The sequence below is a fragment of the Streptomyces kurssanovii genome (genome assembly GCF_040677245.1).
GTDB lineage: Bacteria > Actinomycetota > Actinomycetes > Streptomycetales > Streptomycetaceae > Streptomyces > Streptomyces kurssanovii.
In genome coordinates, this window is sequence record NZ_JBFAQK010000066.1 from 1 (window position 1) to 42,628 (window position 42,628).

Annotated in this window: 39 protein-coding genes; 29 read left to right on the forward strand and 10 right to left on the reverse strand. The window is 72.8% G+C overall.

Annotated features, from left to right (window positions below; genetic code table 11):
* Positions 1–430: 430 nt before the first annotated feature.
* Positions 431–778, reverse strand: coding sequence for an SCP2 sterol-binding domain-containing protein (locus AB0K36_RS30040; protein WP_364600312.1), 348 nt, complete (start codon positions 776–778; stop codon positions 431–433).
* A 42-nt stretch (positions 779–820) separates the two neighbouring features.
* Here AB0K36_RS30040 and AB0K36_RS30045 point away from each other — a divergent pair, with 42 nt between their 5' ends.
* The 5 genes from AB0K36_RS30045 (at position 821) to AB0K36_RS30065 (ending at position 6,174) form a co-directional block, all read left to right on the forward strand.
* Complete coding sequence (locus tag AB0K36_RS30045; RefSeq protein WP_364600314.1) at positions 821–1,105, forward strand: hypothetical protein; 285 nt, start codon at positions 821–823, stop codon at positions 1,103–1,105.
* A 7-nt stretch (positions 1,106–1,112) separates the two neighbouring features.
* Entirely contained in the window at positions 1,113–1,928 is an 816-nt protein-coding gene (locus tag AB0K36_RS30050; protein WP_005319200.1) for a TlyA family RNA methyltransferase, read from the forward strand.
* The gene (locus AB0K36_RS30055; protein ID WP_189473554.1) at positions 1,925–2,866 is read left to right on the forward strand and encodes an NAD kinase; all 942 of its coding nucleotides are present in this window, start codon (positions 1,925–1,927) and stop codon (positions 2,864–2,866) included. The genes AB0K36_RS30050 and AB0K36_RS30055 overlap by 4 nt, the downstream gene beginning before the upstream one ends.
* A gap of 214 nt (positions 2,867–3,080) precedes the next feature.
* On the forward strand, positions 3,081–4,826 hold the full coding sequence (gene recN, locus AB0K36_RS30060) for a DNA repair protein RecN (RefSeq protein WP_364600316.1): 1,746 nt from the start codon (positions 3,081–3,083) through the stop codon (positions 4,824–4,826).
* 262 nt (positions 4,827–5,088) lie between these two features.
* Positions 5,089–6,174: a glycosyltransferase family 4 protein gene (locus AB0K36_RS30065; RefSeq protein WP_364600318.1), complete on the forward strand. Its 1,086-nt coding sequence runs from the start codon at positions 5,089–5,091 to the stop codon at positions 6,172–6,174.
* An 18-nt stretch (positions 6,175–6,192) separates the two neighbouring features.
* Here the strand turns inward: AB0K36_RS30065 and AB0K36_RS30070 are convergent, their stop codons facing one another.
* Both AB0K36_RS30070 and AB0K36_RS30075 read right to left on the reverse strand, forming a co-directional pair.
* Positions 6,193–7,815 (reverse strand): PucR family transcriptional regulator, encoded by a 1,623-nt coding sequence (locus AB0K36_RS30070; protein WP_364600320.1) that lies wholly within the window; start codon positions 7,813–7,815, stop codon positions 6,193–6,195.
* A gap of 48 nt (positions 7,816–7,863) precedes the next feature.
* On the reverse strand, positions 7,864–9,690 hold the full coding sequence (locus AB0K36_RS30075) for a glycoside hydrolase family 15 protein (protein WP_364600322.1): 1,827 nt from the start codon (positions 9,688–9,690) through the stop codon (positions 7,864–7,866).
* Between the two features lie 469 nt (positions 9,691–10,159).
* Between AB0K36_RS30075 and pyrG the strand changes: the two genes are divergently transcribed.
* The 13 genes from pyrG to AB0K36_RS30140 all read left to right on the forward strand — a co-directional run bounded on the left by pyrG (position 10,160) and on the right by AB0K36_RS30140 (position 25,564).
* Entirely contained in the window at positions 10,160–11,809 is a 1,650-nt protein-coding gene (gene pyrG, locus AB0K36_RS30080) for a CTP synthase (RefSeq protein WP_159693338.1), read from the forward strand.
* A gap of 88 nt (positions 11,810–11,897) precedes the next feature.
* The gene (locus AB0K36_RS30085) at positions 11,898–12,524 is read left to right on the forward strand and encodes an NUDIX domain-containing protein (protein ID WP_364600324.1); all 627 of its coding nucleotides are present in this window, start codon (positions 11,898–11,900) and stop codon (positions 12,522–12,524) included.
* 1,026 nt (positions 12,525–13,550) lie between these two features.
* The gene (locus AB0K36_RS30090; RefSeq protein WP_364600326.1) at positions 13,551–15,521 is read left to right on the forward strand and encodes a tetratricopeptide repeat protein; all 1,971 of its coding nucleotides are present in this window, start codon (positions 13,551–13,553) and stop codon (positions 15,519–15,521) included.
* Between the two features lie 144 nt (positions 15,522–15,665).
* On the forward strand, positions 15,666–16,778 hold the full coding sequence (gene ald / locus AB0K36_RS30095) for an alanine dehydrogenase (RefSeq protein ID WP_364600359.1): 1,113 nt from the start codon (positions 15,666–15,668) through the stop codon (positions 16,776–16,778).
* Between the two features lie 340 nt (positions 16,779–17,118).
* Positions 17,119–18,297, forward strand: a complete 1,179-nt coding sequence (locus AB0K36_RS30100; RefSeq protein ID WP_159693344.1) for a ParA family protein — start codon at positions 17,119–17,121, stop codon at positions 18,295–18,297.
* Positions 18,282–18,899 (forward strand): hypothetical protein, encoded by a 618-nt coding sequence (locus tag AB0K36_RS30105; RefSeq protein WP_364600328.1) that lies wholly within the window; start codon positions 18,282–18,284, stop codon positions 18,897–18,899. Before AB0K36_RS30100 ends, AB0K36_RS30105 begins: the two co-directional genes overlap by 16 nt.
* Positions 18,900–18,946: 47 nt before the next feature.
* Positions 18,947–20,260 carry a segregation/condensation protein A gene (locus AB0K36_RS30110; RefSeq protein WP_364600330.1) on the forward strand — a complete coding sequence of 438 codons (1,314 nt, stop codon included), beginning with the start codon at positions 18,947–18,949 and terminating at the stop codon, positions 20,258–20,260.
* On the forward strand, positions 20,257–20,862 hold the full coding sequence (scpB, locus tag AB0K36_RS30115; RefSeq protein ID WP_037775071.1) for an SMC-Scp complex subunit ScpB: 606 nt from the start codon (positions 20,257–20,259) through the stop codon (positions 20,860–20,862). Before AB0K36_RS30110 ends, scpB begins: the two co-directional genes overlap by 4 nt.
* On the forward strand, positions 20,862–21,968 hold the full coding sequence (locus AB0K36_RS30120; RefSeq protein WP_364600332.1) for a pseudouridine synthase: 1,107 nt from the start codon (positions 20,862–20,864) through the stop codon (positions 21,966–21,968). Before scpB ends, AB0K36_RS30120 begins: the two co-directional genes overlap by 1 nt.
* Before the next feature lie 122 nt (positions 21,969–22,090).
* Positions 22,091–22,735 (forward strand): nicotinamide riboside transporter PnuC, encoded by a 645-nt coding sequence (pnuC, locus tag AB0K36_RS30125; RefSeq protein ID WP_364600333.1) that lies wholly within the window; start codon positions 22,091–22,093, stop codon positions 22,733–22,735.
* The gene (locus AB0K36_RS30130) at positions 22,732–23,802 is read left to right on the forward strand and encodes an AAA family ATPase (protein WP_364600335.1); all 1,071 of its coding nucleotides are present in this window, start codon (positions 22,732–22,734) and stop codon (positions 23,800–23,802) included. The genes pnuC and AB0K36_RS30130 overlap by 4 nt, the downstream gene beginning before the upstream one ends.
* Positions 23,799–24,536: an NUDIX hydrolase gene (locus AB0K36_RS30135; RefSeq protein ID WP_189473541.1), complete on the forward strand. Its 738-nt coding sequence runs from the start codon at positions 23,799–23,801 to the stop codon at positions 24,534–24,536. The genes AB0K36_RS30130 and AB0K36_RS30135 overlap by 4 nt, the downstream gene beginning before the upstream one ends.
* Positions 24,533–25,564 (forward strand): ADP-ribosylglycohydrolase family protein, encoded by a 1,032-nt coding sequence (locus AB0K36_RS30140; RefSeq protein WP_364600337.1) that lies wholly within the window; start codon positions 24,533–24,535, stop codon positions 25,562–25,564. Before AB0K36_RS30135 ends, AB0K36_RS30140 begins: the two co-directional genes overlap by 4 nt.
* A 46-nt stretch (positions 25,565–25,610) precedes the next feature.
* On the opposite strand, the gene AB0K36_RS30145 is transcribed toward AB0K36_RS30140, so the two are convergent.
* Entirely contained in the window at positions 25,611–26,291 is a 681-nt protein-coding gene (locus AB0K36_RS30145; protein ID WP_364600339.1) for a nucleotidyltransferase domain-containing protein, read from the reverse strand.
* Positions 26,292–26,313: 22 nt separating this feature from the next.
* Entirely contained in the window at positions 26,314–26,757 is a 444-nt protein-coding gene (locus AB0K36_RS30150; protein ID WP_364600341.1) for a Rieske (2Fe-2S) protein, read from the reverse strand.
* A 283-nt stretch (positions 26,758–27,040) separates the two neighbouring features.
* Between AB0K36_RS30150 and aroH the strand changes: the two genes are divergently transcribed.
* The 5 genes from aroH to der all read left to right on the forward strand — a co-directional run bounded on the left by aroH (position 27,041) and on the right by der (position 31,565).
* Entirely contained in the window at positions 27,041–27,403 is a 363-nt protein-coding gene (gene aroH, locus AB0K36_RS30155) for a chorismate mutase (RefSeq protein ID WP_005319263.1), read from the forward strand.
* The gene (locus AB0K36_RS30160; protein ID WP_364600342.1) at positions 27,400–28,485 is read left to right on the forward strand and encodes a prephenate dehydrogenase; all 1,086 of its coding nucleotides are present in this window, start codon (positions 27,400–27,402) and stop codon (positions 28,483–28,485) included. Before aroH ends, AB0K36_RS30160 begins: the two co-directional genes overlap by 4 nt.
* A gap of 216 nt (positions 28,486–28,701) precedes the next feature.
* Positions 28,702–29,412 (forward strand): (d)CMP kinase, encoded by a 711-nt coding sequence (gene cmk / locus AB0K36_RS30165; protein ID WP_189473536.1) that lies wholly within the window; start codon positions 28,702–28,704, stop codon positions 29,410–29,412.
* On the forward strand, positions 29,343–30,053 hold the full coding sequence (locus tag AB0K36_RS30170) for a lysophospholipid acyltransferase family protein (protein ID WP_435877962.1): 711 nt from the start codon (positions 29,343–29,345) through the stop codon (positions 30,051–30,053). The genes cmk and AB0K36_RS30170 overlap by 70 nt, the downstream gene beginning before the upstream one ends.
* Positions 30,054–30,116: 63 nt before the next feature.
* The gene (der, locus tag AB0K36_RS30175; protein WP_037775082.1) at positions 30,117–31,565 is read left to right on the forward strand and encodes a ribosome biogenesis GTPase Der; all 1,449 of its coding nucleotides are present in this window, start codon (positions 30,117–30,119) and stop codon (positions 31,563–31,565) included.
* Positions 31,566–31,638: 73 nt separating this feature from the next.
* Here der and AB0K36_RS30180 read toward each other — a convergent pair whose 3' ends face one another.
* The 5 genes from AB0K36_RS30180 to AB0K36_RS30200 all read right to left on the reverse strand — a co-directional run bounded on the left by AB0K36_RS30180 (position 31,639) and on the right by AB0K36_RS30200 (position 36,929).
* Positions 31,639–31,983, reverse strand: a complete 345-nt coding sequence (locus AB0K36_RS30180) for a hypothetical protein (protein ID WP_364600345.1) — start codon at positions 31,981–31,983, stop codon at positions 31,639–31,641.
* A 287-nt stretch (positions 31,984–32,270) separates the two neighbouring features.
* On the reverse strand, positions 32,271–33,050 hold the full coding sequence (locus AB0K36_RS30185) for a DUF8842 C-terminal domain-containing protein (RefSeq protein ID WP_159693370.1): 780 nt from the start codon (positions 33,048–33,050) through the stop codon (positions 32,271–32,273).
* A 140-nt stretch (positions 33,051–33,190) separates the two neighbouring features.
* Positions 33,191–33,886, reverse strand: coding sequence for an ATP-binding cassette domain-containing protein (locus AB0K36_RS30190; RefSeq protein WP_364600347.1), 696 nt, complete (start codon positions 33,884–33,886; stop codon positions 33,191–33,193).
* Complete coding sequence (locus tag AB0K36_RS30195) at positions 33,883–36,474, reverse strand: ABC transporter permease subunit (protein WP_364600361.1); 2,592 nt, start codon at positions 36,472–36,474, stop codon at positions 33,883–33,885. Before AB0K36_RS30195 ends, AB0K36_RS30190 begins: the two co-directional genes overlap by 4 nt.
* Positions 36,462–36,929, reverse strand: coding sequence for a hypothetical protein (locus AB0K36_RS30200; protein ID WP_364600348.1), 468 nt, complete (start codon positions 36,927–36,929; stop codon positions 36,462–36,464). Before AB0K36_RS30200 ends, AB0K36_RS30195 begins: the two co-directional genes overlap by 13 nt.
* A gap of 73 nt (positions 36,930–37,002) precedes the next feature.
* On the opposite strand from AB0K36_RS30200, the gene AB0K36_RS30205 reads away from it, so the two are divergent.
* The 6 genes from AB0K36_RS30205 (at position 37,003) to AB0K36_RS30230 (ending at position 42,518) form a co-directional block, all read left to right on the forward strand.
* Positions 37,003–37,533: an MTB12 C-terminal domain-containing protein gene (locus tag AB0K36_RS30205; protein ID WP_364600350.1), complete on the forward strand. Its 531-nt coding sequence runs from the start codon at positions 37,003–37,005 to the stop codon at positions 37,531–37,533.
* A complete protein-coding gene (locus tag AB0K36_RS30210; protein ID WP_364600351.1) occupies positions 37,508–38,794 on the forward strand; it encodes an ABC transporter substrate-binding protein in 1,287 nt (428 codons plus the stop codon). The genes AB0K36_RS30205 and AB0K36_RS30210 overlap by 26 nt, the downstream gene beginning before the upstream one ends.
* 73 nt (positions 38,795–38,867) lie before the next feature.
* On the forward strand, positions 38,868–40,154 hold the full coding sequence (locus AB0K36_RS30215) for a glycosyltransferase family 4 protein (RefSeq protein WP_364600352.1): 1,287 nt from the start codon (positions 38,868–38,870) through the stop codon (positions 40,152–40,154).
* A complete protein-coding gene (locus AB0K36_RS30220; RefSeq protein ID WP_364600354.1) occupies positions 40,151–40,957 on the forward strand; it encodes a hypothetical protein in 807 nt (268 codons plus the stop codon). Before AB0K36_RS30215 ends, AB0K36_RS30220 begins: the two co-directional genes overlap by 4 nt.
* Before the next feature lie 72 nt (positions 40,958–41,029).
* The gene (locus AB0K36_RS30225; protein WP_364600356.1) at positions 41,030–42,040 is read left to right on the forward strand and encodes a helix-turn-helix transcriptional regulator; all 1,011 of its coding nucleotides are present in this window, start codon (positions 41,030–41,032) and stop codon (positions 42,038–42,040) included.
* 262 nt (positions 42,041–42,302) lie between these two features.
* Positions 42,303–42,518 carry an I78 family peptidase inhibitor gene (locus tag AB0K36_RS30230; protein WP_364600358.1) on the forward strand — a complete coding sequence of 72 codons (216 nt, stop codon included), beginning with the start codon at positions 42,303–42,305 and terminating at the stop codon, positions 42,516–42,518.
* The last annotated feature ends 110 nt before the right edge of the window (positions 42,519–42,628 follow it).

Sequence of the window (42,628 nt, forward strand, 5' to 3'; positions counted from 1 at the left end):
GGTTCTTCGTCCCTGTCCCCACGGGCGGGAGAGGCCGTCCACAAGAGAGAGTGGGGGGACCCCCACCGGACCCCCGCGCCTCAATCTCCCCCTACGGCCTGGCGGCCGTGGGTGGTGCCCCCAGCGGGGCTGGAGTTGCCCGACAACGCCGGAGCCGCCGGCAGGGCGTGAGTTGCCGGCGTGGCTGATGTCGCGGAGCGAAAGCTTCCGCCGCCAGGGCACGGGTGGAGTGTCGCGCAGCGGTATGTCCAGCCCGCCTGAGGGCACCTCCCACGGCCGCCAGGCCGTAGGGGGGAGTTCGAGGGCACCGCGCGGCAGAGCCCGGTACGCCGCCCGCAGGGCGGTACGGGGTCCGAAGGCATGCCCGCCACGCGGCGGAGCCGCACATCGGTAGAGCGGGGAAAGGGCGGGGTGGGGAAACGCGCCGCGGCTAGAGCAGCGTCCGCAAGCGCAGCAGGTCGCGGAAGCCCGCCTCCAGGCGGACCCGCCCCGACGCCCACGCCTTCGCGAAGTTCAGCGAGCCGTCCACCATCGACACCAGGTCGTCGCCCGTCATCGCGAGGCGGATCTGCGCCTTCTCCCGTGGCGGTCCCGGTGCGGTGTCCGTCACCGTGATCCGGCCGTTCGCCAGCCGGCCGGTGAACGTGACGTCCAGGTCCGTGATGTGGCAGCTGAGGGAACGGTCGAGGGCGGCGGCGGTCCGTACGTCGCCGTTCGCCGTCGCCAGGTTGTCGGAGAGTCTGTCGAGCGCGCCGCGGCACTCCTGCGTGGTGGCCATCGGCGGCGACGTTACCGCAGGGCTTCGCGGTAGCGTCTGGGCATGAGTGACTCGATGCCCGCCCCCGGTCCGCAGGAGCCCGACGGCGGCGTGCCGGTGGCGGAGGCGTACGACCCGGCGGCCCCCACGCCGCTGGGTGTGCAGCGGGTGCCCACCGGCGACGCCGGTGTCGACGCGCTGCTGGAGCGGCTGGGCGATGTCGACCACCTCGCTGCGGACGGCCACCTCGAGGTGTACGAGGATGTACACCGGGGGCTCAGGGACGCGCTGACCGCGCTCGACACCCGCCCGGGACCCCAGCCGGAACCGCACAACCACAGGAGCTGAACCGTACGTGGCAGGAGTGGCCCGCCGCCGTCTCGACGCAGAGCTGGTACGCCGGAAACTCGCGCGGTCGCGCGAGCACGCGAGCCAGCTGATCGCCGCGGGGCGGGTGACCGTCGGCCGGAACACGGCCACCAAGCCCGCCACCCAGGTGGAGACGAGTGCGGCCATCGTCGTCGCCGCCGACGACAGCGACCCCGACTACGTGTCGCGCGGCGGACACAAGCTCGCGGGCGCGCTCGCCGCCTTCGTGCCCCTCGGTCTGGAGGTCGAGGGACGCAGGGCCCTGGACGCCGGGGCGTCGACCGGCGGCTTCACCGATGTGCTGCTGCGCTCGGGCGCCCGGCACGTCGTCGCCGTCGACGTCGGCTACGGGCAGCTCGCCTGGTCCCTGCAGAGCGATGAACGCGTCACCGTCAAGGACCGTACCAACGTGCGAGAAATGACGTTGGAGACGATCGACGGAGAGCCGGTGGACCTTGTGGTGGGCGATCTGTCCTTCATTCCGCTCGGGCTCGTGCTGCCCGCTCTCGTGCGTTGCAGCGCGCCAGACGCGGATCTCGTGCTCATGGTCAAGCCGCAGTTCGAGGTCGGCAAGGAGCGCCTCGGCAGCGGGGGAGTGGTGCGCAGCCCCGAACTGCGGGCCGACGCCGTACGGGCCGTCGCGCGCCGGGCGGCGGAGCTCGGACTCGGTGTGCGGGGCGTCACCGCCAGCCCTCTACCGGGACCCTCGGGCAACGTCGAATACTTTCTGTGGCTCAGGGCCGGGGCGCCCGAGCTCGATCCGGCGGACGTCGACCGCGCAGTGGCGGAGGGACCTCGTTGACCACGACATCAGGAACGACACCGGGCACCAGCGGCAACACTTCGAGACGTACTGTTTTTCTGCTCGCTCACACGGGACGGCCCGCGGCGATCCGCAGTGCCGAGCTCGTCGTACAGGGACTGCTGCGCTGCGGCATCGGCGTACGCGTACTGGCGGCGGAGGCGGTCGACCTGCCGCTGCCCGCCTCTGTCGAGACCGTCGTCGACGCGACGCCGGAGGTCCTCGACGGCTGCGAGCTGCTGATCGTCCTCGGCGGCGACGGGACGCTGCTGCGGGGCGCCGAGTTCGCCCGGGCCTCGGGGGTGCCGATGCTCGGCGTCAACCTGGGGCGGGTCGGCTTCCTCGCGGAGGCGGAGCGCGACGACCTCGACAAGGTCGTCGACCGGGTCGTGACCCGCGCCTACGAGGTCGAGGAGCGGATGACCATCGATGTGATCGTGCGCTCCAACGGCGACGTGGTGCACCGCGACTGGGCGCTGAACGAGGCGGCCGTGCAGAAGGTGTCGCCCGAGCGGATGCTCGAGGTCGTCCTGGAGATCGACGGCCGGCCGGCCACCGGGTTCGGCTGCGACGGCATCGTGTGCGCGACGCCGACCGGTTCGACGGCGTACGCCTTCTCCGCCGGCGGGCCGGTGGTCTGGCCCGAGGTGGAAGCGCTGCTGATGGTGCCGATCAGCGCGCACGCGCTGTTCGCCAAGCCGTTGGTGACGTCGCCGACGTCGGTGCTGGCGGTCGAGGTCCAGCCGCACACCCCGCACGGTGTGCTGTGGTGCGACGGGCGCCGGACCGTCGAACTGCCGCACGCGGCGCGGGTGGAGGTCCGGCGGGGCGCCGTGCCCGTGCGCCTCGCCAGGCTGCATCACGCGTCGTTCACGGACCGGCTGGTGGCGAAGTTCGCCCTGCCGGTCTCCGGCTGGCGTGGGGCGCCGCCCGAGTAGGGCGCGTCACAGGACGGGGTTCCGCGGGCGGGACGGACCGGGCCGGAAGAGTGATCGTCACGGGTACGCCCCGGTCCGGTCCTGCCCGTCCCGGCACGGACGGTGACGGGCCGCGGCGGTCGCCCGCGCGCGTTCCCGGGGCTCCGGTATTGCCCGGGAGAGTGAATCGGACGCCGGGGCCCGTCGCACACCGGGGGCCGGACCTCGTATGGTCGTGTCCGTGTTGGAGGAGATGCGGATACGGTCACTCGGGGTCATCGACGACGCTGTTGTCGAGCTGTCGCCCGGATTCACAGCGGTGACCGGCGAGACGGGCGCCGGCAAGACCATGGTCGTCACCAGCCTGGGGCTGCTGCTCGGCGGGCGGGCCGATCCGGCTCTGGTGCGGATCGGCGCGAAGTCGGCCGTCGTGGAGGGGCGGATCAGGGTGTCCGCCGACGCCCCGGCCGCGCTGCGCGCGGAGGAGGCCGGCGCCGAGCTCGACGACGGCACGCTGCTGGTCAGCCGGACCGTTTCTGCCGAGGGGCGCTCGCGGGCGCATCTCGGCGGGCGTTCCGTGCCGGTGGGCATGCTGGCCGAGCTCGCCGACGAGCTCGTGGCCGTGCACGGCCAGACCGACCAGCAGGGCCTGCTGCGGCCCGCCAGGCAGCGCGAGGCGCTGGACAGGTACGCGGGCGACGCCGTCGCCGTCCCGCACGCCAAGTACGCGGCCGCCTACCGGCGGCTGCGCGCCGTCAGCACGGAGCTCGAGGAGCTGACCACGCGGGCACGCGAGCGGGCCCAGGAGGCGGACCTGCTGCGCTTCGGCCTGAACGAGATCGCCGCCGTGGAACCTCGCGCCGGCGAGGACGTCGAACTCGCGGCGGAGGCGGAGCGGCTCGGCCACGCGGAAGCCCTCGCGTCCGCCGCCTCGCTCGCCCACGCGGGCCTCGCGGGCAACCCGGAGGACCCGGAGGTCGTCGACGCCACGACCCTGGTCGCGGGCGCGGGACGGGCGCTGGAGGCCGTACGGTCCCACGATCCGGCGCTGGCGGCCCTGGCCGACCGGATCGGCGAGATCTCCATCCTTCTCGGTGACGTGGCCGGAGAGCTCGCCGGATACGCCGACAACCTGGACGCCGATCCGCTGCGGCTGGCCGCGGTGGAGGAGCGCCGGGCGGCACTGACGCAGCTGACCCGTAAGTACGGCGAGGACATCGCAGGCGTGCTCGCCTGGGCGGAGGAGGGCGCTGTCCGGCTCACCGAGCTGGACAGCGACGACGACCGCATCGGCGAGCTGACGGCCGAACGGGACGCGCTGCGCGCCGAGCTGTCCGGTCTCGCCCAGGCGCTGACCGACGCCCGCACGGAGGCCGCCGCGCGTTTCGCCGAGGCCGTCACGGAGGAACTCGCCTCCCTCGCGATGCCGCACGCGCGGGTGTCGTTCGCCGTCCGGCAGACGGAGTCCGCCGACGAGGCCTCGGGCGTCGAGGTCGGCGGCCGCTGTGTGGTGTACGGGCCCTCCGGCGTCGACGAGGTCGAGCTGCTCCTGGCCCCGCACCCCGGCGCCCCGCCGCGTCCCATCGCCAAGGGCGCTTCGGGCGGTGAGCTGTCCCGGGTGATGCTCGCCGTCGAGGTCGTCTTCGCCGGGACCGATCCCGTGCCGACGTACCTCTTCGACGAGGTGGACGCGGGGGTCGGCGGCAAGGCGGCGGTCGAGATCGGCCGCCGGCTCGCCAAGCTGGCGAAGTCGGCGCAGGTGGTGGTCGTGACGCACCTGCCGCAGGTGGCGGCGTTCGCGGACCGCCAACTGCTGGTCGAGAAGACCAACGACGGCACGGTCACGCGAAGCGGTGTCACGGTCCTCGAGGGCGAGGACCGGGTACGGGAGCTGTCGCGGATGCTGGCGGGCCAGGAGGACTCGGAGACCGCCCGCGCCCACGCGGAGGAGCTGCTGGCCACCGCACGCGCCGACGGTTAGAGCCCCCGCCGCCGAGCTCCTTCCGACGCTCCCGCCCCGGCGGGGGCGTTCGCCGGGGGCGGGCGCGCCGGGTCCGTGCATCAAGTCGGTCTCGTGGGCGCCGCCCAGGATCACCGGCGGCGCCCGCCGGTGACCCGGTCGAGGTCAGCCGCCTCGCCGGATCACCCATGTGAGTGATCCCGGTCCACCGGAGCCGCGTACGTACACGGGCACGACACCCGGACGGTGCCGGAACGTCCGTACGGACTGGCATCCTTGGCGGGTGACACAGCTGCGTACGGTCCAAGTACTGGGCGGCGGCAGTGCGGGCAGCAGCGCGCACGTCAGGTCGCTGGCCGCGGGGCTGGTGGCACGGGGCGTGCGGGTGACGGTGTGCGCACCCGCCCGCATCGACGACATCTACGACTTCCGGGGCGCCGGCGCGCACTTCGCGCCGGTCCCGCGCCGGAGCGACCCGCAAGCCATCGGCGCACTGCGCGCGGCGTGCGCCGGCGCGGACGTGGTGCATGCGCACGGGCTCCACGCCGCCGTGCGCGCCTCGCTCGCCCTCGGCGCACAGCGTTCGAGGATCCCGCTCGTCGTCACCTGGCACACGACGACCCAGGGAGAGGGCGCGAGGGCAGCGGTTCTGCGGCTGCTCGAACGAAGGGCCGTGCGCGCGTCTTCGGTCGTCCTCGGTACCTGCTCGGAACTGGTCGACCGGGCGCGTGCCTGCGGCGCCCGCGATGCCAGGCTCGCCCCGGTGGCGACGCCCGCCCCGCAGGCCCCGCCCGTTCCGGACGCGAAGCTGCGTGCCGAACTGGGCGTCGTCGGGCGTCCGTTACTCCTCGCCGTCGGCAGCCTCGAACGGCACCGCGGCTACGGGACGCTGCTCGACGCCGCCGGATCCTGGAGCGGCCTGGACCCCGCGCCGCTGCTGCTGATCGCGGGGGAGGGACCGGAGCGGGCGGCGCTCCAGCGCCGGATCACGGCCGAGGAGCTGCAGGTCCGGCTGCTGGGCCGGCACGACGACGTTCCCGCGCTGCTGGCCGTGGCGGACGTGGCGGTACTGCCCTCGCGCTGGGAGGCCCGTTCCGTGCTCGCGCAGGAGGCGCTGAGGCTGGGCGTGCCGCTGGTCGCCACGGCGGTCGGCGGGGTGCCGGAACTGGTCGGGGAAGCCGCCGAGTTGGTCCCTTACGGCGATCCCGTCGCCCTGTCGGCCGCCGTGACCCGGCTGCTGTCGGACCCGGCGCACCGGGCGTGGCTCTCACAGGCGGGACGGACACAGGCGGGGACGTGGCCGACGGAGGACGAGACGGTCGCGCAAGTCCTCAGCGTCTACGACGAGTTGGCGCTCACCGGCGCCTAGCCGCCCCGCCCGTCCCGGTCAGCGGGTGTGACGGCGGGCCCGCAGCGCCAGGCTGAGGGCCAGGACCGTCTCCGGGTCCTCCAGGTCGGTGCCCAGCAGTTCCCCGATCCGGGCCAGCCGGTTGTAGAGGGTCTGCCGGTTCAGATGCAGCTCCCGCGCCGTCTCCGCCTTGCGGCCCGCATGGGCCAGATACGTTTCCAGGGTGGGGAGCAGCGGAGGACGTGACGTGGTGTCATGGGCCCGCAGGGGCCCGATCGCACGGTCGACGAACGCCGCCAGGTCCGGATGCTCGCGCAGCCGCCACAGCAGCAGGTCGATGTCGAGGCGGCGGGCGTCGTACCAGGGACGGTCGTCCAGTCCCTGCGCCGCGGCGGCCGTTTCCGCCGCGTGGCGCAGCGCGGCGCCGGCCGCGGCCCAGCCGCCCGCGGCGGCGACCACGACGACCGGCGGATGCGCGCCGGCCCTCTCGAGCCCGGCGCGGGCCACCCCCGCGCGCAGCGCCTCGGCCACCCGGTCCGCGACGGCGGTCCGGTCGCCCTCCGCGCGCAGTCCGACGAGGAGCGGCACCCGGCCCTCCACCGGCCGTACGCCGAGCAGCACCGGCACCCCGAGCGACGACAGTTCCTCGGAGACCGCCCGTGCCAGCACCGACCAGTTGCCGCTGGGCGTCAGTTCGGCCGCGATCCGCATCACCACCGGCAGCAGCGGCCCCGCGCCCGCTTTGAAGCCGAGGACCCTGGCCTGCGCGGGCGCGTCCTCCGGCGTGATGCGGCCCTCCGCCAGGTCGGTCAGGAAGTCCCCCCGGCCGCGCGCCGCGAGCTCCTCCTCCTGGCGCGCCTGCATCAGCACCACGGCGAGGATGCCCGCCGCCCGCTCGGCGGCCATCCGGTGCACCGGCAGCACCGGGGAGGACACGGCCAGCAGCACCAGGCGGGCACGGACCGCGCCGGCCCCTCGTCCGCCGCCGGGCACGTCGACGAGGACCGCGTTCGCCGGGGGGCCGTCCTGCCGGCCGCCCCGCAGCCCTTGCCACACCTGAAGGGGGTCGGCGGCGCCCGGCTCGCCGCCGGGGGTGTCCGCCGCGTACAGCAGCTGCCCGTCGGGGGTCTCGAGGAACACCGGATCGCCGGTGAAGGACGCGAGGATCGCCAGCACCTGGGGTACCCCGCCGCCGCCGAGCAGCGCCTCGGTGCAGCGGCGGTGCACTTCCTCCGCCTGCTGGAGCAGCGCGTAGTGGCCGTTGACGATCTCGGTGTGGATCTCCTCGGTGACCGTGACGAACGGCACCTCGCGGTGCAGCTGCACCAGCGGGAGGCCGGCCGCCCGCGCCGCCTCCACGATCGAGGCCGGCAGCCGGGAGAAACGGGGGCCCAGCTCGACCACCAGCGCGGCGATGCCGCGCTCCGCGAGCCGGTGGACGAACGCCCGCTGCTCCACCGGACGGGTCCCGAGGCCGAGACCCGTCGTCAGAAGCAGCTCACCGCCCTTCAGCAGGGAGGCGATGTTGGGCACCTCACCGGCGTGGACCCAGCGCACGGTGCGCTCCAGCCGGTCGGCGCCGGCCAGCACCTCCGGGAGTCCACTGCGGAGGCCGGGGAGTTCCAGTGCCCGCCGCACGGTGATGCCGCCCTGCGTTTCCATGGCCGAGGACGCTACCGGGGCGACAGTTCCAAGGACAACAGCGGACTCCTAGCCACCGTAGGCCCCGGACGCGGTCAGCCGCAGCGCCGTGTCGATCAAGGGGACATGGCTGAAGGCCTGCGGGAAGTTGCCCACCTGCCGCTGCAGCCTCGGATCCCACTCCTCCGCGAGCAGTCCGAGGTCGTTGCGGAGCGACAGCAGTCTCTCGAACAGCCGCCGCGCCTCGTCCACCCGCCCGATCATCGCCAGGTCGTCCGCCATCCAGAACGAGCAGGCCAGGAAGGCGCCTTCGTCGCCGGGCAGCCCGTCGACGCCTTCGTGCGCGCCCTCGGTCGGGTAGCGCAGGATGAAGCCGTCCTCGGTGGACAGCTCACGCTGGATCGCTTCGATCGTGCCGATGACCCGCTTGTCGTCGGGCGGCAGGAAGCCCATCTGCGGGATCAGCAGCAGGGAGGCGTCCAGTTCCTTGGAGCCGTAGGACTGGGTGAAGGTGTTGCGCTCGGGGTCGTAGCCCTTCTCGCAGACGTCGCGGTGGATCTCGTCACGCAGGTCGCGCCAGCGTTCCAGCGGCCCGTCCGCGTCACCGGACTCGATCAGCTTGATCGTCCGGTCGACCGCCACCCACGCCATCACCTTGGAGTGCACGAAGTGCCTGCGCGGTCCGCGGACCTCCCAGATGCCTTCGTCCGGCTGGTCCCAGTGCTTCTCCAGGTAGCGGATCAGCTTCAGCTGGAGCAGCGAGGCGTAGTCGTTGCGTGCGAGGCCGGTCATGTGCGCGAGGTGCAGGGCCTCCGTGACCTCGCCGTACACGTCGAGCTGGAGCTGGTGCGCGGCGCCGTTGCCGACGCGCACGGGACCCGAGTTCTCGTAGCCGGGCAGCCAGTCGAGCTCCGCCTCCCCGAGCTCGCGTTCGCCCGCGATGCCGTACATGATCTGCAGGTTCTCCGGGTCGCCGGCGACGGCCCGCAGCAGCCACTCGCGCCAGGCGCGGGCCTCTTCGCGGTAGCCGGTGCGCAGCAGCGAGGAGAGGGTGATCGCCGCGTCACGCAGCCAGGTGTAGCGGTAGTCCCAGTTGCGGACGCCGCCGATCTCCTCGGGCAGCGACGTGGTGGGCGCGGCGACGATCCCGCCGGTCGGCGCGTACGTGAGGGCCTTCAGCGTGATCAGCGAGCGGACCACGGCCTCGCGGTACGGGCCGTGGTACGTGCAGTGGTCCACCCACTCGCGCCAGAAGTCGGCGGTGGCCTCCAGCGAGCCCTGCGGGTCGGGGAGGGCCGGCTGCTCCTTGTGCGACGGCTGCCAGCTGAGCGTGAAGGTGACCCGGTCACCGGGGGCGACGGTGAAGTCCGAGTACGTCGTGAGGTCCTTGCCGTACGTGTCGGTGTCCGAGTCCAGCCACACCGAGTCGGGGCCGGCGACGCCGACCGTGCGGTTGTCGACCTTGTGGACCCACGGAACGATCCGTCCGTAGCTGAAACGCATCCGCAGGGCGGAGCGCATCCGCACCCGGCCCGAGACACCTTCCACGATCCGGATCAGCTGCGGCGCGCCGTCACGCGGCGGCATGAAATCGGTCACTCGGACCGTGCCCCGAGGGGTGTCCCACTCCGATTCGAGGATCAGCGAGTCGCCACGGTACGTGCGGCGGGTCGCGTCCGGCGCCTCGCCGTGCGGCTCGAACGCGGGCCCGAGCCGCCAGAAACCGTGTTCCTCCGTGCCGAGCAGCCCGGCGAAAATGGCCTGCGAGTCGAAGCGCGGCAGGCACAGCCAGTCCACTGTGCCGTCCCGGCAGACCAGTGCCGCGGTCTGCATGTCTCCGATGAGTGCGTAATCCTCGATGCGCCCGGCCACGTGCATCTCCAGTCGAACGGCCATGTCCGCCCCGCGGGGCGCTTACTGCGGTCAAGGGTCGTTGACAAGCCGCGGCGACCCCAAAAACACCACGCGGGAGGTGTTGCCACGTGCCTGGTGGGGGGCGCCGTGTTCCGGGTGACGGTCTGGGGATGGTGTCCGTTCACAGGTCCGGCTCGGCAGCGAGTTTCCGAGCAGGATACGACGCACGTCGGCGATCTGTGTCGGGTCCCCGCAACACAGGTGCGGCGAACGGGTGAGCGGCACGTGGGCCGCGGTGAGCGGTTCCCGCGCGTTGTGGTCACGGTACCTCCGGCGCCGCCGGGACGCTTGCACGGGCGTGGCCGGGCGGCGGCCCACCCCCGTCGCTGATACCCTGGTACCCCGTGGACCGGTGGCCGGAAGGCCCCGAAACCGCAGCGACGGCGCCCCCGATCCGGGTCGGCGGCCGGCACGCACCTCACTTCGCGACCACGGGAGCCCCCTCTTGGCGATGCCGCCCAAATCCATGACGACCAAGCACATCTTCGTCACCGGGGGTGTCGCCTCCTCCCTCGGCAAGGGCCTCACGGCCTCCAGCCTGGGTGCGCTGCTCAAGGCACGGGGCCTTCGGGTCACCATGCAGAAGCTCGACCCGTACCTGAACGTCGACCCGGGCACGATGAACCCGTTCCAGCACGGTGAGGTGTTCGTCACCAACGACGGCGCCGAGACCGACCTGGACATCGGCCACTACGAGCGCTTCCTCGACGTCGACCTCGACGGCTCCGCCAACGTCACCACCGGCCAGGTCTACTCGCAGGTCATCGCCAAGGAGCGGCGCGGCGAGTACCTGGGCGACACCGTGCAGGTCATCCCGCACATCACCAACGAGATCAAGTCCCGTATCCGCCGGATGGCGACCGACGACGTCGACGTCGTCATCACCGAGGTCGGCGGCACGGTCGGCGACATCGAGTCCCTTCCGTTCCTGGAGACGGTCCGCCAGGTCCGCCACGAGGTCGGCCGCGACAACGTCTTCGTCGTGCACATCTCGCTGCTGCCCTACATCGGTCCTTCCGGCGAGCTGAAGACCAAGCCGACCCAGCACTCGGTCGCGGCGCTGCGCAACATCGGTATCCAGCCGGACGCGATCGTGCTGCGCGCCGACCGTGACGTGCCGACCGCGATCAAGCGCAAGATCTCGCTGATGTGCGACGTCGACGAGGCCGCGGTCGTCGCCGCCATCGACGCCAAGTCGATCTACGACATCCCGAAGGTCCTGCACACCGAGGGCCTGGACGCCTATGTCGTGCGCAAGCTCGACCTGCCGTTCCGCGACGTCGACTGGACGGTCTGGGAGGACCTGCTCGACCGGGTCCACAACCCCGACCACGAGGTCACCGTCGCGCTCGTCGGCAAGTACATCGACCTGCCCGACGCGTACCTGTCGGTGACCGAGGCCATGCGCGCCGGCGGCTTCGCCAACAAGGCCCGTGTCCAGGTCAAGTGGGTCACCTCCGACGACTGCAAGACCCCGGCGGGCGCCGCGAAGCAGCTCGGCGACGTCGACGCGATCGTCATCCCCGGCGGCTTCGGCGAGCGCGGTGTCAACGGCAAGGTCGGCGCCATCCAGTACGCCCGCGAGAACAAGATCCCGCTGCTCGGCCTCTGCCTCGGCCTGCAGTGCATCGTGATCGAGGCCGCGCGCAATCTGGCGGAGATCCCCGACGCCAACTCCACCGAGTTCGACGCGGCCACCGCGCACCCGGTGATCTCCACCATGGAGGAGCAGCTGGCGTACGTCGAGGGCGCCGGCGACCTCGGCGGCACCATGCGTCTCGGCCTGTACCCGGCGAAGCTCGCGGACGGCTCCATCGTGCGCGAGGTCTACGGCGACGAGCCTTACGTGGAGGAGCGCCACCGCCACCGCTACGAGGTCAACAACGCCTACCGCGCGGAGCTCGAGAAGAAGGCGGGCATCCTCTTCTCCGGCACGTCCCCCGACAACCGGCTCGTCGAGTACGTCGAGTACCCGCGCGAGGTGCACCCGTATCTCGTCGCCACCCAGGCCCACCCGGAGCTGCGGTCCCGCCCGACGCGTCCGCACCCTCTCTTCGCCGGTCTGGTGAAGGCGGCCGTGGAGCGCAAGTCCGGTCAGTGACACGCCAGACGATACGGTTGACCGGGGTACGGACCTGAGAAGGATCCGTACCCCGGTTTCCGTATGTGTGGGTGGAAGGACGCTTTCGATGGCCATCAAGGACACGCCCGAGCACTGGCAGGTCACCGCGACCACGACGCCGTTCCAGGGCAACAAGACCAGCGTCCGTACCGACGACGTCGTCATGCCCGACGGCACGGTCGTCAAGCGCGACTACCAGGTGCACCCGGGGTCGGTCGCCGTACTCGCCCTCGACGGCGAGGGCCGGGTCATCGTGCTCCGCCAGTACCGGCACCCCGTGCGGCACAAGCTGTGGGAGATCCCGGCCGGGCTGCTCGACGTGCCGGGGGAGAACCCGCTGCACGCGGCGCAGCGCGAGCTGTACGAGGAGGCGCACGTCAAGGCCGAGGACTGGCGGGTGCTCGCCGACGTCTACACGACGCCCGGCGGCTGCGACGAGGCAGTACGGATCTTCCTCGCGCGGGAGCTGTCCGAGGCGGAAGGCGACCGGTTCGAGGTCTCCGAGGAGGAGGCCGACATGGAGCTGGCCCGGGTGCCGCTCGACGAACTGGTCCAGGGTGTGCTCGCCGGGGATCTCCACAACACGTGCCTGGTGGTCGGCGTGCTGTCCGCGGTGGCGGCCCGCGGGGGCGAGGGCTTCGACGCGCTGCGCCCCGCGGAGGCGCCGTGGCCGGCGCGGCCCTTCGAGGCGTGACCACCCCCTTTGGCCGTATGTGATGTGACGATCCGCTGATCCGATCGGGCGACGACTGCGCCGTGCTCCGCACGGATCGTCGCAGAGCGTGAACTACGCTCGAATCGCCCGCGCGGAGCCCCGCCGGGCTCGGCTCGTGCACGGCGGACTGGAGCGTGGCCCGTGACGGATCAGGCGCTGGACTTGGACGGCCCCGACCGGTCGGTCCCTCCTGAGCCGGCCCACCGCCCCAAGGGTCCCGACGACCGCTCGGAGACCTCGGCGGGAGCTGGCCCCCGCGTCGTTTCCCTGACCCGCGCCCCAGCCACACCCGGCGCGGACGCCGCGCCCGTCGCCCCCGTCCCGGAAGAGGCGGACGCTCCGCCCGAGGCGGACGACCCTGCGGAGCCCGACCGGGCGCCGGTCGCCGAGGCGGTCGGGGCCGGTCCGGGGGTCGGTGGGCTCCGGGAGGGCGGCCCGGCCGGGGTCGCCGTAGGCCCGGAGGCCGGTGGGCCGCGCGACGTCGATGCCTCGACCCCAGGGGACGAACCTGCGGAGCCCGGTCCGGAAGCCGGTGGGTTCTCGGTGGCCGGAGGGCCGCACGATGCCGACGCTGTCACGCCGGCGGACGAGACGGCCGAGGCAGCCGCCTGGCCCGCGACCGGCCCGGCCGGGCTCGCCGTAACCCCGGAGGCCGAAGGGCCGCATGACGCCGATGCCTCTTCGCAGGCGGACGAGACGGCCGGGACCGGTGCGACCGGTCCGGGAGCCGGTGGGCTCCCGGAGGGCGGCCCGGTCGGGGGCGGCGTACCTCCGGAGCGCGGAGGACCGAACGGCAGCGATACCGCCCCGCAAACGGACGGGACGGCCGAGGCGGCCGGTTGGCCCGACGTGGCCGGTCCGGCGGCCGGTCGGCTTCGGGAGGCCGAGGGGCCGGGGGCGGGCGGTCCGGATCGGGCCGGTCGGAGGAGCGCCCCTGAGGGCGGGGCCGTCGGCGGGTCGAAGCAGTCCGGAGCAGCCCGGCCGGACAGCGCGCACACCGGCGGGGTGTTCTTCGGGCGGCAGCGGGAGCTCAAGGCGCTCGTCGCCGACATCGAGCGCGCCGGTCTCGACACGCTCGCCGGACGTAAGGCGCCCCGCGCACGGGTGCTCCTGATCGCCGGGCGTCCCGGCTCCGGGCGCTCCGCGCTCGCGCGACAGCTCGCCCTCAGGCTGGGCGACCGGTACCCCGACGGGATCCTCTATGTCCGGCTCACCGAGCCGGACGGCAGGCCGGTCCCCATGGAGGAGGCGGCACGCGGGCTGCTCGACCGGCTCCGGATCGCCTCGCCGCCCGGCGCGGGCGACGACGAACTGACCGAGATCGTGCGTGAGGCCCTCGCCGTACGCAGGATGCTGCTGCTCGTCGACGACGTCACGGACGCCGAGCAGGTCGACCTGCTGCTGCCGCAGAACCCGGACTGCCTGGTGGTCGCCGTGTCCCAGGGCCCGCTCACCGGCATCCCCGACGTGAGGCCCTGCACGCTCGGCGGCATGGACGCCAAGTCCGCGATCGAGCTGCTCGCCACCTTCACCGGGTCCGTGCGGATCACGGTGGACCCGCAGGCGGCCGAGGCGATCGCCGAGGAGTGCGGCGGTCAGCCCGCCGCTCTGGTGCTGGTGGGCGGCTGGCTCGCCGCCCGCCCCAATGCCTCGGTCGCCGATGCCGCCAAGCGGCTGCGCACCCTCCCCGACGACCCGGGCCGACCGACCGGGGCCAGGCCCCTGACGAGGGCCTTCCGGCTGGTGTACGAATCACTGCCGCAGTCGGCCGCGCGGACGCTGCGGCTGCTTGCCCTCGCGCCCGCCGGCCGCGCGGACGCGCACACCGCGTCCGCGCTGGCCGGATGCTCCGTCTCCGCCGCCCAGGAGACCCTCGACCGCTTCGCGGGACTCGGACTGCTGCGCCGTGCCGGGGCGTCGTTCGAGGTGCCGGGCGCGCTGGCGCCGCTGCTGCGCACGCTGATGGACAGCACCGACCGGCCCGCCGAGGTGCAGCTGGCGCGGGCCAGGATGCTCGAACGGACCGTACGGCGGCTCCAGGCCTGCCGGGCGATCACCGAGCCCGAAGGGTCCCCGGCCCGCAAGAAGCTTGCCGCCCTGCCCCGCGCCCTGCGCTTCACCTCGGCGTGGGCCGCCGGTGAGTGGCTGCGCACCAGCCGGCCGGAGCTGCTGGCCGCGGCCCGGCTCGTCGTCGACGACGGAGAGCTGGACACCCTGGCGCGCAGGCTCGTCGCCGCCCTGGTCAGGGCACTGGCGGCGCACTGGGGCACCGAGGCGGCCGCCCCCGAGCTGTACGGGCTGCACCAGCTGGTCCTCGACGTCGCCGAACGGCGCGGGCTGCATCGTGAGCAGGCCGCCGCGCTGCTCAACCTCGCCGACCTGGACGCGCAGACCGGACGCACCGCCGACGCGCTGGCCCGCTACCGGGCCGCGCTCGACGCGGGTCGCGCCGCGAACGATCCGTACGCGACGGGCCGCGCGATGGAATCCGTAGGCGGCGCGTACCAGGAACTGGGCGACTGGCAGCGGGCGGCCGACTGGTACGGCCGGGCTCTCGCGCAGCGCCAGGCACGCGGTGAGCGCGCCGACGAGGCGCGGCTGTACGGACGGCTCGGCACCGCGCACACCTACGCGGGACGGTACGGGGAGGCGCTGCGCAGCTGGCGGGCGGCGGTCGCCGGCTATCGCAAGGTCGGTGATCTGCCGTCCCAGGCGCGGGCGTTGAGCGAGGCGGCCCGCGTCCAGGAGTACGCGGGCCGGCCGGAGGACTGCCTGCGCACCTGCCAGGACGCGGTGGACCTGGCCCGCCGGGCCGGGGACACACGGCTCCAGGCGGCGCTGCAGCTCAGGCTTGCCGACACCCTCGACAGACTCGGCGACCCGGCGGCGGCCAGGCTGCACCGCACTGCCGCGGAAAGAATGCTTGGAACAGAGGATTCAGCCTACGAAATCCGTGGCAGTTCGCGCGAAGGTTAATGCTTTGCAAGGCTAGACAGCGGGAAATCCTTCATTAGACTGGCAACGCCACAGCTTCTCGTGGTGTGTCCCGGTATGCCTGCGTGCATCTGGGTACGCGCGTCATCGACCGATAAATCCCCTGAGCCAAGGACCGTGATCGACGTGAAGGTCGGCATCCCCCGCGAGGTCAAGAACAACGAGTTCCGGGTGGCCATCACCCCCGCCGGCGTGCACGAGCTCGTGCGCAACGGGCACCAGGTCTTCGTCGAGCAGAACGCCGGTGTCGGCTCCTCGATCACGGACGACGAGTACGTCGCGGCCGGAGCCCGGATCCTGCCCACCGCCGACGAGGTCTGGGCCACCGCCGACCTGCTGCTGAAGGTCAAGGAGCCCATCGCGGAGGAGTACCACCGTCTCCGCAAGGACCAGACCCTCTTCACCTACCTGCACCTTGCCGCCTCCCGCGAGTGCACCGACGCCCTGCTGGAGTCCGGCACCACGGCGATCGCCTACGAGACGGTCGAGGTGAACCGCGCCCTGCCGCTGCTCGCCCCGATGTCCGAGGTCGCGGGCCGCCTGGCCCCCCAGGTCGGCGCGTACCACCTGATGCGTTCGGCCGGCGGCCGTGGCGTGCTCCCCGGCGGCGTCCCCGGCACCCAGGCCGGCAAGGCCGTCGTCATCGGTGGCGGCGTCTCCGGCTGGAACGCCACGCAGATCGCGGTCGGCATGGGCTTCCACGTGACCCTGCTCGACCGGGACATCAACAAGCTGCGCGAGGCGGACAAGATCTTCGGCACCAAGGTGCAGACGATCGTCTCCAACGCCTTCGAGCTGGAGAAGGCGGTCGTCGAGGCCGACCTCGTCATCGGTGCCGTGCTGATCCCCGGAGCCAAGGCGCCGAAGCTGGTCACCAACGAGCTCGTCGCCAAGATGAAGCCCGGAAGTGTACTTGTCGACATTGCAATCGATCAGGGTGGCTGCTTCGAGGACTCGCGTCCGACCACCCACGCCGAGCCGACGTTCAACGTCCACGACTCGGTCTTCTACTGCGTCGCCAACATGCCGGGCGCGGTGCCGAACACCTCCACCTACGCGCTGACCAACGCCACGCTGCCCTACATCGTGTCGCTGGCGAACAACGGCTGGGTCGAGGCGCTGCGCCGTGACGCGGCGCTCGCCAAGGGTCTCAACACCCATGACGGCAAGGTGGTTTACCGTGAGGTCGCCGAGGCGCACGGCCTCGAGAGCGTCGAGCTGAGCACGCTGCTCGGCTGAGCGGTCAACCAGCGGCGTCAACATCACGAGTCCGGCCGGACCTTGCTCAGCGAGGTCCGGCCGGACTCGTCTGCGCCCGCTTTGCGGGGCTCGCTCAACTCGCCTCGAACGTAACCCTTTAACCGTTTCGCGAACCCCCGAAACGTGCGGGCGGAGGCACGCGGAAGAGCCTGTGCGCCCTTGACAGAGGGGTGTTCGATTGCCGACACATCGGGCCGGGTCCGGCGGATTGTGTTGCTGCGGACCGGTGACACGCCATAGAGTCGCAAACCGTCGGCATGGTGCCACGCTGACCTATCGATAAGTTTCCTGGTCACGGTCCAAGGAGGTAAGACGACTTGTGAATGAGTCGACATTTACTCCCGGGGGTGGTCGGCCAGGAACGGTTCCGGCGGGCCAGGGCCCGTCGTCCGGTCTCGAGGATGTCGGCTCCGTCGCTGTCCGCACCTTCGCGACGCACCAGCACACGACGCACATGACGACAGCCCACACGATGAAGATGATGGACGGCCAACACGTGAACGCCATGGCCGGCAACGAGAGTGGCCGAGAGTCCACCCACTTCGCCGCCTACGAGGAAGTCCCCGAGGGGCACTTCTACGACCCCGACGCCGAGTACGAGCCCGATCCCGAGTACGCGGCCACCCTCGCGCCCGACGCTGCCCGTCAGCGCCGCGAGCGGATCGGCCCCACCGGGCGTCCGCTGCCGTACTTCCCGATCCCGGGCCCGCTGACCGACCACGGCCCCGCCAAGATCATCGCGATGTGCAACCAGAAGGGCGGCGTCGGCAAGACGACGTCGACCATCAACCTGGGCGCCGCGCTCGCCGAATACGGACGGCGGGTGCTGCTCGTCGACTTCGACCCGCAGGGCGCGCTGTCGGTGGGCCTCGGCGTCAACCCGATGGAGCTCGACCTCACCGTCTACAACCTGCTCATGGAGCGGGGCATGTCGGCCGACGAGGTCCTCCTGAAGACCGCCGTGCCCAACATGGACCTGCTGCCGAGCAACATCGACCTCTCGGCCGCGGAAGTGCAGTTGGTGAGCGAGGTCGCGCGCGAATCGACGCTCCAGCGCGCGCTGAAGCCGCTGATGTCCGACTACGACTACATCGTGATCGACTGTCAGCCGTCGCTCGGCCTGCTCACCGTCAACGCGCTGACCGCGGCCCACAAGGTGATAGTGCCGCTCGAGTGCGAGTTCTTCGCGCTGCGTGGTGTCGCGCTGCTGACCGAGACCATCGAGAAGGTCCAGGAGCGGCTCAACCCCGACCTCGAGCTCGACGGCATCCTCGCCACGATGTACGACTCGCGGACCGTGCACAGCCGCGAGGTGCTGGCGCGGGTCGTCGAGGCGTTCGACGACCACGTCTACCACACGGTCATCGGGCGGACCGTCCGCTTCCCGGAGACCACGGTCGCCGGCGAGCCGATCACGACCTACGCGTCGAACTCCGTCGGCGCCGCCGCATACCGCCAGCTCGCCAGGGAGGTGCTCGCCCGGTGTCACGCCGAGTGAGTCTGCCCGGGGCCGACGAGCTGTTCCGTACGACCGGGGGCATGGCGCTGCAGTCGTCGTCCCCGCGCAAGCAGGGGAACCCGAACACCCCGAACAACGCTCAGAACACGTCGAACGCCAACGGTGAACCGCGGGTGCCGGCGCAGGGCGAACCGGACGAGGCCGGTGCCGAGTCGGCCTCCGTGCCGGCGTCCGGCTCGTCGTCCGAGGAGCACTCCGCGGCCGACGCGGACCCCTCCGAGGAGGGCCGCAGCCGGGTCACGGACGCCGCGGCCGCCGCCGGACGGGCGATGACGCCCAAGGCGCGCCGCCCCCAGGAGGGCGGGGCCGCGGCCCCTGCCGCCGGCGCCGCGCCGCGCAGGCGGGGACGCGGCGCGAACCGCCGGCCCAGCGGGCGCGAACGCCACGACGAGAAGATCACGGTCTACGTCTCCGCCGAGGAACTCATGGACCTCGAGCACGCGCGGCTGGTGCTGCGCGGCGAGCACGGCCTGGCCGTCGACCGCGGCCGGATCGTCCGCGAGGCGGTGGCGGTGGTCCTCGCGGACCTCGAGCAGCGGGGCGACGCGAGCATCCTCGTGAGACGCCTGCGGGGTCGCTGAGCGGGTAGCCTGCGGGCGCGCCTGTTCCTCCCGCTCCCTGGACCGCCATGCCCCCGACCGACGACCCGCCCGGCCCGTCCCGCCGCCGTGCCCTGGGACGGGGGCCGGGCGCGTCGCGCCGGGGAGCGGTTTCCCCCACCCCGCCCCTTCCCGAATCCGGGGACGCGCCCCCGGCTCCCGAACGCCCTGCGCTCCGCGACGTCGACGTGCCGGCGCCGCCGCCGGATGATTCGCCGACCCCGTCCCCGCCCGGGCGTGCGCTGCGTGACGACGAGGGCCCTGGGGACGGCCCGTCCGGCCCGGAGGGCGAAGGCGAGCGCCTGGAGCGGTCGGACGCGGCCGCTGGCGCGCCTGCCCAGGTGATCGAATCCCCGATCCGGCCCCTGCCCGGGGCCGAGGCCCGGGAGCCCGAGGGGGGCGATTCCTCGGTCCCGCCCCTTCCCGAAGCCAACGGTGAGTCTCCGGAGCCGGAGGTTCAGGCGCTGCGCGACGGCCCCGGCGGCCCGGAGGCGGTCTCTGCCGCGCCGTCCCGGCCGGGTACCGGTGCCGAGGAGCGGCACGGGGCGGATGACGGGCGGTTCACCGTGCGGCTCGTCAACTTCGAGGGGCCGTTCGACCTGCTGCTGCAGCTCATCTCGAAGCACAAGCTCGACGTGACCGAGGTCGCACTCTCCAAGGTCACCGACGAGTTCATGGCGTACATCCGGGCCATGGGGCCCGACTGGGACCTCGACCAGACCACCGAGTTCCTTGTCGTCGCGGCGACGCTGCTCGACCTCAAGGCCGCCCGGCTGCTGCCCGCCGCCGAGGTCGAGGACGAGGCGGACCTCGCGCTGCTGGAGGCCCGTGACCTGCTCTTCGCGCGGCTGCTCCAGTACCGCGCGTACAAGCAGATCGCCGACATCTTCGACCGGCGCCTCGACGACGAGGCGCGGCGGTACCCCCGTACCGTCGGGCTCGAGGCCCACCTCGCGGAGCTGCTGCCCGAGGTCGTCATCAGCGTCGGGGCGGAGGGCTTCGCCAAGCTCGCGGTGAAGGCCATGCAGCCGAAGGCGAAGCCGCAGGTGTACGTGGACCACATCCACGCGCCGCTGGTCAGCGTCAGGGAGCAGGCCGAGGTCGTGGTCGCCATGCTCAGGGAGCGGGGCAGGGCGTCGTTCCGTGAGCTCTCGGAGGACGCTCCGGACACCCTGACCGTCGTCGCCCGGTTCCTCGCCCTGCTGGAGCTCTACCGGGAGAAGGCGGTCGCGCTCGACCAGGAGGAGGCGCTGGGTGAGCTGACGGTGGTGTGGGCCGGGGGCGGCGCCGAGGCGGTGGCCGTGACGGACGAGTTCGATCAAGTCGTGGAGGAGAAGCAGTGAGCGAGCTCAAGCCCGCGCTCGAGGCCGTCCTCATGGTCGTCGACGAGCCGGCGACGGAGGAGCACCTCGCCAAGGTGCTGGAGCAGCCCAGGAGGGCCGTCGCGGACGCGCTGCGGGAGCTCGCGGACGAGTACACGATCCAGGGCCGCGGCTTCGAGCTGCGGCTCGTCGCCGGCGGCTGGCGGTTCTACAGCCGCCCGGAGCATGCCGCGGCCGTCGAGCGTTTCGTCCTCGACGGCCAGCATGCCCGGCTGACCCAGGCCGCGCTGGAGACCCTCGCGGTCGTCGCGTACCGGCAGCCGGTGAGCCGTTCCAGGGTCTCCGCGGTGCGCGGAGTGAACTGCGACGGCGTCATGCGCACCCTCCTCCAGCGGGGTCTGGTCGAGGAGGCGGGCACGGAACCTGAAACAGGTGCGATCCTGTACAGGACGACGAACTACTTTCTGGAGCGGATGGGCCTGCGCGGCCTGGACGAGCTTCCGGAGCTCGCGCCCTTCCTACCGGAGGCGGACGCGATCGAGGCCGAGACGCAGGAAGGCGTTCCGTCGTTCGATCCGGATGCACCGGATCGTGAGGACGCAGACGACAAGACGGAAATTTGATGCGAAGCAGCAGCGGCAGGAACAGCAGCGGAAACAACGGCGGGAGCCGTGGTGGCAACAGCGGCGGCCGCGGCAGCAGCGGCGGCGGGCGCGGCAACTACCGCGGCGCCGGCAACGACCGCGACGACAAGCAGAAGCGCGCCGGGAAGCCCCGCCCCGAGGAGCGTCGCTACGACGTGGGCGGCTCAACCGAGGCGCCCAAGAAGGGGCGCGGCGGCGCGGCCCGCGGCGGCGCGAAGGGGGGCCCGAGGCAGTCGCCGCAGCGCGGTGGCGGCCGTACCGCGCCGGCGCGTTCGCGCGAGTACGACGCCCGCTCCGAGGAGCGCAACCGCGAGCGTTACGCGAACAAGCCGGAGATCAAGACCCCCAAGACCTTCGGGGACCAGGAGGGGGAGCGTCTGCAGAAGGTGCTCGCCCGGGCCGGCATGGGCTCGCGCCGGGCGTGCGAGGAGCTGATCGACGCCGGCCGTGTCGAGGTCAACGGCAAGATCGTGATCGAGCAGGGTGTCCGCGTCGACCCGGAGCAGGACGAGATCAAGGTCGACGGCCTGACCGTCGCGACCCAGTCGCATCTCTTCTTCGCGCTGAACAAGCCCGCGGGTGTCGTCTCCACCATGGAGGACCCCGACGGGCGGCAGTGCCTCGGCGACTACGTCACCAACCGTGAGACCCGGCTGTTCCACGTCGGCCGGCTCGACACGGAGACCGAGGGCATCATCCTGCTCACCAACCACGGTGAGCTGGCCCACCGGCTGACCCACCCCAAGTACGGCGTGAAGAAGACCTACCTCGCCGCCATCCAGGGGCCGCTCCCGCGTGAGCTGGGCAAGCGCCTCAAGGAGGGCATCCAGCTCGAGGACGGCTACGCCCGCGCCGACCACTTCCGGGTCGTGGAGAACACCGGCAAGAACTACCTCGTCGAAGTCACGCTCCACGAGGGCCGCAAGCACATCGTGCGGCGCATGCTCTCCGAGGCGGGCTTCCCGGTCGACAAGCTCGTGCGGACCGCGTTCGGGCCGATCGCGCTGGGCGACCAGAAGTCCGGCTGGCTGCGCCGGCTGACCAACACCGAGGTCGGCATGCTGATGAAGGAAGTCGGTCTGTAACGGCACAAACGTACGAAAAAGGGCCCGTGACCTGCCAGGTCACGGGCCCTTCGCCGTCGTAAAAGCCTTGTGGCGGTCGTCGCGGGTGCTTTATAGTCAACATGACTATTAAGGAGGCGGGCGTGAGTCTCGCAGACATCCTCGGGCCCCTGCAGCAGCCGCTGTTCACCGTGCTCGGGACCCCGGTGAGCTGGACCGAGTTCCTCGGGTTCGGCAGCGGCGCCCTCTGTGTGTGGCTCGTGGCCCGCCAGCACATCGCGAACTGGCCGATCGGCATCGCCAACAACGTCTTCTTCATCCTTCTCTTCACCCAGGCGGGCCTGTACGCCGACGCCGGCCTGCAGGTCGTCTTCATCACCCTCGCCGCCTACGGCTGGTGGACCTGGACCCACGGGGGTGGACCAGGCTCTTCCGTCCTCCCGGTGCGGCGCACCACCCGCACCGAGTGGACCTGGCTGCTCGCGGCGGGGGTGGTGGGGACACTCGCCCTCACCCTCCTCCTCGACCGCGCCACCGACTCCACCGTCCCCTTCTGGGACGCGCTGACGACGGCCCTGTCGCTGATGGCGACGTACGGGCAGTGCCGGAAGCGCCTGGAGTCGTGGTGGCTGTGGATCGCCGCCGACGTGGTGTACGTGCCGCTGTACGCGTACAAGGAGCTCTATCTCACGTCGCTGCTCTACATCGGCTTCATGGCACTGTGCGTCGCCGGGCTGCGCGGCTGGTCGCGCGACGTGACCCTCCGGCGTGTGGCGGTGGCCGTATGAGGCGCTACGGACACGGCCTGGTCCTCGGCAAGTTCTATCCGCCGCACGCCGGCCACCACCATCTCGTACGGACGGCGGCCGACCGCTGCGAACGGCTCACCGTCCTCGTGTGCGCCTCGTCCGTCGAGACGATCCCGCTGGCCGACCGCGTGGCGTGGATGCGCGAAGTGCACCCCGGGGTGCGCGTCGTGGGCACCATGGACGAGACGCCGGTGGACGTGCACGACCCCGACGTGTGGGACGCGCACATGGCCGTCTTCCGCGCCGCCGTCCCCGGCCGCGTGCACGCCGTCTTCACCTCGGAGGCGTACGGCGCGGAGCTCGGCTGCCGCTTCGGCGCCGACGCCGTCTGCGTCGACCCCGACCGGAGCGTCTTCCCGGTCTCCGGTACGGCCGTGCGCAAGGACCCCGTCGGCTGCTGGGACTTCCTGGAGCCGCCGGTGCGCGCCGCCCTCGCCCGGCGCGTCGTCGTCCTCGGGGCGGAGTCCACCGGCACCACCACGATGGCCCGGGCGCTCGCCGAGCACTACCGGCGGCGCGGCGGAGTATGGGCGCAGACCCGCTGTGTGGCCGAGTACGGACGGGAGTTCAGCGAGCACAAGCTGGCCGCCCTGCGGGCACGGCGGCCGGGCGCCGGCTGGGACGAGGTCACCTTCTCCTCCGACGAGTTCCCGCTGATCGCACGGCGGCAGGCGGTGCTCGAGGAGCAGGCCGCGCGGACCGGCTCGCCCGTCGTCCTCTGCGACACCGACGCGTTCGCCACGACGATCTGGCACGAGCGGTACATGGGCGGCCCCTACCCGGTGGCCCCCGAGCCGCGCCGCCAGCACCTGTGGCTGCTGACCGACCACACGGGCGTCGACTTCGAGGACGACGGACTGCGCGACGGCGAGCACCTGCGGCCCTGGATGACCGGCCGCTTCCGCGAGGAGCTCGCCCGCAGCGGACGCCGCACCGTCGAGCTCACCGGACCGCACGAGCGGCGGCTCGCCACCGCGGTGGCCGCCGTGGACGCGCTGATCGCCGAGGGCTGGGACCTCGCCGAGCCCCTCCCGGAGAAGCGATGAGCGACACCCGTCCGGCGGGCTACGACCCGTACGCCTTCGAACCGTTCGCCGTCACCGTCGACCTCGCCGTCTTCACGGTCAGGGAGAGCCGGCTGCACGTCCTCCTGGTCGAGCGCGGCCAGGATCCCTACCGCGGCGCCTGGGCGCTGCCCGGCGGCTTCCTGCTCCCCAGGGAGTCCGCGGAAGCCGCCGCGCGACGAGAACTGGCCGAGGAGACCGGCCTGACGGAGCAGACCGCCGCCGACCTCCACCTCGAGCAACTGCGGACCTACAGCGACCCGGACCGCGATCCGAGGATGCGGGTGGTGTCCGTCGCCTACACCGCGCTCGTGCCGGACCTGCCGGAGCCGCGCGGCGGCGGCGACGCGGCGCACGCCCGCTGGACACCGCTCTCCTCGGCCGCGCCCCTCGCCTTCGACCACGACACGATCCTCGCCGACGCGCACGGCCGCATCGGCGCCAAGCTCGAGTACACCTGTCTCGCCACCGCCTTCTGCCCGCGCGAGTTCACACTCGGCGAGCTCCAGCAGGTGTACGAGACCGTCTGGGGCGTCGAACTCGACCGCCCCAACTTCCGGCGCAAGGTGCTGGCGACCCCCGGCTTCGTCGAGGCCGTCGAGGGCGAACCGCGCCGCACCGGCGGCCGCGGAAAACCGGCCGCGCTCTACCGGGCGGGAGCCGCGTCCGCCCTGCACCCACCACTCCTGCGACCCGAGGGACGGCAGCAGACATGACCACGACGAGGAGCACCAGGACCATCACCAAGCAGGCCGCCACCGGGGCGCTCACCGGGCTCGCGCTCGGCGACGCCCTCGGCTTCCCGACCGAGTTCAACGACGTGCCGGCCATTCTCGCCAAGTGCGGGCCGTGGCGGCAGATGGAACTCCCCACGCCCGCGATCGTCACCGACGACACCCAGATGACCCTCGCCCTCGCGCGCGGCATCCGCACGGCCATGTCGCGCGGCCTGCTCGTCGCCTCCGGGCTCGTCAGGCCGGTCCGCGAGGAGTTCGTCGACTGGTACCACTCGCCGGAGAACAACCGGGCCCCCGGCCGCACCTGCCTGGTCGCCTGCCAGAAGCTGGACAGCGACCTTCCGTGGCAGGCGGCCAGCCAGATCGGCTCCAAGGGCTGCGGGGCCAACATGCGCGTCGCACCCGTCGGCCTCGTACCGGGCCTGAGCGAGGAACAGCGCTCCGGCGCGGCGCAGTTGCAGGCCGCGCTCACCCACGGCCACCCGACGGCCCTCGCCGCGAGCGACCTCACGGCCCGCGCGGTGTTCCTGCTGGCGCAGGGGGCCGAGCCGACCGGACTGGTGGGCCAGCTGCGCTCGTACGCGTACGAGAACCGCAGCCGGTACCTGCACCGCTGGCTCGGCGACCTGTGGACCTACTCGCACGACGCGACGCCCGAGGCGTTCATCGCGCGCGGCTGGGACGAGTGCCTGCAGATCCTCGAACGGCTCGCGGTGGCCGTGCGCTCACCGGAACCGGAGCTCGACCCCTGCCTGGCCACCGGCGACGGCTGGATCGCGGAGGAGGCGCTCGCCACGGGCCTGCTGTGTTTCCTGATGTTCCCCGAGGAGCCCGTCACGGCGCTCCGCCGGGCCGCCTGCACCAAGGGCGACTCCGACTCGATCGCCTGCCTCGCGGGCGCGTTCGCGGGCGCCCACCTCGGCGCCGGCGCCTGGCCGCGTGAGTGGGCGGACCGGATCGAGTACCGCGGGGAGCTCGTGACGCTGGGTGCGCTCTGGGACGCCTGAGCCACGACCGGCCTCGGTCGTGCCCGGGCACGCGGCCGGTCACCTCTCAGCCCGCCGACGCCCTCCGGACCCGTACCAGGAAGTCCTCCACCCGGGCCCGGTCCGGGGCGGGCGGGAGCGGGGAGACGGTCACGGCCGTGTCCGCCTCGTCGGCGAGGCGGGTCATCCAGGACTCGACCCGGTCCCACGGCACCTCGCCCCGTTTCACCTCGAGCAGCCGTTCACGGTCCGCGCCCACGTCGATCACCAGCTCGCCCGTGCGCAGCAGATCACGGCAGCTGCCCAGCAGACGCAGCAGATGCATGGCGTGCTTCCAGCGCGGAGCGCCGTGCTGCCGCACGTCCGCCTCCAGTTTCCTGCGCTGGCCCGTCGCGTAGCGGACGAACGTCTCGTGGGCGCGGCGCGACAGGAAGGCCCCGCGCAGGGACAGCAGTTCGCGGCCGGTGTCGTCGACATGCTCGACGATGGGGGAGTGCAGGCATTCCAGCACGTTCGGGTTGGCGCGCAGCGCCAGCTCGAGGAAGCGCTCCAGCTCCCAGGAGAACTGCTCCTCGGCGGGCCCCTCGACATGCGTCGGCGGCTTCTCGAAGCCCCAGAACAGCGGAGTGGGAGCGAGGAACACCCCGCGCCGGTCGGTGTCGCTGTCATCGGTGGCCAGCCCGAAGGCGCGCGACCCCATGACACAGGAGTAGACCGTGTGGTCGCGGACAAGTGTCAGCGGCGTCATGCCCGAGAGGCTACGTGAGGGTCTAGCCCCGCCGGATCGAGTTCCCGGAGACCGTGATCTGCTCCGGCGGCAGCGGCTTCGTGGCGGGGCCCGCCTCCACGGCGGCGTCCGCGAGGCCGAACTTGCTGCCGTGGCAGAGGCAGTTGATGGTCCCGTCGGAGACGTTCGCGACCGTGCAGCCCTGATGGGTGCAGACCGCGGAGAACGCCTTGAAGTCGCCGGACTCCGGCTGCGTCACCACGATCTTCTTGTCGGCGAAGACCTTGCCGCCGCCGACCGGGATGTCCGCCGTCCTCGCGAGCTCCTCGCCGCCGGGGGCGGGGGAGTCCTGCCCGGGCTCCGTCGGCGTGGCGTCCGGCGGCCGGGTGGCCGGGTCCTCCCCGCCTCCTCCGTCCCCGCATCCCGCCACCAGCGCGGCCGCGCCCGCCGCGCCGACCGCGAGGACCGTCCGTCGGCTCGTGTCCATGACACTCTCCTCTGTTCGTCGCCCCGACCGCCCGGGGCACGAGCATCCTGGCCCCCGAACGGGCGGAGAAGAAGCAACCGGGCAGTCGTGTCCGCCCGTCGGCCCAGGCCCAGTGTGCGCCTCCACGCGCCGTCCGTCCCCGCGGAAGCCGGACCGGACGGCCCGCGGCCCGCGGAGTTCCGTCTCGCGGAGCGGTCGCCGCGGCCGCCCCGCCGCCTGCTGACTACGCTGAAACGGAGCACCCGGTCGGCAAGACCGGCGGTTGAGAACGAAGGAGCACGACGTGGCGGTACGAGCGGTCCGCGGAGCCGTCCAGCTGGAACGGGACGACGCCGGACACATGGGCGAGCAGGTCGGCGAGCTGCTCACCGCCATCCTGGAGCGCAACGGCCTGGCCGTCGACGATCTGATCAGCGTCTGGTTCACCGCCACCCCCGACCTGCACAGCGATTTCCCCGCCGCCGCGGCGCGCGGGCTCGGCATCGTCGACGTGCCGCTGATCTGCGCGCAGGAACTCGACATCGCCGGGGCCATGCCCCGCGTCGTCCGCATCCTCGCGCACGTCGAGTCCGACCTGCCCCGGTCGAAGATCGCCCATGTCTACCTCGGCGCAGCCGCCGCCCTCCGCAAGGACATCGCCCAGTGAGAACCGCGCTCGTCATCGGAACCGGACTGATCGGCACGTCCGCCGCGCTGGCCCTCGCGGGACGCGGCGTCGCCGTGCACCTCGTCGACCACGACGCCGAGCGTGCCCGCACCGCCGCCGCGCTCGGAGCCGGCACCGACGAGCAGCCGGAGGGCCGCGTCGACCTCGCCGTCGTCGCCGTGCCGCCGGCGCATGTGGCCACCACGCTGGCCGAGGCCATGCGCGGCGGTGTGGCCCGCGGCTACCTCGACGTGGCCAGCGTCAAGGGAGGACCCCGCCGGGAGCTCGAGGCGATGGGCGTCGACCTGTCCGCCTACATCGGCACGCATCCGATGTCCGGCAAGGAACGCTCCGGCCCGCTGGCCGCCACCGCCGACCTCTTCGAGGGCCGCCCCTGGGTGCTGACCCCGACGCGGGAGACGGACACCGAGGTCCTCAACCTCGCTCTCGAGCTGGTCGCCCTCTGCCGTGCCGTGCCCGTCGTCATGGACGCGGACGCCCACGACAGGGCGGTCGCCCTCGTCTCCCACACCCCGCAGCTGATCTCCTCGATGGTCGCCGCGCGCCTCGAGGACGCCGACGACACCGCCGTACGGCTGTGCGGTCAGGGCATCCGCGACGTGACCCGGATCGCGGCCTCCGACCCCCGGATGTGGGTGGAGATCCTCTCCGCTAACCCCGGGCCGGTGGCCGACGTGCTGGCCGGCGTCGCGGCCGACCTCGACGAGACGGTCCGCGCGCTGCGGTCCCTGCAGTCCTCCGACGAGTCCAAGCGCCAGGACGGCGCGGAAGGCATCGAGGACGTCCTGCGGCGCGGCAACGCCGGCCGGGTACGGGTCCCGGGCAAGCACGGCACGGCACCGGCCGCCTATGAGGTCGTCGCCGTACTGATCAGCGACCAGCCGGGCGAGCTGGCGCGCATCTTCGCCGACACCGGCCGCGCCGGTGTGAACATCGAGGACGTCCGCATCGAGCACGCGACCGGGCAGCAGGCCGGTCTCGTCCAGCTGATGGTCGAGCCCACGGCGGCGCCGCTGCTCACCGCCGCGCTGCGGGAACGGGGCTGGTCGATCCGCCAGTAGCCGGGCCGGCGGCCGGACCGCGTCCCGGACGGGGCACCGGCGGGGGCCGGGCCGGCCCGCCTGGCGGCGGCCGGCCCGGGGGTAGCGTCCGTGGGCCGTGTCAAGGGGCCGCTCCGGGGCCCCGGCGTACGGGTGCAGAAGTGGTCGTCCGCACTCGGTAACCTTGTGCTGGGCCCCTCGGCACTCCGGCCGTGCCCACTCCCACGAACCAGGAAGGTGTCCGACACCGTGGAATCCGTGATCGTCGCCATCGATGGCCCCTCCGGCACGGGCAAGTCGAGCACCTCCAAGGCCGTCGCCTCCGCGCTGGGGCTGAGCTACCTCGACACCGGCGCGCAGTACCGCGCGATCACCTGGTGGATGATCAGCAACGGCATCGACGTGTCCGACCCCGCCGCGATCGCGACCGCCTCCGGGAAGCCCGTGATCGAGTCCGGCACCGACCCCTCGGCACCGACGATCACCGTCGACGGTCTCGACGCCTCCGGTCCGATCCGCGAGCAGGACGTCACCGCCAAGGTCAGCGCGGTCAGCGCGGTGCCCGAGGTGCGCGCCCGGATCACGGAGCTGCAGCGTTCCATCGCGATGGCCGCCAAGGAGGGCATCGTCGTCGAGGGCCGTGACATCGGCACCACCGTCCTGCCCGACGCCGACCTGAAGATCTTCCTGACGGCGTCGCCGGAGGCCAGGGCGGCCCGGCGCAGTGGTGAGCTCAAGGGCTCCGACGTCGTGGCCACCCGTGAAGCCCTGATCAAGCGGGACGCGGCGGACTCCAGCCGTAAGACCTCGCCGCTCGCCAAGGCGGACGACGCGGTCGAGGTCGACACCACTGAGCTCACTCTCCAGCAGGTCATCGAGTGCGTCGTCACCCTCGTCGAGGAGAAGCGGGGCGCGGCCGACGGCACGCGGAAGCAGGCCGCCCGGTGACCGTTCCCTCACCGAAGGGCGCGGCCGTCGGGCGGGGCATCGGCATCGGGCTGATGTACGGACTGTGGAAGCCGCGCGTCCTGGGCGCGTGGCGGGTCCCGGCAGCGGGGCCGGTCATCCTCGCGGTGAACCACGCGCACAACATCGACGGGCCGATGCTGATGGGCACCGCGCCCAGGCCCGTGCACTTCCTGATCAAGAAGGAGGCGTTCGTCGGCCCCCTGGACCCGTTCCTCATCGGGATCGGACAGGTCAAGGTGGACCGTACGACCGCCGACCGCACCGCCATCACGGCCGCGCTCGGCGTGCTGGACAACGGCGGTGTCCTCGGGATCTTCCCCGAGGGCACCCGTGGCGAGGGTGACTTCGCCTCACTGCGTGCCGGCCTGGCGTACTTCGCGGTGCGCAGCGGCGCCCCGATCGTCCCGGTCGCGGTTCTGGGAAGCACGGAGCGCCGCGGACGGTTGATAAAGGGACTGCCTCCGCTGCGCAGCAAGGTGGACGTCGTCTTCGGCGACGCGTTCGAGGCCGGGGACGGCAGCGGACGCCGCACGCGCAAGGCGCTCGACGAGGCGACGGTGCGCATCCAGGAGCACCTGACCGCCCACCTGGCGGACGCGAAGCGTCTCACCGGGCGCTAGGACAGACTTGAGTAATGGACCGCGCAACTGACACGGTCCAGTGACGAACGAGGAACGGACTTCATGAACGACCAGCACGACCACGGAGCGCTCGGCGACGCCGAGTACGCGGAGTTCATGGAGCTCGCCGCGGAAGAGGGCTTCGACGTCGAGGACGTCGAAGGCGCGATCGAGGAGGCCGGGCACGGCCCGCTGCCCGTCCTCGCCGTCGTCGGCCGCCCGAATGTCGGCAAGTCGACCCTGGTCAACCGCATCATCGGCCGCCGTGAGGCGGTCGTCGAGGACAAGCCCGGCGTCACCCGCGACCGCGTCACCTACGAGGCCGAGTGGGCCGGCCGCCGCTTCAAGGTCGTCGACACCGGCGGCTGGGAGCAGGACGTCCTCGGCATCGACGCCTCCGTCGCCGCGCAGGCCGAGTACGCCATCGAGGCCGCCGACGCCGTCGTCTTCGTCGTCGATTCGACGGTCGGCGCGACCGACACCGACGAGGCGGTCGTCAAGCTGCTCCGCCGCGCCGGCAAGCCCGTCGTGCTCTGCGCCAACAAGGTCGACGGACCCAGCGGCGAGGCCGACGCGACGGCCCTGTGGTCGCTCGGCCTCGGCCAGCCGCACCCGGTCTCCTCGCTGCACGGCCGCGGGACGGGCGACATGCTCGACGCCGTCCTCGAGGCCCTGCCGGAGGCGCCGGCCCAGACCTTCGGCACCGCCGTCGGCGGTCCCCGCCGGATCGCCCTGATCGGCCGTCCGAACGTCGGCAAGTCGTCGCTGCTCAACAAGGTCGCCCGCGAGGAGCGCGTCGTCGTCAACGAGCTCGCGGGCACCACCCGCGACCCGGTCGACGAGCTCATCGAACTCGGCGGCGTGACCTGGAAGTTCGTCGACACCGCCGGTATCCGCAAGCGCGTCCACCTCCAGCAGGGCGCCGACTACTACGCCTCGCTGCGCACGGCCGCCGCCGTCGAGAAGGCGGAGGTCGCGGTCATCCTGATCGACGCGACGGAGAACATCAGCGTCCAGGACCAGCGCATCATCACCATGGCCGTCGAGGCCGGCCGCGCGATCGTCGTCGCCTACAACAAGTGGGACGACCTCGACGAGGAGCGCCGCTACTACCTCGAGCGCGAGATCGAGACCGAGATGCAGCAGGTCGCCTGGGCGCCCCGGGTGAACGTCTCCGCGCTCACCGGCCGCCACATGGAGAAGCTGGTCCCGGCGATCGAGACGGCGCTGGCGGGCTGGGAGACGCGTGTCCCGACCGGCCGGCTGAACGCGTTCCTCGGTGAGATCGTCGCCGCGCATCCGCACCCGATCCGGGGCGGCAAGCAGCCGCGCATCCTGTTCGGCACGCAGGCCGGCACCAAGCCGCCGCGGTTCGTGCTGTTCGCGTCCGGCTTCCTCGAGCACGGCTACCGCCGCTTCGTCGAGCGCCGGCTGCGCGAGGAGTTCGGCTTCGAGGGGACCCCGATCCACATCTCGGTGCGGGTGCGGGAGAAGCGCGGCCGCAAGAAGTAGCCCACGAGGCATGACGCCGCTGCCCCCGGACCGTGTACGTGGTCCGGGGGCAGCGGCGTTCGCCGACGGCCGGTCAGGATCCCTTGCGGGGAGCCGGGGGCAGCGCCGCGGGCTGGTGGACCGCGTGCCGGCCGGTCTGGTGCGAGTGCCTGCCGCCCTGCTGACCGGCGGGGCTCACATGGCCGGTGGAGTAGCCGGAGTGGCCGCTTGTGTGTCCTGAGTGGCTCGTATGGCTCCCGTAGCCGAGGAAACCGCCGCGGACGCCGTGCAGCCCCGCCCCGAACCCCTTGAAGTCCAGATCCTCCTCCCCGCTGCGGTCACCCGGCAGCGTCTTGAACGCCCTGAGGTACTCGGAGTACAGCGCGTCGTAGATCGGCGTGGCCGAACGGCCCGGCGAACCGTCGCGCGCGGGGCGCATGGAAGGGATCTGGCTCTGGAAGGGCTGGGGGGAGGGGTCGTATGAGTGCACGTACCTGCAACGACGCCGCAGTCCCACGGATGCGGGCTGCGGCGAGCTGCATTCTTCCGGGGGACGGTACGCGCCGTCGCCGGCGCGCGCGGACGTACGCCGGGGCAGGAGAGCGGCCCCGGCGTACGTCTGTGCCCGCCGGGCCGGTCGGCCGGCACGCCTGTGGTCCCTGGCGTCGGCGGACGGATCCCCGCGGCGTCCGGGCGCGGGACGGATCCGTGCGGCGTCCGGGCGGCTCAGGTGCCGGCGAGCGGCATCGCCGCGGCGACCAGACGGCCGTTGGCCGCCGCCTTCTCCAGCGCGTCCCGCAGCAGGTCCTCCCGGGGCTGCTGGCCGATCGAGCCGACCGGGGCGGCGTAGACCAGGACGGTGTTCGTCTTGTTGGCGGCCGTCCGCCAGCCCTCGGTCACCTGGAGCGGCTGGTGCGCCTGCCACCAGGCGACCGGGCTGCCACCGCCCGTACCGGGCTGGAGCACGGCGTGCAGCTGTCCCATGGCGATCAGGACCGACCAGCCGGGCAGCTGGGACGGGCGCCGGTTCACGTCCCCGACGGGCAGGAAGCCCTGCTCGATCAGGAGCGGCAGGAAGTCGTCGCCGCCGTGGCCCGTCGTGCCCGGGCGGGCGATCGGCGCGGTCGGCTCCACCACGAGGGCGGGGTGCACGTCGCCGTCGAGGAGGATGAGGCCGCTGGTGACACCGAGCACCGCCTGCTGCGGGGCCGCGCCCGGGATCTGCGGCTCCTCGCCGGTGATCGAGCGGACGGCGCCCTGGAGCTGGTCCTCGGCGACCTGCACCACCTGCGAGGGGATGCAGGTGGCGTGGGCGAAGGCGAGCACGGCCGTCTCGTCGCCCACGAACAGCACGGTGCTGGTCCGCTCCTGGTCGGAATCGCCCGGAGTGCGGCACGAGGTGCAGTCGTAGCTGCCCGGGGCGTTCAGGCCGGCGAGCAGCCGGTCGGCTTCTTCGTCGCCGATCTCGGCGCGTACGTCCTCGCTGACGTCGAGCATGCGCGGCACGGGTGGCTCCTCGGACTTGATCAGGTGTGCCGGGCGGGTCCCGGCACGAAGGTTCAACGTGCGATCAGTCGCGGGGGTCACGCGTGAAACGGCAACGAATCGAACCGTGCCGCGTCACGTCGGGCCGTACGCCCGGTCGGTCACGGCGGGCGGTGGGTGGCCGACGGGCCGGGCCCGGCCGGGGTGAGTTCGCCCGGCTCGCCGCTGAACACGAGGGAGCCGCGCCGTAGTTCGTGCACGACCACCGGGGCGCCGGGCCCCTGCGCCAGGGCCTGCGGGAGCCGCTGCTCGGCGACGACGACTGCGGCGTCGAGCCCGCGCAGCAGCCGGTAGGTTCGGGCGGCCACCGCGGGGGCCATGCCCTGCGCGGGCTCGTCGAGCAGGACGACCCCGGCGGGCGCCAGCAGGGCCCGGGAGACGGCGAGCATCCGCTGCTCGCCGCCGGACAGTGTGCCCGCGGTGCGGCCGAGCAGCGGCCGGAGCGCCGGGAAGCCGTCCAGGGCCTGGCCGAAATCACCTCCCGCGGCAGCCAGTTCGAGGTTCTCCCCGACGGTCAGGGTGCCGTGCACCGCGCCGACGTCGGGCACGAAGCACACACCGAGGCGTGCCCTCTGCCGCGCGTGCAGCCGGCTCACGTCCCGCCCGTGCAGCACCACGGACCCGGCGGCCGGGAGCACCGTGCCGGCGAGCGCGCGCAGCACGGTCGTACGGCCGGAGCCGTTGCGGCCGAGGAGCACCGTCAGCGCCCCGGCCGGTACGGGGAGCCGTACGCCGTGCAGGGCCTCCAGCGGGCCGTACCGCACCCGCACGTCGCGCAGTTCCATGGCGAGGGTCATCGCACGAGCCGCCCCGCTTCCATGACGTGCACGGTGCCGGCGAGGCCGGAGACGAAACCGGGATCGTGTTCGACGACGAGAACGGCGGTCCCGTCCGCGGCCAGCGCCCGGAGGATGCGGGCGAGCGCCTCCGTCTCCGCGGTGTCGAGGCCGGCGGTCGGCTCGTCCAGCAGCAGCGTGTGGGGCCGGGTGGCGAGCGCCCGCCCGAGCTCGGCCCGGCGCAGCACACCGGTCGGCAGGCCGGCGGCGGGGAGCCGCCGTACCGGTCCGTCCAGACCGAGCAGCCGCAGTACGGGCTCGACGGCGGACGTGTCCCGGTGCCGGCCCTGTTCGGCCCCGAGACGGACGTTCTCCTCGACGGTCAGCGACGGGAAGACGGCGAGTTGCTGGAACGTCCTCGCGATCCCCAGCCGGGTCCGTGCGTGCGCGGACCGGCGGCTGATGTCGGCCCCGTCGAGCCGCACCCGCCCGGCGTCCGGCCTGAGCGACCCGCACAGGCAGTGGAACAGGGTGCTCTTCCCCGCCCCGTTGCCCCCGACGAGCGCGGTGATCCGGCCGGGAGCCACGACGAGGTCCACCCCGTCGACGACACAGCGCCCCTGGTACGCGACACGCAGCCCCTCGGCGCTGAGCCCTCCCGCGGCCGCTCCCCGCGCCCTGCGTACACGCGGCGCGGGGTTTCCGGTCCGGGGCCGGGCGGGACCGGCCGACCCCCTGGCACCCGCGCCTGCCCGCGCCGCGGCGCCTGCCGCTCGTGCCCGCGCCGCGGCGCCTGCCGCTCGTGCCCGCGCCGCGCCGCCCGCCGCGCGAGACCGAGCAGCGGCGGGCCCCGCCGCCCACAGGCGGAGACGGCCGTGGCCCACGAGGACGGCCAGGAGGCCGATCACCACGGCCGCGACGCCGCCCCGTGTCCCCGCGTCCAGCGCGACGAGCAGCGCCGCCGCCGGCAACGGCGCGAGGAGGTTGTCCGCGCCCATGACGAACACCGCCGCGAACCAGAGCAGGCCGCGCACCGGATCGAACGCCGCAGGATCGAACGCCCGCACCCCCATCGCCAGCAGTCCGCCGCCCAGCGCGGCCAGCGCCGCGCCGGACGAGAAGGCGAAGAGCTTCAGCGCCGGTACCGCGACGCCCGCCGCCTGCGCGCCCTCCTCGTGGTCGCGCAGTGCCGCGAGGGCCCGCCCCGTGCGGCCCCGGCGCAGCGCCGCGACCGCGAGCAGCGCACAGGTCAGCACCGCGAGCTCCACCACGTAGTACGCCCGGTCCGATCCCAGGGCCGGGGGCCGCGACACGGTGAGGCCCGCCGTCGCGTACGGCTGGGCGAAGACGAACCGGCTCACCGCCACCCCGACCGCCAGCGTGACCAGCGCCAGAGCCAGCCCGTGCCGGCGGATCGCCGGCCATCCGGTGAGCAGCCCGAGCGGCGTGACCAGCACCACGGCGGCGGCGGGCGCCACGAGCTCCGGCAGCTCGGGGAAGCCGGGGAACCGCCCCGCCGCCAGGAGCGCGGTGAACAGTGCTCCGAGGCCCGCGTACGCGGCCTGCCCCAGCGAGATCTGCCCGCCGCGTCCGGTGACCACCACGAGGGACAGCAGCACCACCGCCAGGGCCGGTACCTGGACCGCTGTCTGCAGGTCCGTGCCGGCGAAACCGAGCGGCAGCAGCAGAAGGATGCCGGCGATCAGCCACACGGGCCGCGGGACCCGTACGGCCGCGGTCGCGGCCCACGCCGTCGCACCGCCGAACCCGGGCAGCACCAGGGCGGCGACCAGCAGCGCCACCACGAACAGGTTCGCCTCCACGGCCTGGACCAGGGGCTCCGCCCAGCCGGACGGGTGCAGCCGCGCCATCTGCGCCTGGGCCACCCCGATCGCCAGCGCCGCACCGATCGCGACGGGCAGGCTCCGCATCCGTGCGACGACCGCGACCGCGATCACCTCGACGACCAGCAGCGGCATCCCGTACGGGTCGAGCCGTACGTACGGAGCGAGCAGCACGCCCGTCAGCCCCGCGGTGAACGACCCGAACGCCCACCCGGCCGCCGCCACCCGGTCCGCGTCGATGCCGCCGAGCGCCGCGAGCGTCCGGTTGTCGACGACGGCGCGCAGCTCCCTGCCGAACCGGGACCACCGGGTCACCGCCGTCACCAGCGAGGCCAGCAGGACGACGGCCGACAGCTGCACCCACGGACTGTCCGGCAGCAGCACCGGGGCGTCGGCCCGCGCCCCCTCGCCCCACAGCAGCGCCGCCGCGCCCACCAGCAGCACGAAGACGCCGATCGAGGCGACCAGCGTCCGGGCCGGGTCGGGCGAGGGCACCGACAGCGGCCGGAAGACGAGCCGTTCGAGCAGCAGACCGATCCCGGGGGCGACCACGAGCAGCGTCACCATCGCCGCGAGCGGCACCGGCCAGTCCCACTCCACGGCGAACTGCCGCATCACATAGGCGCACACCATCGCGATCGCGCCGTGCGCGAGATTCAGCACGCCGGTCGCCCGGTAGGTGACGATCAGTCCGATGCCGGTCAGCGCGGCGGCGCTGCCGACGGCCAGCCCCGCGAGAGTGAGGTCGTAGGTCAGGGAGGCCACGGCTCGCACACCGGACAGGGTTCGAGTTCCGCGTCACCGGCCGGCAGGGCCTCGGATTTGCCCGCGACGAGGGGGCAGTCGGGCCGGTGCGCCAGGGTGCCGCCCGGCACCCGCAGCGGAGGCCCGTCCGAGGAGGGCCCGTCCCGCGGGGGGCCCGGCGGCGGGGCCACGTCGGCGGGGACGGTTCCTGAGCCGTCGTCGTCCGACGGGACGTCACCCGGCCCTGGCGGGCCGCCCTCTGCCGCGACACCCCCCGTCCGCACGGCTCCGGCCGCGATCAGGACCGCACCCGCCACCAGGAGCGCCGACCCCGGAACGGTGGCGGACGCGAGATACGGCAGCTGCCGCTCGGCCACCCGCTCGCCGGAGACGCCGTACCAGCCGACGACGCACAGCACAGCACCGCAGGCGGCAGCGGCGATCCCACCCCACCACAGCAGTCGGGACGTCGGCATCGAAACGCCTCCTTTCTTGCACTATGCCCCGAACCGTCGGACGCTGGAAACCGAGAAACGGGTGGTGAGCGACATGTTCAGCACAAGGAACTCTGGACCCGCGGCCTGGGCCGCCGCAGCGGTTCTCGTCCTCGGACCACTCGCCGCGGCGTGCGGGGACGACGGCGACGGCGGCTCCGGGCCGGCCACGTCGCCCCCGACGACCGCAGCCACTCCCGAGAGCCCCACGGACGGTGCGGAACCCGCCGACCCGGCGGCGGCCGAGCAGCAGATCAAGAAGAACTGGACGGCCTTCTTCGACCCCGCCGTGCCGGCGGACGAGAAGGTGAAGCTCCTCGAGAACGGCGAGGCGCTGCGCCCCGTCCTCATGGCCTTCGCCAAGGACAAGAACGCCGCGCGGGCGTCCGCGGAGGTGACCGGCGTCCAGTTCACGTCGGCCACCCGGGCCACCGTGACCTACAACCTCATGGTCGACGGCAACACGGCCCTGCCGGACGCCAAGGGAACGGCCGTGCTCGAGGGCGACACCTGGAAGGTGTCCCAGAAGGCTCTGTGCGCCCTGGTGGAGCTCAGCCCGAATGCCGGCGCTGTTCCGGGCTGCTGAGGCGCTGCTCGTCGCGGCGCTCCTCACCGTGGCGACGGCGTGCGGCAGCCGGCTGCCCGAAGGCGCCTTCGAAACGTCACGGGCGCCTGGCGAGAGCGCACGTGAGCCCGTCCGCGTCGGTGTCATCACCAGCGCCACGAGCCCTGTGGGCGGCGCCGCCTTCGACGGGCCGGGGCAGGGAGCCCGTGCCTACTTCGACGCACTCAACGCACGCGGCGGCCTCGACGGCCGCCGCGTCGAGGTCGTCACCTGCGACGACGGCGGCAGCGGCGCGGGCAACAACGAGTGCGTGCAGCGCCTGGTCGAAGAGAAGAAGGTCTTCGCCCTCGTCGCCACCACCGTCCTCGACTACGCCGCCGCGTCGCGGGTGTCCCGCGCCGACGTCCCCGACATCGGCGGCCAGCCGATCGGCCCTGCCTACGACACCTATCCGCACCTCTACGGCATCTACGGCAGCCAGGCGCCGCGCACCGGCGGCGAACCGGGCTGGGACGGCGTCCTCTACGGCGGCACCGAGGTCTACCGCTGGTTCAAGCAGGCCGTAGGCGCCCGCACCGCCGCGGTCGTCTCCTACAACCAGGCGTCGTCCGCCGCCTACGCCCGGCTGATCACCCGGGGCCTGGAGGCGGAGGGCTACCGCGTGGTGTCCGAGCAACTGGACTTCGCACTGCCCAACTTCCGGGCGGTGGCAGCCGACATCGGGCGCAGCGGCGCGGACCTGGTGTTCGACGCCCTGGACGCGCACGGCAACGCGCAGCTGTGCGAGGCGATGGACGAGGTCGGCACCCGCGTCACCGCCAAGGTCACCAACGTGCAGAACTGGAACTCCGCCGTCCCCCGCGACTACAAGGACGCCCCGGGCTGCCGCAACGCCCTGTGGGCGACCGGCTCGAGCCGCAACTACGAGGACACCGGCCACCCCGCCGTGCGTGAGTTCCGGCAGGCACTGCGGGGAAAGGAGCTGTCCCAGTGGCAGCTCGAGGGCTGGGCGGCGGCGATGTGGTTCACCGACGCGGCGAAGTCCTGCGCCGGCGACCTCACCAGGGCCTGCGTCGAGCGCTATCTGAACCGCCCCGAGCCGTACACCGCGCGCGGACTGCTGCTTCCCGTCTCGTACCGGCCCCTCGACGAGCCGCCCGCCTCGCGGCGGGCCTGCCTGTCCGTCGCGCGCTGGCAGGACGGCCGGGGCTGGGTCACCCAAGGTGGCGACATGAGCCGGAACTGCTACGACGTACCGCAGATCCCGTACCGCCCCCGGTAGGCGGTTAGAGTTTTGCGTCAGACCTCCTGACCAGGAGGGCATTCGCGCGACCAGGGGGGAACGCGGGGGCGCCATGCGCATCTCATTTCTGCTCCACAACGCCTACGGCATCGGCGGGACGATCCGTACGACGTTCAACCTCGCCTGCGCGCTCGCGGAACGGCACGACGTGGAGATCGTCTCGGTCTTCCGCCACCGCGACCGGCCGACCATGGGCGCCCCGGCCGGTGTGACCATGAAGCATCTGGTCGACCTGCGGAAGAAGAGCCCGGGCTACGACGGTGACGACCCGCTCGCCCGGCTCCCCGCGAAGGTCTTTCCCCGCGGCGACGGCCGGCACCGGCAGTACAGCCGCCTCACCGACGCCCGGATCGCCGCCCACCTGGCCTCGCTCGACGCGGACATCGTCGTCGGCACCCGGCCGGGCCTCAACGTCCACATCGCCCGGCAGACCCGCCGCGGCGTCGTGCGCGTCGGCCAGGAGCACCTGACGCTCGACAGCCACGGGTACCGCCTGCGCCGTGAGATCGGCCACCGCTACGCCCTGCTCGACGCCGTCACCACCGTCACGGAGGCCGACGCGCGTGCCTACCGGGAGCGGCTGAAGCTGCCCGGCGTACGCATCGAGGCCGTGGCCAACAGCGTGCCGGCCCCGGGCGTCGCCCCCGCCGACTGCACCGCCAAGTGGGTCGTCGCGGCCGGTCGCCTCACCAGGGTCAAACGCTACGACCTGCTGATCAAGGCCTTCTCCAAGGTCGCCGCCGCCCGCCCCGACTGGCGGCTGCGGATCTACGGCAGCGGTGACGCGACCGGCAACGAGAAGCAGGCGCTGCGCGACCTCATCGAGGAACGCGGCCTCCACAACCACGTCTTCCTCATGGGCCCCGCGAACCCGCTGGAGCCGGAGTGGGTGAAGGGCTCGGTCGCCGCCGTGACCTCCAGCCTGGAGTCGTTCGGCATGACGATCGTCGAGGCGATGCGCTGCGGCCTGCCCGTCGTCTCCACCGACTGCCCGCACGGACCCCGCGAGATCATCGACGACGGCGTGGACGGCCTGCTGGTCCCGGTCGGCGACGTGGACGCGATCGCCGACGCGCTGCTCCGGCTCATCGGCGACGACGAACTGCGCCGGAGCGCGGGCCGTGCCGCGCTGGTCTCCTCCGCGCGGTTCGATCCCGCGCCGATCGCGGAGCACCACGAGGCGCTGTTCACCGAGCTCGTCGCCCGCGGCGAGAGCGGGCGCTCTCGCGGCGCGCTGCGGGAGGCGCTGCACCGGGGGAGGAGCTCGCTGTACGACGGGGCCTACGCACTGCGTTACGTTGCCGCGGACCTGATCCGCAGGGGGAGGAAGAGCGGATGAGCACCCCGACGACGGCCGAGGAGCGTCCGGCGCCACGGGCCGACTGCCTCGCCGCGAGCGACGGCGGCATCACCTTCGACGTCTCCGGCCCGGCGGCCCTCGGCACGGTCCTCGTGCTGAGACGGCGTGGTGGCAAGGGCGCGGCGGACGAGCTGCGGCTGCCGTTGACACCCCCGGACGACGGCGCACCCGCACGGGCCGTGCTGCCCGCCACGGCGCAGCTCGCCGAGGGCCGCTGGGACGCGTACACGGAGACGGGGGAGGCGGTGCAGCCCGGCATCCGTGACCTGCGGGTCCTCGTGGACCGGGCACCGGCGTCCGGCCCGGTCGCCGTACGCGTGCCGTACCCGACCGCCGACGGCCGGCTCGCGCTGCGCTGCTGGCGGCGGGCACCGCACGCCGAGGCCGGCGAGCTCGCCTTCGCCCCCGAGCGGGGCGCCATGTCCGTGACGGGCGTGCTGTACGGGGCGGAGCTGGGCGACGGCCCGGTGGCGCAGGCCCGGCTCCGGGCGGGGGAGGGGACGCACGAGGTGCCCGTCACCGGCGAGGGGGGTGCGTTCGGTTTCACCCTGCCGTACGGGCCGCTGGCCGAGGAGGCCGGCGCCGGCGAGGAACGGCTGTGGGAGCTGTGGCTGCGGCCGGCCGCGGGAGCGGCCCCGGTGCGGATCTCCCGCATCCTGGACGACGTCTGGGACAAGAAGTCGATCTTCGTCTATCCGAAGCAGCGCCTCGCCGGGCACACCGTCGCCCCCTGCTACACCGGCGACAACGACCTCTGCGTCCGCGTCACCCCGGCCGGCTGACCACCCGCAGCGGCCGACGGGGTTTCACTATCGCGGACAGCAGCTGTCCGCAATGCCTGGCAGACTCCTCGCATGTTGGAGACCTCGGCACGACTGCTGCGCCTGCTGTCCCTGCTCCAGGCCCACCGCGAATGGTCCGGCGCCGACCTGGCCGACCGGCTCGGTGTCACGCCCCGGACCGTCCGCAGGGACGTGGACCGGCTGCGCGAACTCGGCTATCCGGTCAACGCCAGCCCCGGCACCGGCGGCGGCTACCAGCTCGGCGCGGGCGCCGAACTGCCGCCGCTGCTCCTCGACGACGAGGAGGCCGTCGCCGTTGCCGTCGGCCTGCGCACGGCGGCCGGGCAAGGCATCGAGGGCATCGGCGAGACGTCCGTACGGGCGCTGGCCAAGCTGGAGCAGGTGCTGCCGAACCGGCTGCGCCGGAGGGTGGGCGCGCTCAACGCCTTCACCGTTCCCATGCTGCGCGGGCAGCATGGCTCCACCGTCGACCCCGGTGTGCTGACCGAGCTGGCCAACGCCTGCCGGGACAGCGAGCGACTGCGTTTCGAGTACCGGAACCACGACGGCGCCACGACCCGCCGAACCGTCGAGCCGCACCGGCTGGTGTGCACGGAGCGCCGCTGGTACCTCGTCGCCTGGGACGTGGAGCGGGGCGACTGGCGTACGTTCCGGGCCGACCGGATCGTCCCCAAGCCGCCCCACGGCCCCCGCTTCGCCCCGCGGACGCCCCCGGCCGACGACCTCGCGGCCTACGTCTCCAAAGGCGTCTCGATCGGCGCGTACGCGGCCCACGCGGTCATCCTGCTGCACACCTCCGCCGAGCAGGCGGCCGGGATCATCGGCCCGTCCGCCGGGGTGCTGGAGGCGGTGGACGACCGCCGCTGTCTGCTGCGCACCGGGGCCGCGAGCCTCGATGTGATGGTGGTCCACGTGATGCTCCTGGGCGTCGACTTCGAGGTGGTCGAGCCGCCGGAACTGACCGGGCACGTCCGGACGATCCGTGACCGGCTCTCGCGTGCCCTCGGTACGGAAGAGCCGGTGGAGCCGGAGGATTCTGTGAATTCTGTAAAGGAAACGTGAATCACTCGCGATGGGTGAATTGCCTCGCCGACCGGAATTCACCGGAATCCCATGGGCCGATGGAAAGCAATTGGCCATGATCCACAGTCGCGTGCCGAATGACACATGAACGCACCCGAAGAGCCCGTTCGGGTGAACGAGTTCGAAGCGATCATGTGTCGAGAAGCTGTGACAGAAGCGTGACCCCCGGGGTATGTGGGGCTGCTGGGGTCATGGCCGTCCCGGCTTCCGTCACCGTCCGCTGCCGCCTACGGTGGTGAGCATGGCACCCATACCGACCCCTCCCGCACAGCCCGACGACAACCCCGAGTCGTACGTCGGCCTCGACGCCGCGGCGGCCGAGCAGCAGGCCCGCGAGCGGGGCTGGTCGACCGTCAGAGCGCTGCCGCCCGGTTCGATCATCACCATGGAGTACGTGGCGGGCCGGCTGAACTTCGAGGTGAAGGACGGCTCGGTGATCCGCTGCTGGAAGGGCTGACCAGGCCCGTCCCCGGGCCACGGCCCGGGGACGCCACGGGAGCGCACATCGGGGTGGAGGGGAAAAATGTTAAAAAGGAAGTTTAGATATAGGGGGGAGGCGGTAGAATA

Excerpts from the sequence above, each read along its gene's own strand:
- AB0K36_RS30190 (WP_364600347.1), bottom strand. The coding sequence starts at position 33,886 with ATGACCCTCGCCATGGAACTGCGCGACGTGCGGGTGCGGTACGGCCCG.
- AB0K36_RS30120 (WP_364600332.1), top strand. The coding sequence starts at position 20,862 with ATGCGAAGCAGCAGCGGCAGGAACAGCAGCGGAAACAACGGCGGGAGC.
- AB0K36_RS30220 (WP_364600354.1), top strand. The coding sequence starts at position 40,151 with ATGAGCACCCCGACGACGGCCGAGGAGCGTCCGGCGCCACGGGCCGAC.
- AB0K36_RS30110 (WP_364600330.1), top strand. The coding sequence starts at position 18,947 with ATGCCCCCGACCGACGACCCGCCCGGCCCGTCCCGCCGCCGTGCCCTG.
- AB0K36_RS30180 (WP_364600345.1), bottom strand. The coding sequence starts at position 31,983 with ATGCGCCCCGCGCGCGACGGTTCGCCGGGCCGTTCGGCCACGCCGATC.
- AB0K36_RS30145 (WP_364600339.1), bottom strand. The coding sequence starts at position 26,291 with ATGACGCCGCTGACACTTGTCCGCGACCACACGGTCTACTCCTGTGTC.
- AB0K36_RS30215 (WP_364600352.1), top strand. The coding sequence starts at position 38,868 with ATGCGCATCTCATTTCTGCTCCACAACGCCTACGGCATCGGCGGGACG.
- AB0K36_RS30040 (WP_364600312.1), bottom strand. The coding sequence starts at position 778 with ATGGCCACCACGCAGGAGTGCCGCGGCGCGCTCGACAGACTCTCCGAC.
- AB0K36_RS30135 (WP_189473541.1), top strand. The coding sequence starts at position 23,799 with ATGAGCGACACCCGTCCGGCGGGCTACGACCCGTACGCCTTCGAACCG.
- AB0K36_RS30205 (WP_364600350.1), top strand. The coding sequence starts at position 37,003 with ATGTTCAGCACAAGGAACTCTGGACCCGCGGCCTGGGCCGCCGCAGCG.
- AB0K36_RS30045 (WP_364600314.1), top strand. The coding sequence starts at position 821 with ATGAGTGACTCGATGCCCGCCCCCGGTCCGCAGGAGCCCGACGGCGGC.
- AB0K36_RS30085 (WP_364600324.1), top strand. The coding sequence starts at position 11,898 with ATGGCCATCAAGGACACGCCCGAGCACTGGCAGGTCACCGCGACCACG.
- AB0K36_RS30140 (WP_364600337.1), top strand. The coding sequence starts at position 24,533 with ATGACCACGACGAGGAGCACCAGGACCATCACCAAGCAGGCCGCCACC.
- AB0K36_RS30150 (WP_364600341.1), bottom strand. The coding sequence starts at position 26,757 with ATGGACACGAGCCGACGGACGGTCCTCGCGGTCGGCGCGGCGGGCGCG.
- AB0K36_RS30075 (WP_364600322.1), bottom strand. The coding sequence starts at position 9,690 with ATGGCCGTTCGACTGGAGATGCACGTGGCCGGGCGCATCGAGGATTAC.
- der (WP_037775082.1), top strand. The coding sequence starts at position 30,117 with ATGAACGACCAGCACGACCACGGAGCGCTCGGCGACGCCGAGTACGCG.
- pyrG (WP_159693338.1), top strand. The coding sequence starts at position 10,160 with ATGCCGCCCAAATCCATGACGACCAAGCACATCTTCGTCACCGGGGGT.
- AB0K36_RS30130 (WP_364600335.1), top strand. The coding sequence starts at position 22,732 with ATGAGGCGCTACGGACACGGCCTGGTCCTCGGCAAGTTCTATCCGCCG.
- AB0K36_RS30210 (WP_364600351.1), top strand. The coding sequence starts at position 37,508 with ATGCCGGCGCTGTTCCGGGCTGCTGAGGCGCTGCTCGTCGCGGCGCTC.
- AB0K36_RS30200 (WP_364600348.1), bottom strand. The coding sequence starts at position 36,929 with ATGCCGACGTCCCGACTGCTGTGGTGGGGTGGGATCGCCGCTGCCGCC.
- AB0K36_RS30070 (WP_364600320.1), bottom strand. The coding sequence starts at position 7,815 with ATGGAAACGCAGGGCGGCATCACCGTGCGGCGGGCACTGGAACTCCCC.
- AB0K36_RS30225 (WP_364600356.1), top strand. The coding sequence starts at position 41,030 with ATGTTGGAGACCTCGGCACGACTGCTGCGCCTGCTGTCCCTGCTCCAG.
- AB0K36_RS30230 (WP_364600358.1), top strand. The coding sequence starts at position 42,303 with ATGGCACCCATACCGACCCCTCCCGCACAGCCCGACGACAACCCCGAG.